The 57,671-nt window shown below is 42.1% G+C and carries 57 protein-coding genes and 3 tRNA genes (1 of these 60 running past the window's edge); 49 read left to right on the top strand and 11 right to left on the bottom strand.

Going from position 1 to position 57,671, the window contains the following annotated elements:
- From gyrB to dnaA, 5 genes are all read right to left on the bottom strand, one after another.
- Positions 1-890: the start of a DNA topoisomerase (ATP-hydrolyzing) subunit B gene (gene gyrB / locus NIE88_RS10005; protein ID WP_253061740.1), read on the bottom strand. It extends 1,030 nt beyond the left edge of the window; the window shows 890 of its 1,920 coding nt (coding positions 1-890); it begins with the start codon at positions 888-890; the stop codon falls past the left edge of the window.
- Between the two features lie 144 nt (positions 891-1,034).
- Positions 1,035-2,159, bottom strand: a complete 1,125-nt coding sequence (gene recF, locus NIE88_RS10000) for a DNA replication/repair protein RecF (RefSeq protein ID WP_253061738.1) — start codon at positions 2,157-2,159, stop codon at positions 1,035-1,037.
- A 17-nt stretch (positions 2,160-2,176) separates the two neighbouring features.
- Entirely contained in the window at positions 2,177-2,410 is a 234-nt protein-coding gene (gene yaaA / locus NIE88_RS09995; protein ID WP_290446408.1) for a S4 domain-containing protein YaaA, read from the bottom strand.
- Positions 2,411-2,613: 203 nt separating this feature from the next.
- Complete coding sequence (gene dnaN, locus NIE88_RS09990) at positions 2,614-3,753, bottom strand: DNA polymerase III subunit beta (protein ID WP_253061894.1); 1,140 nt, start codon at positions 3,751-3,753, stop codon at positions 2,614-2,616.
- A 588-nt stretch (positions 3,754-4,341) separates the two neighbouring features.
- The gene (gene dnaA, locus NIE88_RS09985) at positions 4,342-5,760 is read right to left on the bottom strand and encodes a chromosomal replication initiator protein DnaA (RefSeq protein WP_253061736.1); all 1,419 of its coding nucleotides are present in this window, start codon (positions 5,758-5,760) and stop codon (positions 4,342-4,344) included.
- 884 nt (positions 5,761-6,644) lie between these two features.
- Between dnaA and rpmH the strand changes: the two genes are divergently transcribed.
- The 11 genes from rpmH to NIE88_RS09930 all read left to right on the top strand — a co-directional run bounded on the left by rpmH (position 6,645) and on the right by NIE88_RS09930 (position 16,826).
- Entirely contained in the window at positions 6,645-6,779 is a 135-nt protein-coding gene (rpmH, locus tag NIE88_RS09980; protein ID WP_253061734.1) for a 50S ribosomal protein L34, read from the top strand.
- Positions 6,780-7,150: 371 nt separating this feature from the next.
- Positions 7,151-7,513: a ribonuclease P protein component gene (gene rnpA, locus NIE88_RS09975; RefSeq protein ID WP_253061732.1), complete on the top strand. Its 363-nt coding sequence runs from the start codon at positions 7,151-7,153 to the stop codon at positions 7,511-7,513.
- Positions 7,510-7,779, top strand: coding sequence for a membrane protein insertion efficiency factor YidD (yidD, locus tag NIE88_RS09970; RefSeq protein WP_253061730.1), 270 nt, complete (start codon positions 7,510-7,512; stop codon positions 7,777-7,779). Before rnpA ends, yidD begins: the two co-directional genes overlap by 4 nt.
- A 4-nt stretch (positions 7,780-7,783) precedes the next feature.
- Positions 7,784-8,566 carry a YidC family membrane integrase SpoIIIJ gene (gene spoIIIJ / locus NIE88_RS09965; protein ID WP_253061728.1) on the top strand — a complete coding sequence of 261 codons (783 nt, stop codon included), beginning with the start codon at positions 7,784-7,786 and terminating at the stop codon, positions 8,564-8,566.
- Positions 8,563-9,183, top strand: coding sequence for an RNA-binding cell elongation regulator Jag/EloR (gene jag, locus NIE88_RS09960; protein WP_253061726.1), 621 nt, complete (start codon positions 8,563-8,565; stop codon positions 9,181-9,183). Before spoIIIJ ends, jag begins: the two co-directional genes overlap by 4 nt.
- Positions 9,184-9,870: 687 nt before the next feature.
- Positions 9,871-11,250 (top strand): tRNA uridine-5-carboxymethylaminomethyl(34) synthesis GTPase MnmE, encoded by a 1,380-nt coding sequence (gene mnmE, locus NIE88_RS09955; RefSeq protein WP_253061724.1) that lies wholly within the window; start codon positions 9,871-9,873, stop codon positions 11,248-11,250.
- A 62-nt stretch (positions 11,251-11,312) separates the two neighbouring features.
- The gene (mnmG, locus tag NIE88_RS09950) at positions 11,313-13,202 is read left to right on the top strand and encodes a tRNA uridine-5-carboxymethylaminomethyl(34) synthesis enzyme MnmG (protein ID WP_253061722.1); all 1,890 of its coding nucleotides are present in this window, start codon (positions 11,313-11,315) and stop codon (positions 13,200-13,202) included.
- Positions 13,203-13,221: 19 nt separating this feature from the next.
- The gene (rsmG, locus tag NIE88_RS09945) at positions 13,222-13,929 is read left to right on the top strand and encodes a 16S rRNA (guanine(527)-N(7))-methyltransferase RsmG (protein WP_253061720.1); all 708 of its coding nucleotides are present in this window, start codon (positions 13,222-13,224) and stop codon (positions 13,927-13,929) included.
- 84 nt (positions 13,930-14,013) lie between these two features.
- Positions 14,014-14,883, top strand: coding sequence for a nucleoid occlusion protein (noc, locus tag NIE88_RS09940; protein ID WP_253061718.1), 870 nt, complete (start codon positions 14,014-14,016; stop codon positions 14,881-14,883).
- 328 nt (positions 14,884-15,211) lie between these two features.
- Entirely contained in the window at positions 15,212-15,973 is a 762-nt protein-coding gene (locus NIE88_RS09935; protein ID WP_253061716.1) for a ParA family protein, read from the top strand.
- Positions 15,966-16,826, top strand: coding sequence for a ParB/RepB/Spo0J family partition protein (locus NIE88_RS09930; RefSeq protein ID WP_253061714.1), 861 nt, complete (start codon positions 15,966-15,968; stop codon positions 16,824-16,826). The genes NIE88_RS09935 and NIE88_RS09930 overlap by 8 nt, the downstream gene beginning before the upstream one ends.
- A gap of 184 nt (positions 16,827-17,010) precedes the next feature.
- Here the strand turns inward: NIE88_RS09930 and yyaC are convergent, their stop codons facing one another.
- Positions 17,011-17,616, bottom strand: coding sequence for a spore protease YyaC (yyaC, locus tag NIE88_RS09925; RefSeq protein WP_253061712.1), 606 nt, complete (start codon positions 17,614-17,616; stop codon positions 17,011-17,013).
- Between the two features lie 438 nt (positions 17,617-18,054).
- On the opposite strand from yyaC, the gene NIE88_RS09920 reads away from it, so the two are divergent.
- The 6 genes from NIE88_RS09920 (at position 18,055) to rpsR (ending at position 22,145) form a co-directional block, all read left to right on the top strand.
- Positions 18,055-19,437 carry a glycine--tRNA ligase gene (locus NIE88_RS09920; protein ID WP_253061892.1) on the top strand — a complete coding sequence of 461 codons (1,383 nt, stop codon included), beginning with the start codon at positions 18,055-18,057 and terminating at the stop codon, positions 19,435-19,437.
- A gap of 82 nt (positions 19,438-19,519) precedes the next feature.
- Positions 19,520-19,741, top strand: a complete 222-nt coding sequence (locus tag NIE88_RS09915) for a DUF951 domain-containing protein (protein WP_253061710.1) — start codon at positions 19,520-19,522, stop codon at positions 19,739-19,741.
- A gap of 63 nt (positions 19,742-19,804) precedes the next feature.
- Positions 19,805-20,905: a redox-regulated ATPase YchF gene (gene ychF / locus NIE88_RS09910; RefSeq protein ID WP_253061708.1), complete on the top strand. Its 1,101-nt coding sequence runs from the start codon at positions 19,805-19,807 to the stop codon at positions 20,903-20,905.
- 123 nt (positions 20,906-21,028) lie between these two features.
- Entirely contained in the window at positions 21,029-21,334 is a 306-nt protein-coding gene (gene rpsF / locus NIE88_RS09905; RefSeq protein WP_253061706.1) for a 30S ribosomal protein S6, read from the top strand.
- Positions 21,335-21,364: 30 nt separating this feature from the next.
- Entirely contained in the window at positions 21,365-21,877 is a 513-nt protein-coding gene (gene ssb, locus NIE88_RS09900; protein ID WP_253061704.1) for a single-stranded DNA-binding protein, read from the top strand.
- A 37-nt stretch (positions 21,878-21,914) separates the two neighbouring features.
- Positions 21,915-22,145 carry a 30S ribosomal protein S18 gene (gene rpsR, locus NIE88_RS09895; protein ID WP_028978122.1) on the top strand — a complete coding sequence of 77 codons (231 nt, stop codon included), beginning with the start codon at positions 21,915-21,917 and terminating at the stop codon, positions 22,143-22,145.
- A gap of 247 nt (positions 22,146-22,392) precedes the next feature.
- Here the strand turns inward: rpsR and NIE88_RS09890 are convergent, their stop codons facing one another.
- The 4 genes from NIE88_RS09890 to NIE88_RS09875 form a co-directional block, all read right to left on the bottom strand.
- Positions 22,393-22,959, bottom strand: a complete 567-nt coding sequence (locus tag NIE88_RS09890) for a DUF420 domain-containing protein (RefSeq protein ID WP_253061702.1) — start codon at positions 22,957-22,959, stop codon at positions 22,393-22,395.
- A 113-nt stretch (positions 22,960-23,072) separates the two neighbouring features.
- The gene (locus NIE88_RS09885) at positions 23,073-23,717 is read right to left on the bottom strand and encodes an HD domain-containing protein (RefSeq protein WP_253061700.1); all 645 of its coding nucleotides are present in this window, start codon (positions 23,715-23,717) and stop codon (positions 23,073-23,075) included.
- Positions 23,718-23,764: 47 nt separating this feature from the next.
- Entirely contained in the window at positions 23,765-24,253 is a 489-nt protein-coding gene (locus NIE88_RS09880) for a chemotaxis protein CheW (protein WP_253061698.1), read from the bottom strand.
- A gap of 119 nt (positions 24,254-24,372) precedes the next feature.
- Positions 24,373-25,308: a cation diffusion facilitator family transporter gene (locus NIE88_RS09875; RefSeq protein ID WP_253061696.1), complete on the bottom strand. Its 936-nt coding sequence runs from the start codon at positions 25,306-25,308 to the stop codon at positions 24,373-24,375.
- A 478-nt stretch (positions 25,309-25,786) separates the two neighbouring features.
- Between NIE88_RS09875 and NIE88_RS09870 the strand changes: the two genes are divergently transcribed.
- From NIE88_RS09870 to rlmH, 15 genes are all read left to right on the top strand, one after another.
- The gene (locus NIE88_RS09870) at positions 25,787-26,740 is read left to right on the top strand and encodes a YybS family protein (RefSeq protein WP_253061694.1); all 954 of its coding nucleotides are present in this window, start codon (positions 25,787-25,789) and stop codon (positions 26,738-26,740) included.
- Between the two features lie 145 nt (positions 26,741-26,885).
- Positions 26,886-28,868 carry a DHH family phosphoesterase gene (locus NIE88_RS09865; protein WP_253061692.1) on the top strand — a complete coding sequence of 661 codons (1,983 nt, stop codon included), beginning with the start codon at positions 26,886-26,888 and terminating at the stop codon, positions 28,866-28,868.
- Positions 28,869-29,312, top strand: a complete 444-nt coding sequence (gene rplI / locus NIE88_RS09860) for a 50S ribosomal protein L9 (RefSeq protein ID WP_253061690.1) — start codon at positions 28,869-28,871, stop codon at positions 29,310-29,312.
- Positions 29,313-29,374: 62 nt separating this feature from the next.
- Entirely contained in the window at positions 29,375-30,745 is a 1,371-nt protein-coding gene (gene dnaB, locus NIE88_RS09855) for a replicative DNA helicase (RefSeq protein ID WP_253061687.1), read from the top strand.
- A gap of 150 nt (positions 30,746-30,895) precedes the next feature.
- Positions 30,896-32,182: an adenylosuccinate synthase gene (locus tag NIE88_RS09850; RefSeq protein ID WP_253061685.1), complete on the top strand. Its 1,287-nt coding sequence runs from the start codon at positions 30,896-30,898 to the stop codon at positions 32,180-32,182.
- Between the two features lie 150 nt (positions 32,183-32,332).
- Positions 32,333-32,409: transfer RNA gene (locus tag NIE88_RS09845), tRNA-Met, on the top strand.
- Between the two features lie 3 nt (positions 32,410-32,412).
- Positions 32,413-32,488 (top strand) — tRNA-Asp (locus NIE88_RS09840).
- Positions 32,489-32,495: 7 nt separating this feature from the next.
- Positions 32,496-32,568 (top strand) — tRNA-Phe (locus NIE88_RS09835).
- A 319-nt stretch (positions 32,569-32,887) separates the two neighbouring features.
- Positions 32,888-33,607, top strand: coding sequence for a response regulator YycF (gene yycF, locus NIE88_RS09830; protein WP_253061683.1), 720 nt, complete (start codon positions 32,888-32,890; stop codon positions 33,605-33,607).
- Positions 33,600-35,414, top strand: coding sequence for a cell wall metabolism sensor histidine kinase WalK (gene walK / locus NIE88_RS09825; RefSeq protein ID WP_253061681.1), 1,815 nt, complete (start codon positions 33,600-33,602; stop codon positions 35,412-35,414). The genes yycF and walK overlap by 8 nt, the downstream gene beginning before the upstream one ends.
- 1 nt (position 35,415) lies before the next feature.
- A complete protein-coding gene (locus tag NIE88_RS09820) occupies positions 35,416-36,732 on the top strand; it encodes a YycH family regulatory protein (protein WP_253061679.1) in 1,317 nt (438 codons plus the stop codon).
- A complete protein-coding gene (locus NIE88_RS09815) occupies positions 36,729-37,547 on the top strand; it encodes a two-component system regulatory protein YycI (protein WP_253061677.1) in 819 nt (272 codons plus the stop codon). The genes NIE88_RS09820 and NIE88_RS09815 overlap by 4 nt, the downstream gene beginning before the upstream one ends.
- 34 nt (positions 37,548-37,581) lie before the next feature.
- The gene (locus NIE88_RS09810) at positions 37,582-38,376 is read left to right on the top strand and encodes an MBL fold metallo-hydrolase (protein WP_253061675.1); all 795 of its coding nucleotides are present in this window, start codon (positions 37,582-37,584) and stop codon (positions 38,374-38,376) included.
- 218 nt (positions 38,377-38,594) lie between these two features.
- Positions 38,595-39,833 carry a S1C family serine protease gene (locus NIE88_RS09805; protein ID WP_253061673.1) on the top strand — a complete coding sequence of 413 codons (1,239 nt, stop codon included), beginning with the start codon at positions 38,595-38,597 and terminating at the stop codon, positions 39,831-39,833.
- A 511-nt stretch (positions 39,834-40,344) separates the two neighbouring features.
- A complete protein-coding gene (gene rlmH / locus NIE88_RS09800; RefSeq protein ID WP_253061671.1) occupies positions 40,345-40,824 on the top strand; it encodes a 23S rRNA (pseudouridine(1915)-N(3))-methyltransferase RlmH in 480 nt (159 codons plus the stop codon).
- A gap of 412 nt (positions 40,825-41,236) precedes the next feature.
- On the opposite strand, the gene NIE88_RS09795 is transcribed toward rlmH, so the two are convergent.
- Positions 41,237-42,463, bottom strand: coding sequence for an IS110 family RNA-guided transposase (locus tag NIE88_RS09795; protein WP_253061669.1), 1,227 nt, complete (start codon positions 42,461-42,463; stop codon positions 41,237-41,239).
- A gap of 448 nt (positions 42,464-42,911) precedes the next feature.
- Between NIE88_RS09795 and NIE88_RS09790 the strand changes: the two genes are divergently transcribed.
- From NIE88_RS09790 to NIE88_RS09715, 17 genes are all read left to right on the top strand, one after another.
- Entirely contained in the window at positions 42,912-43,718 is an 807-nt protein-coding gene (locus NIE88_RS09790) for a hypothetical protein (protein ID WP_253061667.1), read from the top strand.
- 6 nt (positions 43,719-43,724) lie between these two features.
- Entirely contained in the window at positions 43,725-44,693 is a 969-nt protein-coding gene (locus tag NIE88_RS09785; protein ID WP_253061665.1) for an abortive infection family protein, read from the top strand.
- 325 nt (positions 44,694-45,018) lie between these two features.
- The gene (locus tag NIE88_RS09780) at positions 45,019-45,234 is read left to right on the top strand and encodes a hypothetical protein (RefSeq protein WP_253061663.1); all 216 of its coding nucleotides are present in this window, start codon (positions 45,019-45,021) and stop codon (positions 45,232-45,234) included.
- A 178-nt stretch (positions 45,235-45,412) separates the two neighbouring features.
- Positions 45,413-45,904, top strand: coding sequence for a RadC family protein (radC, locus tag NIE88_RS09775; RefSeq protein ID WP_253061661.1), 492 nt, complete (start codon positions 45,413-45,415; stop codon positions 45,902-45,904).
- A gap of 19 nt (positions 45,905-45,923) precedes the next feature.
- Positions 45,924-46,220, top strand: a complete 297-nt coding sequence (locus NIE88_RS09770) for a hypothetical protein (protein WP_253061659.1) — start codon at positions 45,924-45,926, stop codon at positions 46,218-46,220.
- Positions 46,221-46,314: 94 nt separating this feature from the next.
- Positions 46,315-47,247 (top strand): hypothetical protein, encoded by a 933-nt coding sequence (locus tag NIE88_RS09765; RefSeq protein ID WP_253061657.1) that lies wholly within the window; start codon positions 46,315-46,317, stop codon positions 47,245-47,247.
- Between the two features lie 195 nt (positions 47,248-47,442).
- Positions 47,443-49,902, top strand: a complete 2,460-nt coding sequence (locus NIE88_RS09760; RefSeq protein WP_253061655.1) for an AICE element replication initiation protein — start codon at positions 47,443-47,445, stop codon at positions 49,900-49,902.
- Positions 49,903-49,976: 74 nt separating this feature from the next.
- Complete coding sequence (locus NIE88_RS22405) at positions 49,977-50,111, top strand: hypothetical protein (protein ID WP_290446406.1); 135 nt, start codon at positions 49,977-49,979, stop codon at positions 50,109-50,111.
- Positions 50,104-51,741: a recombinase family protein gene (locus NIE88_RS09755; RefSeq protein ID WP_253061653.1), complete on the top strand. Its 1,638-nt coding sequence runs from the start codon at positions 50,104-50,106 to the stop codon at positions 51,739-51,741. The genes NIE88_RS22405 and NIE88_RS09755 overlap by 8 nt, the downstream gene beginning before the upstream one ends.
- 49 nt (positions 51,742-51,790) lie before the next feature.
- Positions 51,791-52,045 carry a hypothetical protein gene (locus NIE88_RS09750; RefSeq protein ID WP_253061651.1) on the top strand — a complete coding sequence of 85 codons (255 nt, stop codon included), beginning with the start codon at positions 51,791-51,793 and terminating at the stop codon, positions 52,043-52,045.
- A gap of 120 nt (positions 52,046-52,165) precedes the next feature.
- Positions 52,166-52,906 (top strand): helix-turn-helix transcriptional regulator, encoded by a 741-nt coding sequence (locus NIE88_RS09745; protein WP_253061649.1) that lies wholly within the window; start codon positions 52,166-52,168, stop codon positions 52,904-52,906.
- A gap of 33 nt (positions 52,907-52,939) precedes the next feature.
- Positions 52,940-53,566: an EcsC family protein gene (locus NIE88_RS09740; RefSeq protein ID WP_253061647.1), complete on the top strand. Its 627-nt coding sequence runs from the start codon at positions 52,940-52,942 to the stop codon at positions 53,564-53,566.
- A 43-nt stretch (positions 53,567-53,609) separates the two neighbouring features.
- Positions 53,610-54,488, top strand: coding sequence for a flagellar hook-basal body complex protein (locus tag NIE88_RS09735; protein ID WP_253061645.1), 879 nt, complete (start codon positions 53,610-53,612; stop codon positions 54,486-54,488).
- Between the two features lie 182 nt (positions 54,489-54,670).
- Positions 54,671-54,901 (top strand): hypothetical protein, encoded by a 231-nt coding sequence (locus NIE88_RS09730; protein WP_253061643.1) that lies wholly within the window; start codon positions 54,671-54,673, stop codon positions 54,899-54,901.
- Positions 54,902-54,953: 52 nt separating this feature from the next.
- Positions 54,954-55,400, top strand: coding sequence for a hypothetical protein (locus tag NIE88_RS09725; protein WP_253061641.1), 447 nt, complete (start codon positions 54,954-54,956; stop codon positions 55,398-55,400).
- 114 nt (positions 55,401-55,514) lie between these two features.
- A complete protein-coding gene (locus tag NIE88_RS09720; protein ID WP_253061639.1) occupies positions 55,515-56,600 on the top strand; it encodes a hypothetical protein in 1,086 nt (361 codons plus the stop codon).
- Between the two features lie 446 nt (positions 56,601-57,046).
- Positions 57,047-57,658, top strand: coding sequence for a hypothetical protein (locus tag NIE88_RS09715; protein ID WP_253061637.1), 612 nt, complete (start codon positions 57,047-57,049; stop codon positions 57,656-57,658).
- Positions 57,659-57,671 lie beyond the last annotated feature (13 nt).

The following is a 57,671-nucleotide window of genomic DNA, read 5'->3' as shown; positions in this document are numbered from 1 at the left end:
ACGCGAGTCAGGGCAACCTTAAAGCCGTATTCGTGCGTGCCGCCTTCATGTGTGTGGATATTGTTGGCAAAGGAATAGAGTTGACTTGCAAAACCGCTGTTGTATTGCATCGCGATTTCAACCTTAATGCTGTCTTTTTCACCCTCCAGATCAATGGGCTGGTGAATCACTTCCTTCGAACGATTCAAAAATTCCACATAAGAACGAATACCGCCTTCATAGTGGAATGTTTCTTTTTTGTCCTCCGCGCGCCTGTCTTCGATTGAGATTCGTATGTTCTTGTTGAGAAAGGCAAGCTCGCGTACACGAACGCGAAGCGTGTCATAATCAAAAGTCGTTGTGTCTGTAAAAATTTCCGGATCCGGCTCAAAATGAGTTGTTGTTCCGGTTTTGTCAGAGTCACCGATGATTTTCAGATCAGCGGCCGGTTTTCCGCGATGATATTCTTGATAATAGACATGTCCGTTCCGATAAACCTTGACCCACATGGTCGTTGACAGGGCATTAACTACCGATGCCCCGACGCCGTGCAGGCCTCCGGAAACCTTGTATCCGCCGCCGCCAAATTTTCCTCCGGCGTGAAGGACCGTCATGATAACTTCAACTGCAGGACGGCCTACTTTTTTTTGAATGTCGACCGGAATACCGCGACCGTCGTCCATAACAGTAATGCCGCCTTCTTTTTCAATTATCACTTGAATGTGGCTGCAATAACCGGCAAGTGCTTCATCAATTGAATTGTCCACGATTTCCCAAACCAAATGATGAAGACCCTTTTCACTGGTCGTTCCTATGTACATGCCCGGACGTTTTCGAACCGCTTCAAGTCCCTCGAGTACTTGAATCTCACTGGCATTATAAGATTGTTTTTGTTCTTGATTTTCGCTCATCTTAACCCACCTAACTTGGTGTTATCTGAGAAATTCATAGTCTCATGGCATGCAGCGCCCTGAGTTGAGTTCTCTCAGACACAACCGCTTCTGCTGCACGTGTTATTCACAGATACATTTCCGCCGAAGAGGGCGGAAATCCAATTACTCGTTTGTACATTCTACTTTTCCTTGATTTATTTCAAAAAGCGTCGCCCGATCAAGCAAACTGCGATCCAATCCATCGACAGATGTAGTCGTGACAAATGTCTGAACCTTTTCCTGAAATACGCCGAGCAAGTGCGTTTTTCTAATATCGTCCAGTTCACTTAATACATCATCAAGCAGGAGAATCGGGTATTCGCCTACTTCATGTTTGATCAATTCGATTTCCGCTAGCTTTACAGACAAAGCCGACGTCCTCTGCTGTCCCTGAGATCCGAATGCCTGCACATCCCTCTCATTCACCAAAAAGCCCAAATCATCACGATGCGGTCCGATTAAGGTCGTTCCTCTGTCTATTTCCCTCTTTTTTAAGCGCTGATAGCTGTTCTGATAAGCTTCTTCTATTTTTGACGAATCGCCGCTATCTAATACCTCTGGGACTGAAGATTGATAGACAATAGACAAATGTTCCCTGCCATTACTGATCTCTTGCTGGATCGGTACCGCCCACTCATTAAGCTGTCGGACAAAAACCAGTCTGCGATTAATGATTTCCGCTGCAAGTGAGATCAGCCGTTCAGTCAAAATATCGAGAAAACTGCTGTCTCCTTCGGAATTGGCAAATGCTTTGCGGAGCAGTGCATTCCGCTGCTGAAGCACTTTTTGGTACTCAGCTAAATGATGCATGTAAACGGGCGCAATTTGTCCTATTTCCATGTCCATAAACCGTCTGCGCACAGCGGGACTCCCTTTGACCAAGTTTAAGTCTTCTGGAGCAAACATCACGACATTGCACAGACCGACATAATCGCTTAATCTGCGTTGCTCAAGATGATTGGCCTTAGCTTTTTTCCCTTTACCGGAAATAATCAGCTCAAGCGGAATCAATTGACCATGTTTGCTTATTCTACCCTTTATTTTACCATAATCCTGGTCCCATTGGATTAAATCTTTATCATGAGAAGTCCGAGGTGATTTTGCGATCGCCAAGACATAGATCGCTTCAAGTAAATTCGTTTTTCCCTGTGCATTTTCACCTAGAAAAACATTCACAGAGCTAGAAAAAGACAGCTGTAAGCTGTCGTAATTTCGATAATGCGCCAGTTCAATCGATTCAAGTTTCACAGTGGGGCGTCTCCCCTCTAATCACGGCTGATGATGAAGCTGATGATGAATTCGGCCGAATCAGCAATTTTAATTCGATCTCCTTCACGCAATTTTTTTCCCCGCCTGTTTTCAGGTTCATCATTGACAAAAATCTCAGTTTCTGCTAAAAAGTGCTTGGCTTCGCCGCCTGTCTGAATCAGTCCTTCGAATTTCAGCAATTGTCCAAGTGTAATGAACGATTCTCCAACTTTTAATTTAATGTTCTTCAACGTTTTGCCTCTTTTCTTGTGCACAAATAGGAGCAGTTGAAAAATTAGTAGATCCCGTTTCAGAGAAACTAAGGTAACCAATAAAATTTTTGTTTTGCCGACCTATTTTTTATTTATGCTCGCATGTAGGCATATTTTTTTATATGAGACATAGGATGGAGACATGGTATGAACCTGGCAGCCATCCAACATTCATTTTCACTTCAGAAGGTACGGATCGGAAGAATGAGCATTAATATATTTTCATCACCGATTGGTCGGATAATAATCGGCCTCATTGGTCCGGCAAAATGAATGCGAACGTTCTGAGCGTCAACCTTGCTCAGTGCGTCCATCATAAATTTAGCACTGAAAGAAATACGCAGCGGATCACCTTCAAATTTTTCAGTAACAAGTGTTTCATAAACGCGGCCGAGTTCAAGAGATTGGGATGAAATTTCGACTTGATTGCCTTCTGCACGCAGTTTAACCACGTTGTTCCGCTCTTCTTTTGCGAGAAGAGATGCGCGCTCAATCGCATGATACAATGCCTTGGTCCCAAGATCAATGGTCGTTTTGCTGTCACTTGGAATCAACCTGCTTGTATCCGGATAATTTCCATCCAACAGACGTGAATAGAACTGTACATTATGGCTTTTAAATAGGATTTGATTGTTCGTCATGACAATGTCCACCATTTGTTCATCGTCATCATCAAGGATTTTCGAAAGCTCGTTCAAGCTTGGTCCCGGAATGACAAGGGTATGAGGGCCGGATTCTTCAGCATCTTCTATCGCTACCGAGCGCTGCGCGAGCCGATGGCTGTCGGTTGCGACACAGCTCAATCGACTATCCTGAATAATCCATTTCACCCCGGTTAAAACAGGGCGAGTTTCAGTTACCGCAACGGCATAAACGGTTTGCCTAACTAAATCTTTCAGCAGATCTTTTCGAATTTTGAATACGTCGTTCTCGTTAATAATCGGCAGATTCGGATATTCTTCCGGATCAAGTCCATTTAAACTGAATTCCGTTGCTCCTGAAATAATTTTCGTGATTAATCGACTGTCTACTTCAATATGAACGTCGTCATTGGGAAGTTTACGCACAAGTTCGGAAAAAAGCCGAGAGGGCAAGACAATCTGTCCCGGCGTGTTGATCGTTGCATTTTCATTGCCGTCTTCTTCAAGAGGAATGAACGATTTGATTGATATGTCTGAGTTGCTGCCTGTTAATGTAATTCCGTCTGATCCAGATGTAATCTTTACACCGGTAAGTATTGGCATCGTTGTTTTTGATGATATTGCTTTCATAACGCGATTGACTGCATCGACAAGTTTTTCCTTCAGTACCGTGCATTTCATAGCAAGGGTTGTATTTTGATTTGTGTCTTGCATTTCTTGCATTGTTGTTGCCTCCAAATCTTATATTAAGAAATAAAAAATAGTAATCATAATAGTAGGGCCTGTGAATATGTTAGTAAGTCTGATGGATTGCGATCATTTGTTTTATCCACATGTTAATAAGCTGTGGATAAAACAGGGATGTGCGGGATAATTATACACATCCCTGTCAATAAAAAAATCGGGCAAAAGCGATTGCTTCTTAAATCTCTGCACAAGGCGAGACGTATGTACTTTGCGAAAGATCCTTTTTTTGCCATGGATGTGGTTTGATATGCTCCTATTGTTTGGATCAACTTAGGTGGCTGCGGGCAAGTTCAGCAGTCACCCTCAAGCAAATCGATCCCTGCGCCTGCGGAGTCTCCCTTAGTCTGCATCCCCGCAGGAGTCCGTAGCTCTACTCGCGTGTTTGGTTCACAACTTTTTGCTTTGTTGTAAATACTTTTTTTATCTGTAAAGAAAAATTGATCTGCCAAATTCTGATGCGATTAAGCCTTATCTTTTATACTTTCTTTTTTATATGAAAAATGCATTAGCTTGCTCAATTATTTACGCTTTAATCGGAGCTTTTAACTGATCAATAAGCGCGTTTATTTTTTTCTGAAGATCTCGATCAACCGAGAGCTGCTTCGTAATTTTTTCATGGGCATGGATAACGGTTGTATGATCCCGGCCACCAAATTCCTCACCAATTTTAGGCAGTGAGTAGTCTGTCAGCTCACGTGATAGATACATCGCAATCTGCCGTGGAAAAGCAATTGATTTTGTCCGCTTTTTTGCAGAAAAGTCTTCTAATTTCAAATGATATTCCTCGCCGACAGCAACCTGGATATCTTGAATGGTTATTGTTTTTGGCCGAGCAGACGGAATAATGTCTTTTAGTGCTTCTGCTGCTAAATCGACATTGATATCCTGATTGTTTAACGAGGAGAATGCGATCACACGAATTAGTGCACCTTCAAGTTCACGAATGTTCGTGTCAATCTGATTCGCAATGTAGATCATAACTTCATTAGGTATATCAAGACCTTCTGCTTTCGCCTTTTTGCGCAGAATCGCAATGCGAGTTTCCAAATCCGGCGGCGTAATATCTGTTATCAGTCCCCACTCAAAGCGCGAGCGAAGTCGATCTTCGAGTGTCGGGATCTCTTTTGGCGGACGGTCACTGGAAATGACAATTTGCTTGTACTCTTCGTGAAGCGCATTAAACGTATGAAAAAATTCTTCCTGAGTCTGTTCTTTTCCTGCAAGAAATTGAATATCGTCAATCAGGAGTACATCAACGCTTCGATATTTATTTCGAAATTCAACCGTTTTATTGTCACGAATCGAGTTGATAAATTCATTCGTGAATTTCTCGGAAGAAAGGTAGACAACGCGTGCCGACGGGTTATGCTCGATCACATAATGACCGATCGCGTGCATCAAATGCGTTTTTCCAAGACCAACGCCTCCATAGATAAACAGAGGATTGTAAGCTTTAGCCGGAGCTTCTGCCACGGCTAAAGAAGCAGCATGGGCGAATCGGTTACCTGAGCCGATGACAAAGGTTTCGAACGTATTTTTTGAGTTGAGCATACTGTTTCCCAAATCTTCCATACGGTGCTGATTCCTTTGACTCATGCCTCCGAAAGGTGAGTCATGGCCATTTGGGCTGAAATTCATTTCATCACTCTTTCCTTTATTCTGTATGGCAGGCGCGGCGTCATTGTCGTTGTGTCGACTTGGGATGACAAATTGGACATTGTAACGTGAGCCGGTGATTTCATAGAGAATGTCAGAAATGAGTTTTGCGTAATGTTCTTCCAGCCAATCACGTGAAAATTCATTAGGTACACTGACAATCATGATTTGCCCTTTAATTGATTGCGCACGTGTTTCCTTAAGCCAAGTTTCAAAACTGGGCTTGCTCAGCTTCTTTTTAATGATGTCCAGTGTTTGTATCCATAGTTCTTGAAGGTTGTTCAAGGTATAGCTGCCCTCCCTAAGAAATTGCATCAACATATTGAAAATCCAACCTGCTTAAGAGCAGCAAAGCCGAGATATTACGGCAAGGTACTGCTTTGCAACCGAAAAAAAGGAATAAAAAATATGCCGAGCAGCACAGTTAGCATTTTGCGGCTATTTTCACTATTCGGGCAGAAAATATACAGGGATCTTCATGCAGGCAATCATAGTATAAAAAAATTCTCATTCATTTAGTTCCCAATTTATCCACAAGTGCTTTAAGTGGGAAAAAGATGGAAGCAACTTGAAAATTTGAAAGTTATCAACACGGTGCATATGCTGTGGATAACTGTGAAGCACAGGTGTTGGCATCTGTCCACAAAATTATCCACAGTTGGTGGAAAACTTTATTTGAATTCCTTGTTTTACCTAAATAAACACACTATGATCATATCAAAAATTCGCTTTTAAAGCAATGATCGACAAATGTTATCCACAGTGGATATCTTTGTACACAATAAGGTTATACACAGGGGGCGAATATGTGAAAAAAATGTCGATAAAGGGTGTGGAAAAATAATTTGTCGAAAAAATAATCCACAGATTGTGATGGATGAATCACGATTGGTTATTTATTGACTTTTCGCTATGAACTATTTATAATTAATCAGACTGGTTTTACAAATAAGCCGATGAACGATTGAGGCTGAAGAATGAGGAAAAAGAGACATGGCGAATCCAGTCGAAGATACGTGGGCGGCGGAAAGTCACAACCTACTGGATCTCATTCTCGTCATGGTGACATTTGACAGGTCGGCTGAATGGATATAAAAAGCGAGTGGTCAATTCGCGATAAAAACATTTGATTTGTCGGCAATCTAATATGGATCGAGGAGGTGTATCAATTGAAACGCACTTTTCAACCGAATAACCGCAAGAGGAAAAAAGTTCACGGCTTCCGTGCGCGTATGGCGACAGCTAACGGCCGCAAGGTTTTAGCAACTCGCCGCCGCAAGGGAAGAAAAGTTCTGTCTGCATAAGCCACTGTGTGAAGAGCAGTGGTTTTTTTACACAAAGAAAGCGAAAAAATGGACTAATCTTGTATCGATGACAGGTGTATTGCGCTTGTTTCAGAAGAGCTCCTTAATGAATAGATGGTTAAACGTCGGCAGAATGGAGTATCATGGGTCGGGTGAAAGGATTAAAAAGGATTGTGTTTTTGCTGTGATTCAAACAATCAATTTATGTCTGCATTTTTCAGACAGCCTTGTCATTCCAATCTTTTTCTTTATACTGAAAGGTATAAAAGGATGGGAACGGTTAATGAATAGATTAAGAAGATGTTGATGACCGATCTCGTAATTTTCACCATTAACTCATAGGTTGAGGCGTCCCACATGGAGGGGACAACATGAAAACATTAAAACGATTAAAGAAAAATCAAGATTTTCAAGTAGTATTTAAAGAAGGCAAATCTTTTGCAAACCGGCAGTTTGTCGTCTACGTGCTCAGACATAACGGCAAATCCTATTCAAGATTAGGTCTTTCGGTAAGTAAAAAGATGGGCAATGCTGTTATGAGAAACCATATTAAACGCTCGATAAAAGCAATTTTTTACAAATTTGCGGACAGGCTTGAAACAGAGAATGATTATATTATTATCTCACGAAAACCTGTCAGCACCATGTCTCATGTCGAGATGCAAAAAAGCTTGGAACATGTGCTGAAGAAAGCGCGTGTCCTTTCAAATTCCTGCAAGGTGCCGCAGATATGAAGCACATATTAATTTTTATTATCCGTTTGTATCAACGGTTTATTTCTCCCTATACACCGCCAACCTGTCGTTTTTACCCGACCTGCTCGCAATACGCAGTCGAGGCATTAACAAGGTTTGGCGTCATAAAAGGGGGATGGCTGACGATCAAACGTCTCTTAAAATGTCAGCCTTTTCATCCGGGAGGGATTGATCCTGTCCCCGAAAAGTGCTCCCATAAAAAGACGGGCATGTTGCGACATCGTTCGGATCGATCGAGGAGGTAGTGTTTTGAAAAAAAAGGTTTTCGCTGTCAGTTCACTGATTTTTATGGCATTGCTGCTTGCAGGATGCACCGATCTTAACAAACCAATCAATGATGGTAGTGAAGGAATATGGAGCCACTATTTTGTTTTGCCATTGTCCAAGTTCATTATTTCTGTAGCTCATCTGTTTTGGAACAGTTATGGTCTAGCCATCATTATTACAACGCTTATTGTCCGTTTGGTTTTGATGCCCTTGATGGCCAAACAAGTAAAAAGTTCACGTGCCATGCAAGAATTGCAGCCGAAAATTAAAGAATTACAGAAAAAATACAGTTCTAAAGACCAGAATACACAGAAAAAACTGCAAGAAGAACAGATGAAGCTTTTCCAGCAAAATCATGTGAATCCACTTGCAGGATGCTTGCCGATCCTGATTCAGATGCCGATTTTATTCGCATTTTATCAGGCGATCATGAGAACATCGGAAATTAAGACACAGTCGTTCCTGTGGTTTCAGCTTGGTTCTGCCGATCCGTTCTACATCTTGCCGGTCATTGCTGCGGTTACAACGTTCCTGCAACAGAAGATTATGATGGGCAGAATGGGCAATGATAATCCTCAGATGGCGATGATGTTATATATATTTCCAATTATGATTGCTGTTCCGGCTTTTTATTTCCCATCGGCTTTGGCGCTTTACTGGGTTGTCGGTAATATTTTCATGATTTTCCAGACCTTTATTATTTATGAAAAAAAGGATGACAAAAAAGGAAACCAAAAGTCTGCAGGAGGCGCCAAGCAGAAGTGAGGGAAGTAACCAAGTATGGAAAAACGGTTGCAGAAGCGGTGTCCAGCGCCCTCAATGAATTAAACGCGACTTTAGATCAAGCAGATGTTCAAATTCTGGAGGAACCGAGATCTGGCTTTTTTGGGATTGGCGCTCGAAAAGCACTTGTCAAGGTTGCTTTGACAAAGACACCGTTTGATTACGGTATGGACTATTTAACTGCGGTGATTAAGAAAAGCGGCCTGACCGTTCATGTTCAGGTTGAGGAACGCAGCGCTCGTGTTTGCCGTTGCACACTTTCTGGAAAGGATGCAGCTCAATTAATCGGTAAGCACGGAAAGACATTGAACGCACTCCAATTTTTGACTGATCGTGTTGTGAACAGAGATGCTGAACACCGATTGAAATTCATACTTGATGCTGAAAATTATCGAGAAACGCGCCGAAAAGCACTGATTGCGCTTGCTAAGCGTGTTGCGGAAAAGACAGTGTTGACAGGACTTCCGCATCGGTTGGAACCGATGCCCGCTTTTGAACGTAAAATTGTGCATACAGCTCTGGCTAAGTGCAGTAAGGTACGAACCTTTTCAAACGGCGAGGAACCCAGACGCTACTTAACGATTGCTCCGCGTTCTTAAATGATGAATCAATTGAAAAAGCGCGCAAATTGTGCGCTTTTTTTGTAAATAAAGAAGCATTCTTGACCCGTTTGAGTAAGCTTTCGAACTGCCCATGATTCTGGTTTTTCCAGGTTTTTCCTATATAAATAAAAGATTAGTGGATACCTAGTAATAGTAAACAAAAAGAAGCTGTAACTAGAAGGAACGTTCACAAATTTTGAGCATATCCTGTGCCCAATGCGGCAGTATCTTCTTGTGAGCGTCATCAAAGTGGGCGCATCCTTTGAAAGTTTCGCCAGCGTTTAAGGATTTGATCTGGCCAAGCTTTTCTTTACCCTTTGCCTATGCAATTTAGTGCACCTGCCAAGTGCATATAACTTTCGAGTCTCATATTTGAAAAGCTTTAAATGAATGAGAGTGCTTTAAGATTTTTCATTTATTGAAGAAATAATGTATGATAGTCCTTGAAAAAAGTTTGTCTTTTTTTTGTCCACTAAAAGAAAGTATATAAATTTTATGGAAAACAAGTACACCAGCGACTTCGTCTGTGTCAGAGGCTTGGCGAAGTCAAGTTGTTTCATGTAGTTCCTTTTCTCTGACCTGCTATAAGGAACCTAATAATATTAGAGATGATTTGTTTCAAGATGAATGGATAAAACAAAGGAAGCGATCAACGAAAGACGGAATCAGAAAGGAGTGATAAAATTGGATTATGATACGATTGCTGCGATTTCGACTCCGACTGGTGAAGGAGCGATCAGCATCGTGAGATTGAGCGGATCTGAAGCCGTTGCCGCGGCTGATCGGCTTTTTCAAGGTAGGAAAACGCTGCACGATGTAGACAGTCATACAATTCATTATGGCAAGATTGTGGATCCAGAGACGAAGAAGACGGTTGAGGAAGTTATGGTTTCGGTGATGAGAAAGCCGAAAACCTTTACCCGTGAAGACGTGGTTGAAATTAATTGCCACGGAGGTTTGACAAGTGTTAACCGTGTTCTTGAACTCGTTTTAGATCAGAATGTCCGTCTTGCGGAGCCAGGCGAGTTCACGAAGCGAGCATTTTTAAACGGGCGTATCGATCTGTCACAAGCTGAGGCAGTTATGGATCTGATTCGTGCAAAGACTGATCAAGCCATGAATATTGCATTGAATCAGATGGAAGGAAAGCTGTCACACTTGGTTCGAAATCTTAGGCAGCAATTGCTTGATATATTGGCTGCTGTAGAGGTAAATATTGATTATCCGGAGTATGATGACGCGGAAGTGATGACGAATAAAATTCTTTTTGAAAAAGCTTCTGAAGTTCGGTATCAGATTGATCGCGTGCTCTCAACAGCGAGACAAGGCAAGATTTTGCGTGAAGGATTATCAACAGTAATCATCGGAAGGCCGAATGTCGGCAAGTCTTCCTTGTTAAATCAGCTCGTTCATGAATCCAAAGCCATTGTCACTAATGTACCGGGAACAACGCGTGATGTAATTGAGGAGTATGTTAATGTTCAAGGTGTTCCATTGAGGCTGGTAGATACTGCGGGAATTCGTGATACTGAGGACTTGGTCGAAAAAATCGGTGTTTCACGTTCAAAAGAAATACTGAAAACTGCTGAACTTGTCTTGTTATTGATTAATAGCCATGAAGAACTTACAGATGAGGATCGTATGCTGTTCCAGCTGATCGGCACGACACCGGCCATTATTTTGCTTAATAAGGCTGATTTGCCGTTGAATACTTCCGTTGATGAAGTCAAGAATCTCGCCGGAAGTAACCCAATACTCCGAACGTCAATGACTGATGATAGAGGACTGGAGGAATTAGAACAGGCGATTGCTTCGTTGTTTTTCAGTAATCGTGTGACGGAAAATAACGAGACCTATGTTTCAAATACACGTCATATTGCATTGTTGAAGCAGGCGCGCTCAGCGATAAATGATGCAATTGATGCGGCGGACCAAGGTGTTCCGGTTGACATGACACAAATTGATATTAAACGGACATGGGATTTGCTTGGTGAAATTGTCGGAGATACGGTGTCGGACGGTTTGATTAATGAGTTATTCTCGAAATTTTGTTTAGGGAAATAAACTGCGATGCAGGTTTAAATAGAACGAGGTTACTATAAACGAAGGAGAATGGAGGATCAGAAATGAAAGCTTATGAGGCCGGTACCTACGATGTGATTGTTGTGGGTGCCGGACATGCCGGAGTTGAGGCCGGACTTGCGTCTGCGCGAATCGGTGCGAAGACACTGATGTTGACGATCAGTTTGGAAGGTGTGGCTTTCATGCCATGCAATCCGTCAGTCGGCGGCCCTGCAAAGGGAGTGGTTGTTCGCGAGATTGATGCGCTCGGCGGTGAGATGGGGCATAATATTGATAAGACCTATATTCAAATGAGGATGCTGAATACACGGAAGGGTCCTGCTGTTCGTGCATTGAGAGCACAAGCGGATAAACAACTCTATCAACGGGCAATGAAAGAGACCATTGAAGAAACGGACAATCTAACGCTCAGACAATGCATGGTCGATCGTCTGCTCGTGGAAGACGGTGTCTGCAAAGGTGTGATTGTCGCAACGGGAGCAACCTATCGAGCGAAAGCTGTTGTTTTAACAACAGGCGTTTATTTGAAAGGAAAAATTATTATCGGTGAACTGCAGTACGAGAGCGGACCGAACAACATGCAGGCTTCGGTTAAATTATCCGATCATCTGAAGGAGCTCGGATTTGATCTTGTGCGCTTTAAAACCGGAACGCCGCCTCGGGTGAACGGACGGACGGTCGACTATTCCAAAACGGAGATCCAGCCGGGCGATGAAGCGCCGCTTGCTTTTTCCTATGAGACAAAGGAATTTATTAAAGAACAAATTCCTTGCTGGCTGACGTACACGAATTTAGCGACACATAAGGTTATTCAGGAAAACTTGGATCGTTCGCCGATTTTCTCCGGAGCAATTGTTGGAACGGGTCCCCGATACTGCCCATCGATTGAAACAAAGATTGTTCGATTTAACGATAAAAATCGACATCAACTGTTTCTTGAGCCGGAAGGAAGGGCAACAAAGGAGGTCTATGTGGACGGTTTATCGACAAGTATGCCGGAGGAAATTCAAAGAAAAATGCTCGCGACCATTCCCGGACTTGAAAAAGCTGAAATGATGCGGCCGGGCTATGCAATTGAATATGATGCGATTGTGCCGACGCAGCTATGGCCATCACTGGAAACAAAAAAAGTCAGTGGTCTGTTTACTGCAGGGCAAATTAACGGTACTTCCGGATATGAGGAAGCTGCCGGGCAAGGACTTATGGGCGGGATTAATGCGGCAAGAAAAGCGCTTGGCAAAGAGCCGCTGATTCTTGATCGCTCTGAAGCATATATCGGTGTATTGATTGACGATTTGGTAACAAAGGGAACAAAAGAACCTTACCGCTTGCTTACTTCTCGAGCTGAATATCGTCTGCTGCTTCGACATGATAACGCAGATCTGCGATTGACGGAAATTGGGTATGATATCGGCTTGATAACGGAAGAACGTTATGAACGCTTTATGGTTAAAAAGAAACTTATCGAACAAGAACGGAACTATTTTGCCGTAACGACAATCAAGCCATCGGAGCTGGCAGATGAATTATTTAAGACTAAGGGGGCTGCACCGCTTAGGGAACCGATGAAAGCCGATCGCTTGCTGAAAAGACCTGAATTATCCTATCAAGATGTAGCCGTTCTTCTTCCGGAGCACGGTGAAATTCCTCCGGAAGTGGGTGAGCAGGTTGAGATTCAGGTGAAGTATGAAGGTTATATTACTAAGCAATTGCAGCAAGTTGAAAAGATGAAACGGATGGAGAAGAAGAAGATACCTCAAGATTTGAACTACGACAAAATTGATGGTATTGCTACAGAAGCACGACAGAAGTTAGCGAAAGTACGACCGATATCCGTAGGACAGGCGTCACGTGTGTCCGGTGTCAATCCAAGCGATATCGCAATTTTGCTTGTCTATCTGGAAGAGGGCAGATTAGCGAGGCGAACAGGTTGATCATTTGTAGGAGGATCTTATGGATTTTTTAGAAAAATTGCTGAGCGAAAAAAACATTCATTTAAACGAGATACAGAGACATCAATTCCAACTTTATTATGAGATGCTGATTGAATGGAATAAAAAGATGAATTTAACAGCAATAACGCAGCCGAAAGAGGTCATAATTAAACATTTTTTCGATTCTCTGACCCCTTGCTTTTATTTTTCAGTTCAAAAGGCGCAAACACTTTGCGATGTCGGGTCCGGTGCGGGCTTTCCTGGAATTCCTATGAAAATTCTGTTTCCAACTCTTAGGTTGACCATTGTTGATTCGCTTCAAAAAAGATTAACCTTTCTGCAAGCAGTTGTGGAAAAGCTAGGCTTGAATTATGTAACACTCTGCCATGACCGTGCGGAGACTTTTGCCCGAAAATCAGGCATTCGTGAAAATTTTGATCTTGTGACTGCGCGAGCGGTCGCCAAGTTGGCTGTGCTTTCAGAGTACTGTTTACCACTGGTACATCTCGGAGGAATGTTTGTTGCGCTTAAGGGCAGTAATGCGGAGGACGAGGTTCAACAAGCGGAAAACGCAATAAAGCAATTGGGCGGGCAAATAAGTCGTGTTGTCTCACTTGATCTTCCGGATAATAATGGAAAGAGATTTCTGGTGCGCATTGATAAAATTTCATCCACGGCAAAAAAATACCCGAGAAAACCTGGCATTCCAATGAAAGACCCACTTTAATTGTTCCACGTGAAACATCGGTAGCAGGAATTGCTGTTTGCGGGGAGAATAGTAAAGTCAGAGAGCAAAGGTGGTGGTGCGAGCATGAAAAATCATTTCTCAAAGATTTTCAATCACAACGCGCAAGAGGAGACAGCAGCAGCTCTGGATGCAGAACAAGAGCTTGAACAAGCGCGGGTTCAAGAAATTAAGGTTTCGTTAATCATCCCGAATCAGTATCAACCGCGCTCTGTCTTTGATGAAGAAAAAATCCATGAATTAGCAACTACAATCGAAGAACATGGAGTGATTCAACCGATTGTGCTCCGACCCACGGGAGATAAGTACGAAATAATTGCTGGTGAGCGCCGCTGGAGGGCAGTTTCATCTCTCGGTTGGGAAACGATTCCCGCAATTATTAAGTCCTTAAATGACGATCAATCGGCTTCAATCGCATTAATTGAAAATTTACAGCGAGAAGAATTGACAGCGATTGAAGAAGCAATGGCTTATGCACGTCTCATTGATATTCATGGATTAACCCAGGAAAGTTTAGCGGCCAAATTGGGTAGGGGACAGTCAACCATTGCGAATAAGCTGCGATTATTAAAATTACCGTCATCTGTTCAAAGTGCCATTTTGAAAAAGAAGATTTCTGAACGTCATGCGCGCGCATTAATTATTCTCAGAGATCCATTCATACAGGAAAAAATGCTTGAGGAAATTTTAGCAAAACAGCTGAATGTAAAACAGACTGAAGCAAAAGTGAAGCATTACCTGGAAAAAGCGGATAATAAAGTAGATGATAATAAAAAAAACAGGCGCTTTTCGATGAGCAGGGATTCAAGAATTGCGGTGAATACGATAAGACAATCTGTTCATATGGTTACTGATTCCGGACTGGATATTGATACACAAGAACAAGATATGGGCGACTATTATCAATTTACTATACGTATTCCTAAGAAAAAATAAGCAATGGTTAACCAGAGAGCGTTCCCAAAGTCTGCTCGTGACTGAGGAGCGCTCTTTTTATAAATTAAGTGATTTTATTCAGGATTGGCTGGAGGAAAATTTCAAAAGGGCAAACACGAAATGATCAGGATTTGGAGCATTTTAGTATAAAAACTTTGGTAAAAGATCAAACATTTTTTCATAGGTTGATGCTTTTCTGGAGATGACTTTCTTTAAAATAGTGCCGAAACAGAGTTTCTAATGGTTAAATTCGTGTAACACCACCCTGATTGAATAAATTCATGATAAAATAAAGTGTAGCGATTGAAGATTGAGAGTAGGTGGAAGTGTGAGTAAAACATTGGCAATTGCCAACCAAAAAGGCGGTGTCGGAAAAACAACGACAGCGGTTAATCTCAGTGCCTGCATGGCTACATTAGGCTGCAAGGTATTAATGATTGATATTGACCCCCAAGGAAATGCAACGAGCGGCTCAGGTGTGGACAAAGGTGATGTTGATGAATGTATATACGATGTTCTCGTAGACGAGGTTGAGATTTCAAAAGTGATTCATAGCTCTGCAATTGAAAACCTTGATGTTGTTCCTTCAGCTATTCAACTGGCGGGTGCGGAAATTGAACTGGTATCAACGATATCGAGAGAAATTCGCTTAAAACACGCCATCGAAAAGGTGAAAGATACATATGATTACATAGTCATTGATTGTCCGCCGTCACTTGGACTGTTAACAATTAATGCATTAACGGCTGCTGATGCCGTAATCATTCCGGTACAATGCGAGTATTATGCGCTTGAGGGACTGAGTCAGCTACTGAACACAGTTCGTCTTGTCCAGAAACATTTGAATCATCATCTTGCAATTGAAGGCGTCCTGCTGACAATGCTTGATGCGAGAACCAATCTTGGACTGCAGGTTATTCAGGAAGTTAAAAAATACTTTCAGGATCGCGTGTTTAAAACAATTATTCCGCGCAATGTACGATTGAGCGAAGCACCAAGCCACGGACAGCCAATCATAATGTATGATTCCAGATCAAAAGGGGCCGAAGTGTACTTAGACTTCGCGAGGGAAGTGATAACGAATGCCTAAAGCATTAGGAAGAGGGTTGGACGCTTTCTTTCCTACAGCGTTTAATGAAGAAATAGATAACGCGGTCGAACATGTAAAGTTAAATGAACTGCGTCCCAATCCCTATCAGCCAAGGAAAAAGTTTGATCAACAGGCTTTGGACGAGCTTGCAAGCTCAATCAAAGAACATGGAATTATTCAGCCGCTTGTTGTTCGAAAAAGTATCAAGGGCTATGATATTGTCGTCGGCGAACGGCGATTCCGAGCGGCGAAACAAGCTAAAATGGAAACCGTACCTGTCGTCGTCAAAGAACTGTCCGATGAAGCAATGATGCAAATCGCGTTAATTGAAAATCTTCAGCGCGAGAACCTTAATCCGATTGAGGAAGCTGAGGCCTACAAGAAATTGATGGATGGGCTGCACTTGACCCAAGAAGAGTTGGCAAAAAAACTTGGGAAAAGCAGACCTCATATTACAAATCACTTACGACTATTGCAGCTTGATTCAGCGGTTGCTGCCTTGATGGAGCAGGGAAAACTTTCAATGGGACATGGACGGGCACTTGCTGGTTTAAAGGATAAAAAGCAAATGGCACCGCTTGTTGATAAAGTCATCAAAGAGCAGATGAATGTTCGTCAGCTTGAAGCACTCATCCAGCAGCTCAATCACCATGTTCCACGTGAAACATCGAAAAAGAAACAGTGGGTAATGCCGGTAGAGTTAAAAGATCGTGTATTTGGATTAAGAGAAAAATATGGTACGGCAGTAAAAATAAAACCGAGCTTAAAAAAAGGAAAAGGCAAAATTGAATTGGATTACTACTCTGCAGAGGACTTATATCGATTGATTGATATTATGGAAGGACGACTCTAAACAGCCGTTTTTCTTTTTTTATCGCAAGTTTTATCTCATAGTTAGTAAATGGTCAAAACTTATAGAGCATTACCTGTAAAACTTCAGAAAATAGTCGGATATTCTGCATCCTGATGATAATCTGTCCTCGTTATTACTGCCATCCTGCGTATTTTTCATGGTCCTCAAAATAAACTCAGCAGTTTTAATCCATTAGAAACAGTTTTGATAATAATCGCCCTTTTCTACGTGAAAGGAGAGCAGCGCTGAGGCATTGTCCAATGACTTGAGATAAACGCATCACGATATGAAGACGTGTATTTTGAAGAACAGAGTATTCCATGAAACCGCTGATGTTGACAACACCAGTGATGTTCATATCACCGACAGGAATAAGCTCTTTTTTAACTCCTGCTCCCGGTAAGACCGGACCTTCTGCTATATTAATTTTGCCAATGTTTTTTTGCCTTCCAAGACAAGCATCAATGCCGATAATAAATGGATTTTCATGAGAGGCATTAATCAGAGCAAGTGTTTCCTGCAAATTCATAGCATGTACCGGTTTTTCCAAGGTTCCGTAAACTGAGGTATCTGCCAGATGATGGCGCTCAAGATAGGAGCCGACAAGGGGACCGAGAGCATCACCGGTTGAGCGGTCTGTACCGATACAAACAACAACGATGGGCGAAGTGCCGATTTCCGGTAACGAGTGACGTATGGCTTGAATAAGTGCATGGTGATTGCTGTGATCCTGATAATGAACTTGCGCTATGATTTTTTGTCCCAATCCCTGCTCGAATTTTAGATTCATAGATTCGCCTCCCAAGTATCAACAGTATATGAATGATAAAGGATTCTTATACATTTGATGGGCAAAAAAGTCTGGTGAGGTGTGACAGGCTGAACAATTGAAGCAAATAAATTTTATTATTGGTATGGCATGCTAAAAATCTGTCTTTTTCATAAGAAATAGGATATACTATGTATCAGAAAAGCCAGCTTAAAATAAAGTGATAGTCAGGCGATGAAGGAAAGGAGTACTCATTGCAGCTGCAAGAAGCGATTCAGGGAGAGTGGGAGCCTGATTGCCGCGGGTGAGGAAGGCGTTTCTGAGCCATTGCATGATCAAGTGGGTGCGATTCAGTCGCATCAATTAGGGTGGAACCGCGTGAGCAAACAAAAGCTTTCGTCCCTAGGCAGGAGCCTAGTGGATGAAAGCTTATTTTATTTTGTTAAAGGAGCAAAAGATATGAGCAAAACAATGGAACAGGTTGTGAACTTGGCGAAACAAAGGGGGATTATCTTCCCGGGATCGGAAATATACGGCGGATTGGCTAATACGTGGGATTACGGTCCAATCGGTGTAGAATTGAAAAATAATGTTAAAAAAGCATGGTGGAAAAAATTTGTTCAGGAATCGCCTTATAATGTAGGGCTCGACGCTGCAATTCTAATGAATCCAAAAACATGGGAGGCTTCGGGACACATCACGAACTTTAACGATCCAATGATTGATTGTAAGAAATGCAAGTCTCGTTTCCGTGCGGATAAGCTGATTGAAAGCAATATTCCTCAGGCAGAACTTCCCGGACCGGTAGATGGACTGACTTTTGAAACGATGCAGCAGCTTATCGAAGATCACCATATTCCCTGTCCGGAATGCGGTGAGCATGAGTTCACGACCATTCGCCAGTTTAATCTCATGTTCAAAACGTATCAGGGCGTGACAGAAACAGCTAAAGATGAAATTTTTCTTCGACCGGAAACAGCGCAAGGCATTTTCGTCAACTTTAAAAATGTACAGCGGACGATGCGTAAAAAAATTCCGTTTGGCATCGGTCAGATAGGTAAATCATTCAGAAATGAAATTACGCCGGGTAACTTTACATTCAGGACGAGAGAATTTGAACAGCTTGAACTGGAATTTTTCTGCAAACCAGGCGAAGATGGAAAATGGTTTCAATTTTGGCGCACATTTGGCTATGAATGGCTGAAATCACTGAATGTAAAAGAAGAAAATCTTCGTCTGCGCGATCATGAAAAAGAAGAACTACCTCACTACAGCAACGCAACGACCGATATTGAATATTTATTTCCATTCGGATGGGGCGAGTTGTCCAGTTTGTCCTCACGTACTGACTATGATCTTCGCCGTCATATGGAAGTTTCCGGACAGGATCTTCAGTACATTGATCAGAACAATAATGAACGCTATATTCCTTATGTTATTGAGCCTTCGCTTGGTGCCGACCGAGTGACTCTCGCATTCTTAGCCGAAGCTTATGAAGAAGAGAAGATCAGTGAAAAAGATACACGAACCGTGCTTCACTTCCATCCGGCATTGGCACCCTATAAAGCAGCGATTCTTCCGCTTTCTAAGAAATTAGGTGAAGAAGCGATGGCTATTTACCGAGAACTCGCGAAAGATTACATGGTTGACTATGATGAAACCGGTTCGATCGGCAAACGGTACCGACGTCAGGATGAAATTGGTACGCCGTTCTGTATCACCTATGACTTTGATTCGAAGACCGACGGAAAAGTAACCGTGCGCGATCGTGATACGATGGATCAGGTGCGCTTGTCGATCAATGAACTTTCTGCGTTTCTTAAAAATAAAACCGCTTTTTAACAACATAGATTTACTATTCGATCTATGATAAAAAGTGATTTTTGGTACCGTTAGAGAAATTCTAAATATTGGAGGAAGGACGATGCCGAATCCTCGTATCAGTTTCGATCTGAATGATGTTGTGGCAATGAAGAAATCTCATCCATGCGGTGAAAATCAATGGAAGATCATACGCATGGGTGCGGATATTCGTATCAAGTGTCTTGGCTGCGGGCACAGCGTCATGATGCCGCGAAGCGAATTTCAACGCAAAGTTAAGAAGATTCTTGAGCATGGCTCCAAGGCGGAGAACAATGAAATGTGATAGGAAGGCGACAAACGGCTTCTTTCTTAAAATGGTAAGAAAAACCCAGGGGGTTGAAGGTAAATGAGCTTGACTACAGGTATTGTCGGTTTGCCCAATGTCGGCAAATCAACATTGTTTAATGCAATCACACAGGCCGGTGCAGAGATGGCCAACTATCCATTCTGCACCATTGAACCCAATGTCGGAATCGTCAGCGTACCGGATGAACGTCTCGATAAATTAACTGAGATGTATCACCCAAAGAAAACCATTCCAACAACTTTTGAATTCACGGATATTGCCGGATTGGTAAAAGGCGCGAGTAAAGGTGAAGGGCTTGGCAATCAATTTCTGGCAAACATCCGTCAAGTGGATGCGATTTCTCATGTTGTGCGCTGTTTCGAAGACAAGAATATCACTCATGTGTCCGGAAAAATTGATCCGATCGATGATATTGAAACCATTAATCTTGAATTAGTTTTATCAGATATGGAGCAGGTGAATAAACGGATTGATCGTGTGGAAAAATTAGCGAAGCAGAAAGACAAGGCGTCAATCGTTGAATTTTCTGCGCTGACAAAGCTAAAAGATGCATTTGAAGCAGGCAAACCGGCAAGACATGTTGCTCTGACTGAGGATGAGGAAGCAGCGATCAAGGCTTTTAACTTTCTGACGAAAAAGCCTGTACTGTATGTTGCCAATACTTCGGAAGATGATGTAGCCGCACCAGATGAAAATCCATATGTACAGGCGGTAAAAGAATTTGCTGAAAAGGACGGGGCAGAGGTTGTCGTTATTTCAGCACGGATCGAATCTGAAATTGCCGAGCTTGAAGGAGAAGAAAAAAAGGTGTTTCTTGAGGAGTTAGGACTAGATTCTTCCGGCCTTGATCGACTGATTGCCAAAGCCTATGATCTGCTCGGTCTGGCGACGTATTTTACAGCAGGAGAAAAAGAAGTACGAGCTTGGACATTCCGTAAAGGAACAAAGGCACCGCAGGCAGCTGGTATCATTCATTCGGATTTCGAACGCGGCTTTATTCGGGCTGAAATTGTTTCTTATGGAGATCTTATTGCGGCCGGTTCGGAATCTGCGGCGAAAGAGAAGGGACGGCTGCGCCTTGAAGGGAAAGATTATGTGATGCAGGATGGCGATATTGTTAACTTTCGTTTCAACGTTTGACAATGAATTTGAAAATAACTTGTATTGACAGGTAATTTATGCTATTATATTGATCTATGAGTGAGTAAACTTGCTCTCTGCTCCTTTAATGGAGCCGCTTAGTCCAAGGGGAGGTGAATGATTGTGCGCAAATATGAAATTATGTACATCCTCCGTCCGGATCTGGAAGAAGAACAGGAAAAAGCCGTTAAGGAAAAACTGGCTTCCATTCTGACGGATAACGGCGCCGAAATCAACGAAGTCAAAGAAATGGGCAAACGACGTTTAGCCTATGAAATCAATGACTTGAGTACCGGTGTCTATGTTGTTCTGTACGTAACCGCAGGCAGCGAAGCCATCAATGAATTTGATCGTTTGGTCAAAATCAATGAAGATGTACTCCGCTTCATGACGATTAAAGACGAACGTAAACCTGAAGAAGCGAAATAATTGAATTAAAAAGAAAGGAGTTTGATCCTGATGATCAATCGCGTTGTTTTGGTTGGACGACTGACGAAAAATCCGGAATTACGGTACACGCCGAACGGTGTTGCAGTAACGAGTTTCACGATCGCTGTGAATCGCCCGTTCTCAAACCAGCAAGGAGAGCGGGAGGCTGATTTTATACCGGTCGTTGTCTGGAGAAGACAAGCTGAGAATGCAGCTAACTTTCTGCAGAAGGGAAGCTTAGCCGGCGTTGACGGCCGTATTCAGACCCGAAATTATGAGAATAACGAAGGTCGACGGGTTTATATAACGGAAGTGGTTGCCGACAGTGTGCAGTTCCTTGAACCGAAAGGCGCAAGACATGCAGATGGGGGCAGTTATGCGCCAAGCAGCGGCGCATCCTCAGAACAGCAACGCAGCAGCTATGCACCGTCCAATAACCAAACGAACAATTTAGGTCAGAATCAGGGCGCTCCTTCTTTTGAAGATCCATTCGCAGGCGACGGGAAGCCGATTGATATATCGGATGATGATCTGCCGTTCTAATTGTTGAATTCAATTGAAAACTAAGGAGGTGCCGGATATGGCAGTACGCCGCTCACGTGGTAAGCGCCGTAAGGTATGTTTCTTTACCGTTAATCACATTACTTATATCGATTATAAAGATGTTGATTTGCTCAGACGATTTATTTCTGAACGAGGAAAGATTTTGCCTCGTCGTGTAACAGGAACCAGTGCGAAGTACCAACGCCAATTGACAAGAGCGATTAAACGTGCGCGTCAAATGGCTTTGCTTCCGTACACTACGGAATAATGATGATATTAAAATAAAGAGGCTGTCTCAGAACTTGATTAAGTTCCGGGTAGTCTCTTATTTGTATTTGAAAATGCAGGTGAATAGTTGATGCACCTTACATGCATAGCTGTTTATTGAATTTTTAATTGGAATCACAATTAGCTTCAAGCGCTCGTGTCTCTCCATCTCCATCAATCCCCGAAATAACGAATTCATTTTTTTGAGAAGTTCAAAAGCTCCGAGTTAGATCGGAGCCTTTTGTTAATCAATAATAGGGTGCCATCATCACGTAGACAATGACTCCGGTTAGACTTACATAAAGCCAGATCGGCATCGTCCAACGGACAATTCGCTTGTGCTTTTCGATCTGCATGGTCCAGCCCCATACGAGTGAGAGCAGAGCAAGCGGAACAACAAATGCAGCCAGCGCGCTATGCGTGATTAGTATGAAAAAATAAATTGGCCGCATGAGACCTGCACCCCCATAGTGAGGCGGCGCAAGATAATGGAACGATAAATAGGATACTAAGAACAGCAATGTGGATGTAAATGCTGCAAGAATAAATCCGCGGTGAACGTTGATCTTCTTATTCTTAATGGCTACGAGTGCGGAAATGAGAAAAATAAAGGTAAAACTGTTAAAAATCGCATTAAATCGTGGAAGCAGGTAGACATCAAATCCGATGTGTCCCCTGTACCCGATAAACGGTGCAAAGAAAAGCAGCAAGATAAAAACGTCAGCGATCACGGAAAAAGCAAGAATTGATACGATATAGCGTCTGTTGTTTTTCGCCTGGTCTTTACTATTTTGCAATTCCGCTGATTTCTGCATAGCTAGGCAACTCCTTTTGTCATAAAACAGACACATTTACTTAATCATAGGGGAGAAGCGAAGAGGAATCAAGAAAAAAGTTTAGACAGGGCAGAGCTTTAATTTTTCAATAATCATATGTTTTTATCAGCGAGCAGCAAGTGTTCCGTAATTGATTTAATTCGTGTATGCGAGATAACTTCTTCTTCAATCATTTCTTTAAGAATGACATCGATAAAATAACGAACCGATGCCATACCACTGAATTGAATGATTGAGGTGAGTGCCTCTTTGTAAATTTGAAAAAAAAGCGGTTCGGGATTTCCCTTCTGTATCTCGCCATAAGCTTCATAGAGCAAATCAATTTTATCTGCTACTGCAAGGATTCGTCCTTCCAGCGACTGGTCTTTACCCTCCTTAAATCGAGCTTCATAAACCTGACGGAACCGTTTGGGAAATTCTTTATCCAAGTATTCCTGTGTCATGGATCCTTCAACTTGAGAAAAGAGTTCGCGGAGCTTTGGAAGGGCATACTTCACCGGTGTTTTAATATCGCCGGTAAACAATTCAGAGTAATCATGGTTAATCGCTTTTTCATAGACGGTTTTCCAATCCACATCTTGTCCGTTCTCGGCTTCAACAGTCGCTAAGAATTGCACAATGGTAGCTACTTTAAATGAATGACTGGCAACAGAGTGTTCTTGATATTTAAAAACACCTGGACAGCGATAGATGCCTTCCAGGTCAGATAAGCTTTGAAAGTATTTATGAATACCCATAAATGTCTCCTCCCGCTTAAATAGTTATTTGATTTGTAAACTATGATTCAGTTAATCGCCGAGTATCCGACAGCTTCTCGCTCTTTTGCATTCAAAACGGTGGTAAACTGTATCAATTTTTCGATGCTGAGCAGCGGTATTTCTTTATCTTGAAAAGCAACGGTCTTTGTGATCAGCCCATCGGGATTTGTCGCATCTTCTTTTGCATCGGTCAGTTGTCCGGGTCCAAAAGAAAACGTATCGCCGACTGCGTCGATGTCCAGCGCTGCGGTCTCCGATCCTGCAACGCAGACAACGTATTTTTTATCCTTATTCGAAAACGGGTTCTCTGATGCATGGAAAACCAGATTTAATAAAAGAACAGGAATAATCGACCCGCGTACGGAAATCAATCCGGCGAATAAAGGATGAGTAACTGGGACAGGAAGGATCGGGACCGGCTCAAGAATTTCCTTAATATCTTTAATCAATACACCAATTTCTTGAGAACCAACAAATAATGATATACCTGTGTACTCTTCTGAGCTCATCGCCATTTTTCAATCACCCCATAAAATTTTCTGCGCTAAGTTATTAATTTACTTACAACCGCCTAGTATTTATTTCGAACGAAAACACAGTTTACTTAACACTATAAACGAAAAGTTCATGCTCGTCATTTTTTTTCCAAATGAGGTACAGAATCCGGTTCGACTAATACTTGATCCTTGTACCATGGATTAATATGAATCAGTACTTCGTCTACATTGGGATACGTGTGAATCATTTTTGAACGGATCGCTTCGGTAAGATCGTCGCCTTCTTGAATGGTATAAGAAGCCGGAATCCGAATTTGGGCATCGATAAGTACCACATTCCCATGTTCGCGTGCACGTAAGATATCAATGACTTTTACCTCAGGAAATGAAAGGAAAACTTGGCGGTATTTTTCTTGAACACTTTCATCAACACTGCTTTCCATAAGCACATTGATCGCTTTGATAATCATCACAATGGCAATTCTTAAAATTAAAATAGAGACAACAATACCTGCTACCGGATCGCCATAGTGTGTGTAGGGAAGATGGAAAATAGTTCCGATCCAGCCGATACCAAGTCCAAGGGCGGCGGCAATTGATGCATAGATGTCTGCCAAGTGATCGGCAGCAGTCGCATACAGACTTTTGCTGTGATAACGATCCGCCCCCTTTTTCGTGTAGATATAGAGCAGCCACTTTGCCAAAGCAGAAAAAAGGGCGGCGGCGAAAGCCCAGATACTTACGGATGATATCGGTCCGAACAACGCTTTGACGGCTTCATACGTTAAAAATAATGCGGCAACGATCAGGACAATAGAAATGAATGCGGTTGAGATGTCTTCTGCTTTTCCGTGTCCGTAAGGATGCTCTCGGTCGGCCGGGTGATTAGACAGCTTCATAGAACCGATGGTGGCAATGGATGCAATAACGTCGCCTCCATTGTGCACGCCGTCAGCAACAAGAGCCGTACTATGGAAAATCAATCCGAAGATGATTTTTATTAGCGTTAGAAGCAGGTTGCTTACGAGACTGACCCATGCAGTTAGCAGGGCTTTAGGTCCTTCATAGGTCATAATGATTCACACTCCTTAAATTGTTTGCTCAAGGCAAGTCGGGAAACAGAAAAGGCAATCCGCAAGCGGACCGCCTTTTTAAAAGAATCTATGTTCACTGTTAATGTATTCATGGAGGGCACCAACTCTCGTTGATAAAATGAGTCACTGGCAGTAACAAGGAAAGTGACTTTAAGCCTTTAAAATAAAACGCTTTCTTTTTGATTTTAAGTTAATACTTTCAATTATATAAGGTTCTAAGTAAATTGCAAGAAGAAGATCGCTCTTTCATTAAAAAGTGCTTTTGTATTATAATAAAACTTATGGTGTTGCCAAGTTTTGCTGGTGAAAAGGGCGGGTAAACGCCTAATTAGGCGGAAGAGTTAAAGTACTTTCAATGAGTCGAAAAAACATCCGCTTAATCTTTAAGTAAATGATTCATCATAATTGTAATACAGGTTAGGATAATTCTGTACAGCCCAAGCTGAGAGGTGTCACTATGAGTGATCGAAACGCTCTGTATCGCGGAGCGCTTGCAACGATTTCATTATATTTGTTAATTGTTTTAACCTTTTTCTTGCCTTATGTGTCGTTGCTGACCATCTGGCTTATTCCGTTACCGCTTATGTTTTTAGCTGCTAAGGACGGCTGGAAACTTACTTTGAGTGTTTTTGGGCTCGGACTTTTGTTTCTGGTTATTTTAAATCATTCGTTTTATTTGTTACTCCCGCTTTTTTTTATGTTACTTGGGGGTGTAGTCGGTTATATGATTTACTTGAAAAAATCAACCTTCGCACTTCTCTTGGCCGGAAGTCTGACCAACATTGCCGTGTTGATTGTCTGTTTAGCAGTATCTGTGCTTGTCTTTCACTTTAATCCGGCATTAGCAGCGCAATCCGCCCTTAATGATCAATTTCAGCAATCTGTAACGCAAATGCCATCGATGATCAAGAGCTTCAATCTGAGTGCAGATGAATTGATGACACAATATAAGATGCTGAGCAGTACGCTTGTACGGCTTACACCGGTGTTTATTATCATTGCAGGCGTTTTTTACGCATTGATTGTTGAATTAATCAGTTTGCCGATTTTGCGGAAACTTAACGTTGAGGTGCCGCACTGGATTCCGTTTCGCAACTGGCAAGTGCCGAGAAGTATTATCTGGCTCTACTTAGCTGTGCTATTTATTGTCTGGTTCGGCGCGGATCAAGCGACACCAATTTATACAGCCGCACTTAATGTCGACATTATTCTGCGTATTTTGCTTGCTGTTCAAGGATTCAGTCTTATTTTTTATTACACATATATACGGAAATTTCCGCTTGTTGTTCCGATCACAGTGACTCTGGTGACGGTTATTTTTGGACCATGGTTACTGCAATTGGCATGTATATTGGGTATAATTGATCTGGGTTTCAATATTCGGAAGAAAATCGGCGGGGAGAAGCTGTAGATGGGTTGATCACAAACAGATACAGCTTTTTTCTCAATAATAAAATGGTCAAGCTTGTCTTTTAAAGCTGATTCATTCGTGTTGAGAATCTAGGCTACTCACATGATGGGTACGGAAAATGAGGCCTGTAGGAGCTGGAAAAATCTTGGCAAACCAATTTAAACATCGTTGGCGCAGCGATTTACTGATCGTAATCGGTCTTCTGTTTCTTCTGTTCCTCGTATTCGTTGCTTTTTTAAATTGGCTGCTGGCCGTCGCCGGACTCGTGCTTCTTGCCTTGTCCGTTTTATGGTTCCTGATTAATGAGCGTCAATTTGATAAGGAACTGATTCAGTATGCAGCGGGTATGTCCTATCGATTGAAAAAGGTGGGTAATGAAGCTTTGCTTCATATGCCGATCGGTATTCTATTGTATGACGAATCGGAACGTGTGCAGTGGTGCAACCCATACTTGAATCAAATTACTGAAGAGGATGGAAATACGGCAATTGGCCGGTCACTGAACGAAATAGCCGAATCGCTAAGCAAATTGATCGCATCTGATAATAAAGAATCAATGATCATCGCGTTGAATGATCGGCAGTACCGTGTGCGTTTAAAGCGTCAGGAGAAGCTGCTCTATTTTACTGATATTACCGATACTTTGGAAATTAAGAAGCGCTATTACAATGAGAAAACGGTGCTCGCTTTAATCTTTCTGGATAACTATGATGAAGTAACACAGGGTCTTGAGGATCAGGTGCGGAGCACAATTAATAATGAAACGACGACGATCATTAAGAACTGGGCATCGGAACATGGAATCTATCTTCGCCGTACAGATTCCGATCGATTTCTCGCGATCATGAACGAACGGCTGCTTCACTCTGTAGAGGAACAGCATTTTTCAATTTTGGATAAGGTACGAGAAATTACTGTTCCGCTCAGCCATATCCCTTTGACGTTGAGTATTGGCGTCGGAGCAGGCACGGCATCACTCGAAGATTTGGGAAGCTATGCCCAGTCTGCGCTGGATCTGGGGTTGGGGCGCGGCGGTGATCAGGCAGTTATTAAACGTCCGGACGGTGATGTACGTTTCTACGGTGGTAAATCAAATCCGGTGGAAAAACGTACAAGAGTACGTGCACGCGTGATCTCGCATGCTTTATCTGAACTTATGCTGGAAAGTGATCAAGTCATGATTATGGGCCATCGCGCGCCGGATTTGGATTCAATCGGTTCGTGCATTGGTATTTTGAAGATTGCCCATGCCAATGGACGAAGCGCCAAAATCATTATGGATCAAACGAATAATGTTTCAGGTGTTTCGAAACTGCTTGAGGAATTGAAAAAACAAAAGAATCTATGGTCGAACTTCATCAGTGCCGAACAGGCAGCCGATCAAGTGACAAAACGAACACTTATGGTCATTGTCGATACGCATCGTCCATCCATGGTAGTAAATGCGTCGCTGCTTGCCAGTGTTCACCGCATTGTGGTTATCGACCATCACCGCAGGGCCGAGGAATTTATCAGGGATCCAGTGCTTGTTTACATGGAACCATATGCATCGTCAACGTCTGAACTAGTTACCGAACTGCTTGAATATCAGCCGAATGAGCGTCCTTTGGATCTGATTGAAGCGACAGCAATGCTTGGTGGTATAGCTGTCGATACGAAAAATTTTACACTTCGAACTGGTTTTCGGACATTCGATGCCGCTTCGTACTTGCGCGCACACGGTGCGGACACAATCTTAGTACAGAAGTTTCTTTGTGATGATCTGGACCAGTTCAATCAGCGCGCGGAATTGATTCGCAGGACGAAGCTTTATAAAGCTAATATTGCGATTGCTGTGGGTAAGGATGAACAGATTTATGATCAGGTGCTATTGGCACAAACGGCGGACACGATGCTGATGCTTGAAGGAATACGTACGTCATTTGTCATTGGCAAACGAACGGATGGACAAATCGGTGTAAGCGCACGTTCGCTTGGTGATTTGAATGTTCAGGTGATTATGGAGAGTATTGGTGGAGGCGGTCATTTGAACAACGCCGCAACACAGATGGCAGACACATCAATTGAAGAAGCGACTGCTCGTGTCACACATGTGATTGATCTGTATCTTGAAGGAGGTCTTTCCTAAATGAAAGTTATTTTTCTGAAAGATGTAAAGGGGAAAGGAAAAGCAGGGGAAATCAAGGATGTATCTGAAGGTTATGCGCGTAATTATCTGCTTCCAAAGAAAATGGCTGTAGAAGCAAATAAGGGCAGCTTGAACCAATTGGAAGCGCAAAAGAAGAGGCGTCAAGAAGCTGAGGAAAATGAGCGTCGTGAAGCGATCGCACTGAAAGAAAAGATTGAAAACATGACGATTGAAATGAAAGCAAAGTCCGGAGAAGGCGGTCGACTGTTTGGTTCAATTACCAGCAAACAAATCGCACAATCGCTTAAAAAAGCGAAAATTTCTATTGATAAGCGAAAGATTGATTTACCAGAACCGATTCGGAGCTTAGGTTATACAGATGTGCCGCTGAAGCTGCATCCACAGGTTTCAGCAAAGGTTAAAATACATGTGACAGAAGAATGAACCATTCTATCCGCCCGGCGCGCCTCGGCGGATTTTAACGGTTTAAAAGAGGGAGGTACGATATGAGTGATTTATTTGCCGACCGGATTCCGCCACACAATATGGAAGCGGAGCAAGCGGTACTTGGTGCGATTTTTCTTGAACCTTCAACGGTGATTACTGCTTCTGAACTGCTTGTTCCGGATGACTTTTACCGGACAAGCCACCAGCTTATTTTCTCAGTAATGCTGGATCTTTCAGAGCGGAACGAACCGGTCGATGTAGTCACGGTAACCAATGCACTTCAAACATCTAAACGGCTTGAGGAGATCGGCGGGGTATCTTATCTGGCAGAACTGGCAGGTTCTGCACCAACAGCTGCCAACATCGACTATTACTGCTCAATTGTTTCTGAAAAAGCGACTCTTCGGCGGCTGATACGAACAGCAACACAAATTGTTTCCGATGGTTACACGCGTGATGATGGTGTTGAAGGCATTCTTGATGATGCAGAACGAAAAATACTCGAAGTAGCTGAGCGAAAGCGAAATGGTGAATTTCAATCCATTAAAGATGTGCTGATTGAAACCTACGACAACATTGAGATGCTGCAAAAACGCAAGGATGACGTGACGGGTACGCCGACCGGTTTTCTTGAACTTGACCGAATGACTGCGGGCTTCCAAAAAAGCGATCTTGTTATTGTTGCCGCACGTCCTTCTGTAGGTAAGACAGCCTTCGCCCTTAATATTGCACAGAATGTCGCAATCAAAAATGAGGCCAATGTCGCGATTTTCAGTCTTGAAATGGGAGCAAAACAACTGGCGATGCGTATGTTGTGCGCGGAAGGGAATATTAATGCTCAGAAATTGCGAACGGGCAGCCTGGAAGATGAGGATTGGCAAAAGCTGACCTATGCAATGGGCAGTCTGTCACGTGCAGGCATTTATATTGACGATTCGCCGGGTATCCGCGTCAACGATATCCGTTCCAAATGTCGAAGATTGAAGCAGGAAAAAGGTTTGGACATGGTGATGATTGATTACCTACAGCTGATCATGGGTTCCGGCGGCGGGCAAAGACAGGAAAATCGTCAGCAAGAGGTATCCGAAATTTCGCGGACACTAAAAGCGATGGCCAGAGAACTGGATGTTCCGGTTATTGCACTGTCACAGTTATCGCGCGGTGTTGAGGCACGTCAAGATAAACGGCCGATGATGAGTGATATCCGCGAATCCGGGAGTATTGAACAGGATGCCGATGTTGTCGCGTTCCTTTACCGCGATGATTATTACAATAAAGAAAGTGAAAAACAGAATATAATTGAAATTATTATTGCAAAGCAGCGTAACGGACCGGTGGGAACCGTGGAGCTGGCTTTTGTTAAAGAGTACAGTAAATTTGTCAACATTGATCGGAAACACAGCGATGATGATATACCAAGAGGTGCATAATAGTTTTTAATCGATTATAACCCGAACAATTTATGAAACAAAGTTCAAAACGTTCGTTTCCTCATTGACTTTTAAAACCGATTCCTGTTAGACTTAACAGTGGCTTTAGTGAACTAAAATATTATTTTGTAGAAGTTGGGGGCTAAATGAATGTCTTCTGTTGTTGTTGTTGGCGCACAGTGGGGCGATGAAGGGAAAGGAAAGATTACCGACTACCTTTCGGAGAACTCGGAAGTGGTTTCACGTTATCAAGGCGGGGATAATGCCGGGCATACAATCGTCTGGAACGGCAAGACATACAAATTACGATTAATGCCATCAGGAATTCTTTACAAAGAAAAGATCTGTGTCCTTGGGAACGGAATGGTTATCAATCCTAAGTCCTTGTGCAGAGAACTGGACTACATGAAGGAGAGCGGTGTGAGTACGGGTAATCTGCGCATCAGCAACCGGGCTCATGTGATCCTCCCTTATCATCTGAAATTAGATATGCTTGAAGAAGAAAATAAAGGCACATCCAAGATCGGCACAACACAGAAGGGCATTGGTCCCGCATATATGGATAAAGCGGCACGCGTCGGTATTCGGATGGCGGATCTTCTGGAACCGGAAACCTTCCGTACGAAGCTGGAAAAAAATCTAAAAGAAAAGAATCGGCTTCTTGAGAAGTTTTATGATACACAAGGCTTTGATATTGATGATATTTATGAGGAGTATCTTGGCTATGGAGAGCGTTTGAGGCCGCTTGTGTGCGATACTTCAGTCGTACTGAATGATGCACTTGATGCAGGTAAGCGAGTTCTGTTTGAAGGTGCTCAAGGCTGCATGCTGGATATCGATCAGGGAACCTATCCGTTTGTAACATCGTCCAACCCGGTTGCCGGAGGTGTGACGATTGGCGCGGGTGTCGGACCAACGAAAATTAATCATGTTGTCGGTTGTGCGAAGGCATACACGACTCGTGTCGGCGACGGTCCGTTCCCGACAGAACTTACTGATGCAATCGGTGACCAGATTCGCGAGGTCGGTCATGAATATGGAACAGTAACCGGACGCGCGCGCCGTGTCGGCTGGTTTGACAGCGTCGTTGTTCGCCATTCACGTCGTGTCAGCGGTCTAACAGATCTTTCACTGAATTGTGTGGATGTCCTCACAGGACTTGAAACGGTAAAAATTTGCAAGGCTTATAAATATAAAGGAAAACTGATTGAAGAATTCCCGGCCAGCTTGAATGTTCTTGCCGAATGCGAACCGATTTACGAAGAAATGCCCGGCTGGAAAGAAGACATTACCGGAGCAGCATCTCTGTCTGATCTTCCTCCGAATGCTCGTCACTATATTGAACGGATTGCACAGCTGACTCAGGTCGGTCTGTCACTGTTCTCTGTTGGTCCGGACCGCACTCAAACCATTGAAGTGCGCAATCCCTTTCGCTAATATGAGAATGAAGTGAACAAAAGATAATGTCATGGCCTCCTCTAAAGAGACCGTGGCATTTTTATTTTATAAAAAAGTTGCAATTACGTAATAACGGTGGTAGAATATTTCTTGTGCCGCAAAAAGACATGCTTTTCTTTTTAACAATATCGCGGGGTGGAGCAGTCTGGTAGCTCGTCGGGCTCATAACCCGAAGGTCGTAGGTTCAAATCCTGCCCCCGCAACCAAATGGATCCGTGGTGTAGGGGTTAACATGCCTGCCTGTCACGCAGGAGATCGGCGGTTCAAATCCGCTCGGATCCGCCATTATTATGGCTCGATAGCTCAGTCGGTAGAGCAGAGGACTGAAAATCCTCGTGTCGGTGGTTCGATTCCGCCTCGAGCCATGTTTTGCCAAACATAAGCGAAAAACGCTCTTAATAGAAAAAAATACTTAATGTAGAAGAAAGTCTCTGGGTTCAGTCAGAGACTTTTTTCTGTTCTTCCGTCATTATGACATCGAGATCGTGATTATGTTAAAATAAAAAAGAAACGGTCAATAAAAACGAGTGAATTCGGAAGGTCATACTTCGATCTGGGAATGGTTAAGAAATGGCGAATGCAGCTTGTCGTTATTCTCATACCACTTACACGATGGCAAAATGAAATAAAGAAAATATTGCATGGGAAATAAATCACAAGAGATTAACAAGGGGGCTGCACAAATTGGAGAATAAAATTCTAGTTGTCGATGATGAACAGCCAATTGCGGATATAGTACAGTTTAATCTAGAAAAAGAGGGCTATGAAGTCGTATGCGCTTATGATGGTGAGGAAGCTCTTCTAAAGGTTGAAGAAGAAAATCCGGATATGATTCTGCTTGATGTTATGTTACCGATCAAAGACGGCATGGAAGTATGTCGTGAAGTACGAAAAACACATAACATGCCGATTATTATGTTGACGGCCAAAGATTCGGAAATTGATAAGGTGCTTGGTCTTGAAATGGGTGCTGATGATTATGTCACGAAACCGTTCAGCAATCGTGAATTGATCGCACGCGTAAAGGCTAATTTAAGGCGGCACAGGCAAGAGGGCGCGGAAGAAGAGAAGAAACAGGAGAACAATATTGAAATCGGTGATTTGGTGATTCACCTTGATGCTTATGTGGTCACAAAACGTGGAAAAATGGTTGAACTGACGCATCGTGAATTTGAACTTCTTCATTATCTTGCCGATCATATTGGACAAGTAATGACCCGAGAGAACTTGCTGCAGACGGTGTGGGGCTACGACTATTTTGGTGATGTACGGACCGTGGATGTCACGGTGCGCCGGCTGCGTGAGAAAATTGAGGATAATCCAAGCCGGCCAGCTTGGATTATTACGCGGCGAGGTGTCGGCTACTACTTAAAAGAACCTAATCAGGAGTCTAGTGATGAATAAGGTCGGTTTCTTTAAATCGATTCAATTTAAAATTGTTTTAATTTATGCACTGCTTATTCTGCTTGCCATGCAGCTGATCGGTGTCTATTTTACCGATCGTGTCAAGACAATCACGCTGGACAGTTTTGAGAAGTCGCTTGAGAGTCAGAGCCAACTGATTGCCTGGAATGTAGGCGAAGCGATACGTGAGGCAAAGGAAACGAATAATGACGATTCGAATCATGTGACGGATCAGATTCAAAACCAATTGCTGGAGCTCGATAGTAATATTAGAGAAATTCAGGTCATTGATCCGAATATGGTGATTATTGCTGCCGATGAGAAGCATCAGAGTGCCGTAGGGAAACGAACGACCAACAGGTTGATTATTCAGAACTTATCCTCTAAGGTAACTAATAAGTATCGATTTACCGATAAAAAAAATGGTGAACGTGTCGATGTTGTGACGACACCAATCCAAGTAGACAGCATGCATTATGGCACGCTTTATGTTGAGAAGAGCTTCGAGAGTGTCTATAGTCAGTTGCAGCAAATTAATCAGATTCTTGCATCGGCGACTGTGTTTGCCTTGCTGGTCACGGCAACGCTTGGCTTTTTCCTTGCGAGAACCATTACGCGTCCGCTTGTCCAAATGCAGCACCAGGTACTTGCTGTGTCGCAAGGGAACTTCACACGAAAAGTAAAAATGAGCGAGCCCGATGAAATCGGCCAGCTTGCGATGTCTTTCAATAACATGACGATGAAGCTGCGTGAGGCAAATGCGACGACTGAGTCGGAACGGCGCAAATTGAAGTCAGTGCTGACCTATATGACCGATGGGGTTGTTGCGACCGATCGCAAAGGAAATGTCATTTTGATGAATAATCGTGCTGAGCAGCTGCTTAATGTTTATCGGCACGATGTGACAGGAAATTCAATTTTAGATTTGTTAAAGATCCGCAAAGAGCACAGAATTATGGATCTCTATGAATTAGAAGACTCCCTTGTGCTTGATTTTAGTACGGATGATGAAACGATTCTGCTGCGTGCGAACTTTTCAGTCGTTAAAAAGGATAATGGACTGGCAAATGGTTTAATTGCGGTGATTCACGATGTAACCGAGCAGGAGCAGGTGGATATGGAACGCCGCGAATTTGTTGCCAATGTCTCGCATGAACTGCGTACACCACTGACAACAATGAAAAGTTACTTGGAAGCACTGCAGGACGGTGCGGTTGAAGACGCAGCGCTTGCAACGAAGTTTCTTGGCGTTACGCAGCGTGAAACGGAGCGTATGATCCGTCTGGTTAATGATCTGCTCCAGCTTTCCAGGCTGGATTCCAAAAATCATAACCTTCGTCTTGAACGAACAAACTACATAGAATTCTGCGGCAGTATTATTGATCGGTTTGAAATGTCCAAAAAACAGAATATTGAGTTTGTCCGTTATTTTCCAAAAGGATCATTCTTCGTTCAAGTCGATCGTGATAAACTGACGCAGGTAATCGATAATATTATTTCCAACGCGATTAAATATTCTCCTGAGGGCGGTATGATTACGTTCCGTATCACACGCAGAGGACGAAATATCCGAACAATGATTAGTGATCAGGGAGTTGGAATTCCAAAGGAAAATCTGCCGAAGATTTTTAACCGATTTTATCGTGTTGATCGCGCACGATCGCGTAAATTAGGCGGTACAGGACTGGGACTCGCCATCGCCAAAGAAATGATTGAGGCGCTGGGCGGAGAAATCTGGGCGGAAAGTGATTGGAATCGAGGGACAACCATTCATTTTGTACTCCCGCTGGATAGAAGGGATCTCTAAGATGCATCGTGAAGTATTCAAGTCCGTATTGCTGGGGGTGCTCGTACTTGCGAGCGTCGCCATGACCTTCAATATACTGTTCTATAAATCGGACTTCCAGAATTATAATCCGAATTCAACGAAGCAGGTTGCCATCGCAAAAGAGCAAAAAATACCTGAAGTAATTCGGCCTAATTTAATGCTGGAACGCAATAAGAATGGAGCGTTCGGGCAAAACGGCAACAGACAGATACAAAAGGTATATACATTGCTTCGTCAATGCGTTTTTAGTGAACAATCAAGTAGCAACTCTGACAAAGATGACAGCGAAAACACGCATTATGAGCTTGTTTTTCCGGCGCCGCTCACTTTTGACGCATTGAGCAAGGTGTTTCAATTTGACAACAGCAAATCGCTGAGTACCAATCACATGCTTGTAGATCGTATCGACGTGTTCAGTTCTTCAAACGGGCGAAATGTTACGGCAATTTTCTCTTCTCAAAATGAAAGAAACAAATTCTATACAACTGTTGATCATTTGAATATCAACAGTTTGAAAGCTTTGTATGGCGATGCGGATCTTCGCCCTTATGAGCGCCTGACTTTGAAAGGAAAAATCGTCTACTTGCCGCAAGAAAAAACAAAAGTTGATTCAGAAGTCAGTTATTATGAGCGGCTTTCATTGGAAAAATTCATACCAATTCTTTTTACTGATCCCGATAATGTATTTGCTGCGAAAGGAAAAACAGAATACACTGACAGCGAGCGGCAAATGGAACGTACAAATAATATCATTCAATTTGTAAATCCGGGCATTACGAGTACATCGGAACAAAAACAGGATCCGATACTCGGCAGCTTTGATTGGGTGAACAGCGTCAAATTATGGACAGATGATTATATTTATCAAGGCATTTCATTGAAAAATTATCGCGGGGACGGAACGGTCAGCTTTCGTATGACCATAGGTGACTATATGGTATTCAATACGGAAACGTATCCCAATTGGTATTTAAGTATGATCGAACTTACTTGGCGAAGTGGTGAGTTGAGCAACTATAAAGGCACGCTTTTTGATTTGAATCCGGTTGACAGTCAGGGAAGCATGACACTTGACTCGGGTAAAGAAATACTTGATCAATTGAGCCAAGCCAATGTGCATGTGAAGTCGATCGAGGATCTGGCTATTGGTTATGAATTGAAAAATCCTGCTTCAGGTTCAGATCAATCCATTGTAGCGACGCCGGATTGGTTTTATAAAATTGGCGGTCGCTGGTATTCAGCATCCGATGCGCTCATGCCTGCCCATGGCATTAACGGGAAGGAGGATCCATCATGAATTGGAGCAGAACAAAATCAATTTTCATTATTTGTTTTCTTCTTCTTGATGTTTTTCTTGTCTTTGAGATGTACATGAGGCAGCAGGATGAAAGTGTAGAAGATGTCTCAGACAGTGGATCGAAATACAGTAATTACGAAGTAGAGACCGTTATTCCGTCTCTGCCTAAAGATATCACGTTCCTTCGCGGAACAAGAATATATTTCAATCAGGAGAAAGAAGCACTTGTTCAGTTATTGGATCGTAAAGACAATACTGAAAAACAAAAAATCACTTTGGAAGAGGACGGCCGGCAATTGACGGGGCTCTTTTCAAAACCCAAAACACTTGGTCGTATTGAGAAGAATGAAGATGTACAAAAAGCACTGCTCAGTATGGTTTATCAAGGTCAGGATTATAAATTTTGGGAGTTTGGAGCAGATAAAAGTACTGTGAAATTTGTTCAGACCTATCACAATCGACCGGTGTATGTCAGTACACGAAATCGAATGCAAATGCTTGATTTTACCGTTCAAGACAATCAAGTAACCGGATTTCGTCAAAACTATTTTAAATTAAGCTCGAATCAGAAAAATCATGTAGATTTAATTAATGCTGAACAGGCAATTAAGTATTTGGCAGACCGAACTGATCTGGTCGGCTACAAAACTTTGCGCATTAGAGCAATTGAACTATGCTATTTAAATACGGTGGGCGACGGCGGTGCCGATCCGCTCATCTTCGTTCCAGCATGGCATATTACGGTTCATACGAACGATCATACCAGTGATTACTTCGTTAATGCAGTCTCAGGTAATGTACAATCGGTTAATTAAAAATCGATTTTTTTCACCCTTGGGAGGGGTAGAAGTGGCGTTTAATTTTAGTGTACTTGCAAGTGGCAGTACGGGGAACTCGCTCTATATTGAAACAGAGCAGCAACATTTATTAATTGACTGTGGATTAAGCGGCAAGAAAATGATTGAATTATTAGGACAAATCGGACGCCGGCCGGAAGATATTGATGGAATTCTGGTTACCCATGAGCATAGTGACCATATCAAAGGACTCGGGATCTTTGCACGGCGTTTCCATACGCCGGTCTATGCGAACAAGAAAACGTGGCAGGCAATGTCGACCGGAATCGGTGAAATACCGATCGAACAGAAATTTGAATTTGCGCCGAATACAACGAAGGAATTTGGAGGCCTGGTCCTTGAGTCATTCTCCGTTTCTCATGATGCGGCTGATCCGATGTTTTATGTTGTCCATGATCACGAAAAGCAGCTGGCTCTCTTGACCGATCTCGGTTATGTTTCCGAGCATATTAAGGGATTAATCAATAACTCAGATGCATATATTATGGAAGCGAACCATGATACGGACATGCTCATGATGGGGCGCTATCCTTGGAGTGTGAAGCGGCGTATTTTGGGTGACACCGGTCATATTTCAAATGAAGAATCAGGGTTGGCGCTGACTGATGTATTCGGAGATCGGACAAAGAAAATTTATCTTGCCCATTTGAGTAAGGACAACAATATGAAGGAATTGGCACGAATGAGTGTCGGTCAGCGTTTGGAAAGTGTGGGAATTGAATTAGGAAGGGAAGTAAATCTCTGTGATACCAATCCCGATCACGCAACGGAATTAACCGCAATATAGGTTTAGTTGAGGGAATTTGTGGCTATTCTTTACATAGAACAACGGCAATTTTGCGATGCATATAGAAATAGTCACATAATTTTCATAAGCAAGAAAATCGGTGGTAAATTATTCATAAAGAAAACATTATGACTACTGGAACTTCGGATCGTGCTGAAGCGGCCGCCCGTTTCTTTGGTTCTCGGTATCATTGTAACTATTGCGAGGAGGAAATGTGTATGGGGTATTATGATGACAACCACATAGGAAGCGATTCGGAATCCGAAGGCAATGCCCGCCAAACACGAGAAACCCGCATGCGTGGCGGATGGTTCTTCTCGGGTTTCATCGGGGCTGTCGTCGGTATGGTTTGTCTGTTGATCTTTGCTCCTATACTTTCGGATCTTGGCGTCTTTCCCTATCAGGTATCGACAGGCGCGCAGAATTCCAATAATGTGAGCAATCCGACTTTCAATCGGCAAATGAACGTTAATGTTACCTCATTGGTTACCGAGGCTGTAGACAAAGTATCGCCGGCGGTTGTCGCCGTTATCAACCTGCAAAAGGCGAATTTCTTTGATAACAAGTATACTGAATCAGGAATCGGCTCAGGTATTATTTATAAAAAAGATAATCAGTATGCTTATGTGGTAACGAACAACCATGTGGTCTCCGGTGCGGAAAAAGTGGAAGTCCGCTTGAACGATAGCTTGAAAACAAATGCCACGATTTTAGGTAAAGATTCACTCTATGATTTGGCGGTGCTCAGAATTCCGGTAAAAAACGTTAAAACCGTTGCTGAGTTCGGCAATTCGTCTAAACTGAAACGAGGCGAGCCGGCAATCGCAATCGGCAACCCGCTCGGATTTTCAGGCTCTGTTACCGAGGGGATTATCAGCTCGACGAGCCGTACGATTCCGGTTGAAAGCAATAACGCATCGATTGAGGCACAGGTTCTCCAGACCGATGCCGCAATTAATCCAGGTAATAGTGGCGGTGCTCTTGTCAACATAGCCGGTCAGGTGATTGGGATTAACTCATCGAAGATCGCATCGACAGGAAGCGATACCAATGAAGGTGTTGAGGGTATCGGATTCGCGATTCCGATTAATGTCGCGAAACCGGTGATCAGCAAGCTTGAATCCGGGGGCAAGATTGAGCGGCCGATGCTTGGTGTCAGCATTGTCGATCTTTCAATGGTACCGAATGAAGAAGCAAAGCAGTTGCAGCTGCCGTCCGACGTAAAGACCGGTCTGGTTGTTACCGATGTACAAAGTTCAAGTCCTGCAGCCAAGAGCGGACTCGAAGCGGGCGACGTGATTACGGAAATCAATGGACATAAGATTAAAAGCTACATTGAATTTTCCACGTACATGTATACGGAGCTTCGTGCGGGACAAACGGTGAATATCAAATATTATCGAATGGGTAAAGTCCACACTTCCAAGTTAACCTTGGGAAGCAAGACATTTTCGTAATAAATAAGGCAAGGCGGGCTCAAGACCGGAATAAGGTTATTGAGCTCGCTTTTTTTCACAGGTGGATAACTTTTGTGGATGGAGAATGAGAACAACCATCAGCAAGTCTGTGGACAAATTTGTGCACATCATCGAATAAATATCCACAACTTATCCACATTTGAGGGAAAACTGTTCATAACTCTGAACATTCACCACATTCAACTATGATAAAATAAAAGGAAATCATCGCCATAAGCAAAATGGAAACAGTGAAAAACCTGGTAATACGGAAGTTATTCGTATACGCAGAACACAATGGAACATACAAAACTTGAAGAATGAATAAATAGCGAATTGCGACAAATTCTGAGTGCTTATAATGAAAACAGTTATCCACATTCGTCAGAATACGACATTTTTCAATGCGTATATCTTGTGGCAAACGAATGATTCCATACAGAATATAGAAATCACCTGTGGATATGTGCATAACTTCTGTGTATAACTCTTAATAAGGTTGGGATAAGTTGTGAATATCAGTATTTTAGTCGTGGGAAAACTGAAAGAAAATTATTTTAAACAGGGGATCGGGGAATATGCAAAAAGGATGATTCCTTATGCGAACGTCACGTTCATTGAGGTGCCTGATGAAAAAGCACCAGAGAATTTATCTATAGCAGAAATTGAGCAGGTCAAACGTTCTGAAGGTGAACGGTTGCTGAAAAAATTGCCAAACAATGCCTACGTATTCGCGCTTGCCATCAAAGGAAAGCAAATGGCTTCTGAAGGTTTTGCGGGAAAGATTCAGGAACTCGCTATCTACGGTCACAGTGACCTCGCCTTTATCATCGGCGGATCGAACGGTCTGAGTGATGAAGTGTTAAGCAGAGCCGATTTCCAGCTCTCTTTCTCCAAATTCACCTTCCCGCACCAGCTCATGCGCCTCATTCTGATTGAGCAGATTTATCGGGCATTTAAAATTATGCGTGGAGAACCGTATCATAAGTAAGTGAGGTTTTTAGAGCAGAGATTGTAAAATGGTACGACAACATGAAAATCCCAAATGATTCCTATGCAATGGAGTTAGCACAAAACAAGGGCAAGGGGACTATTCGTGAGATTTTGCGGATCTCTGTTTCTCGTTCTTGTGGCAATGCGGCATGAATAGGGATCATAACGGTCTCTTATGCGAGTCTTTTTCGAAGGACAAGCGCTTCTCTACAGTTACTCAGGCGCAGGTTGACCAGGTGGTACAGTTTATTAATCGGTATCCGCGCAAAGGTCTAGACTAATAGATCATTCAGGAATCATTTGAGGAGGGGGGGCACTTGACTTGATAATTTTTGTACGTAAATGTGATGACGCTCAAAAAAAGTAAAAAAAGACTACTCCCCAGGAGCGTGAACTGAATTTTTTTTAGTTCATGCCGTTTTTTCGCGAATTTCTATTTCGTAGCCGAGTAGTTTTTCCAGCTGTCGTTGATGGTACTTGGCGCTTTGCTTTCTCTTCAGCAGATAATCCGGACCGAGTTCTTTATAGGGTCGCTTCTCCTTTAAGACATGATAGATAATCTTCAAAATGAGATGTGCTAAAGCCATGATCGCTTTTTTCGGCCCTCGTCGTTTGACCAACCGGTAATAGTAAGCCGACAAGCGCGTGTTTTTACTCCGGACAGCGCCCCAGGCGACTTGACAAAGGATGGACTTCAAGCCTTTATTTCCTTTCGTCGTTTTTGATGATCGCTTCTTTCCGGCGCTCTCATTGTTTCCCGGACTCAGTCCCCCCCAAGAGGATAGATGCGCATCGCTTGGAAACTGAGTCATATCGGTTCCGATTTCCGCCAGGATGACCGCCGTTGCACCCTGATTAATCCCCGGAATCGTTTTGAGTAGACTCGCTTCCTCTTGCTTGTCCGTCATCAGCTGATCGATTTCTTGTTCCAGTTCCTCAATATAGTTCTCTAAATCAACAAGCAAATCATACTGCCGACGAATCATTTGTCGATGATGCCGTCGGATTTTCCCGTTCAGGGCATCCAAAAGTTGAGGCACTTTCGCTCTTAGTTTGGTTTTTACCCGAGCATGGACCTGTTCATAAGTGAGTGATTCCCCGTTCATGATCGCCTCAAGTAGGGCACGTCCGGAAACACCAAAGACATCGCTCATATAACTCGTCAACTTAATATTGGCATCCTGCAAGACGTTATGAATGCGGTTCTTCTGCTCTGTTGCCATCTGTAGCAGTTTTCTCCGATACCGAGTCAGATCACACAAGTTACGGATCGCTTCCGGAGGAACAAAGCTGGATTCAATCAGTCCATTGCGCAAGAGTTTCGCAATCCATTGGGCATCACTCATATCCGTCTTTTTTCCGGGAACATTCTTAATCCGTTTCGCATTGGCAAGAATTAAGGTGAATGAACCCTCCAGAATATTCCGAACCGGCTTCCAATAGACGCCCGTACTTTCCATGGCGACATGCGTGCACTGAGATTCCTGCAGCCAATCGCTAAGGGCAAGGAGTTCCTTGGTGGTCGTGCCAAAGGTTCGAATCTGTTTCCGAACCTTGTTTTCGCCCGTTAACACACAGGCAACGATTTCTTTTTGATGAACATCCAAACCCGCACAACAGTTTAAAAGCACATCCATGATTTATCATCCCCTCGAATCATGATAAAATGATGGGAGACAGGTGGTGCACCTGAGTGTATGAATTTTTGTACACGTGCTTTGAAAGAAGCGACACTCGGCGGTGCTCAAAGGTGCATGAGATCGGTTTTATACACGGGGTCTAATCGCCCTCCAAAAAAAGACCGACCTTTGCCTGTCCCCATTTTATTTTTATCCGTTCTTACATAGAAGAAAACACAACCTTACATTTTCATGACTGGTGGTGTCCCGCCCTCCTCAAAGCGGGACGTGGGAGTTTTATACTCATATTTTACCATTCGTGAAAGAGTGAACAATGTTATTGAGACTTTTCCAACCGAATTCTGCTAACATATTTTCATACAGACACTTATTTGTTTGTTAAAGCGCTTGAAACACTGAACTAATCGCTGTAAAATAATGCTAACAATAATTTGGGGGACGAAAAATGTCTAAAATAAGTAGTAATAGTTTACCGGCTTATACTACAGTAGAAAATATACTCTCACTTATTGAAACGTTAAAAAGAAAGAACAAAAATGAAGACGAGGTAAAGGCCATTTTTAACAAAGGGGATTCAGCGTACACAAATACGAAATCCTCCTTACGGACATTTGGATTTATAGAGAACGGAAGTTTTGAATTTACGGAATATGGGCGTGAAATTGCATATTCTCAGGGTGAGGACAAAAAAGGGGGAATTGTTAGAATATTAAAAAAATACCGTCCTTATGAAGTGTTTTTATCTGGCTTATCCCAAAAAGATGATGTTATGCAAACTGAAATCGAGGAAATAGTAAATTTTTGGGGAAAAGCGGGGTATGGTTCTACGCAGCGAAATCTTGAGGATGGCGCAAAACTATTTATGAGTATAATAGATTATAGCAAATTTGGAAAGTACATAATTGGCAGAGGCAAAAATTCCACCCGCATAGAGTGGGTTTCTAATATTAAAGAGAAAATTGAGGAGTTAGCCGATGAAACCGATAAAGATTCTTCTGCCGATCCGACAGAAATCATTGATTCAAAAGAAACAAACGTAAACGAGTTGAGTTTGGAAGAAAAAGAGCCCCATGAGGATACGGCAACTGCTAGTTCTTTAAATGAAAATGATACAGATTCCAATATAAATAAAAAGCTTGTAAGCATAGCAAGTATGCCCAACATAACGATAAGTGTAGATATGAGTAATTGGCCTGAGGATAAAATTAAAATATTCTTTAAGTCTGCCTATGGGAAGTTTGGGGAGGATTAGTAACTAATGCCTACAAGACTTCCAAGTCACAATGTTCCTCTCTTACTTATTGCAGATGTTTTGTGCTATATAAATAATAATGCATCATCGAATATTGAAGATTTACGGCGCTTTACAAGTAAAAGCGAGGCGTATATTAGAAGTTGCCTTGCTGTTTGTAAAATGCTTAATATAATTGATGATAATGATGATGCAAATCCAATTGTCAATGAGTTAGGTAAAACTCCAAATGAAGAATTGAAACTTAATGTAATGAGAAGATTCATCCAAGAGTACGAGCCATTTATTGCTTTTATTCAATATCATTTAAATGATTCAACTCTTGAGGAATCGGCTAGAAAAGTGTACGTTCTTTACAAATTTGAAGGTAAAGATCATATTTTTTTAAAAGACTTATTTATATCTTGGGGAACGGCAACAAGCATATTTGCAATTAATGGAAATAGCATTGATCTGGAAGAAAAAATCAAGACTTACTTATCGGGGACCAATACGTTAAATATTAATCTTGATGACGATATGGCAATAAGACTATATATTGGAAATACCTTAAGTACGGATATATTTTCAACGCTATCGTCTGCTGAAATTGAGGAATTGGTGGCTTCTTATAAAAAATATAAAACTGATCCTAGAGGAGCAATAGAATGTGCTGGGAGAGCCTTTGAGGATTTTCTCAGAAGGACTTTTAGAGATGTTGATGTAAGCAGAAAAAATGGTATCGGACAAGTCATTAATGCGCTTTATAATTACAAAAATGCCTCAGGTGTCTTAGATAATAAGATTCACAATAAGCAGGCAAGCATAGGTTCTGCTATTGGAGATATCAGAAATATGGCAGGTCACGGTTTGGAGGCTCGTACTTTTGAAAGGTGGAATTTGACTTCACATAGCGCTCAACTATATATTGAATTAGTCTTATCAACGGTAAGAAGTATTTATATATACATACAGGATTCCTCTCTTGCCTTTTAATAAAGCAAGAAGCGGTGGGATTGCTACCACTCTTTGCTTTTTTGTAGTGCTTATGATTTCGTCACTATCGCAAGTTGTTTGAGAACATTAATGCGCCTCATAATTTCACATGCTCCTTTTTCAGGGCTTCGATTTCAGACAGGTACACATCCCATAAATGTTTTCGTGAATACCAACCTGATTCAGGTTGTTCGCGGTGAGTGCCCAATAACGCCTAACTAGCTATCAATAGGCGTTTGTGCTTTAAGAATGTGACTTGCAATGCGTGGAACCCGAACTCCCGTGAAACCAGGTTAAAGAGACACCAAAGAATGCACATTTCTATATGTCGGCGAGGTTGGACAATACCCGAATTAATCGTGATGTCAGCCGCCTGGTTGATGAAATCATCAACCACCTGACCTCGATCGATGGCAGTGATGTAGAAATATCGCTTGAAGTGAATGCAACTGTAAAGGAGGGCATTCCCCAAAACACAGTCAGAACAGTTAGTGAGAATTGCCGCACACTTAAAGTGACAGACTTTGGCTTTGATGAATGAGAGATTTATCTGTTTCGCAGTTTCATAATAAAACAAGAAAAATACATTGCTTTTTTGAAATCACTATACCGTATTAAACATTATTTCCAAATTTATATTATTCTATTGAAAAAAGGATTGAGCGCGTATCAGTTGCTCAATCCTTTTTTATTTCAATTTTTTTGAAGGGAGTAAAGATATGGATACATTATACGGTCCTCAGCCATCCATCGGAATACAACAAGCAAAAAGCGCTAAGCGAGTAAGTATCATTTCATTGAGGGTGGTTAAAGAGAAAAGTACGCTTTACAGCAATCGATTCATTCGTTCCCCAGAGGATGGCTATCAATGTATTAAACCCTTTTTGGAGTTGAGAGATCGTGAATACTTCATTGTCGTTACGCTGGATACAAAAAATCAACCCACTTCGATAAATATCTGCCATATTGGCAACCTGAATTCCTCCATTGTTCATCCCCGCGAAGTATTCAAGACGGCTGTTTTGTCCAATGCCGCGTCAATCCTAATAGCACATAATCATCCTTCAGGCATTGTTGATCCAAGTCGTGAGGATAAGGAGGTTACAAAGAGGCTTGTATCCGTTGGAAACATCATTGGTATTGAAGTTCTGGATCATCTCATAATTGGTGATAATAAATATCTTTCTTTCAAGGAACAGGGACTCATCTAAGCCTGAAGGAGGCATAAAATTGTATAATTTCAATAAGGGTAACTTCGCTGAATTCATGTTGAAAAAATACAAAATCATTGTTGACAAATCTCGGGTTGGCGAGGAATCTGTTAGTCTTGATAAAGGAGAACTCGATGAATGTCTGATTTCAAAAGAAGTCAGGAAGCGGCTACCTGATCAACTTATAGTGCATACATGCGCGTACAAAGAAAAAAATGAGTGGATCGTTGGTGTGATATGTGCGGAGCACTCAGGTATGCCTCTTGTCTTGATTTGTTTAAAAGAAGGGAATAGAATTTTTGAGGGAATAATATAGGGTAACACGTCCTGAGAAAATCGTCAATATCGTCAGAATGTTGATATTGACGGTATTGACAATGTTTTTTATAAAACGGAAAGAGAGGGGTAGAATGATGGAAATTTATAGCACACAAACTTTATTTTGCTGCACACTACCACTTCAAAGAATGAAAGAGGATTCAGATCCAAAAGAAATGTGTAAAAACCGTTTGAAACAGAGTTTATCGCTTCTCTCCCTTTTACTTAACCACCTTGCCAAGAGTGCACAGACGACAGATGATTTCAAAAGCTATTTAAAAAATTTCTCTCAGATTATGGGCTATAAAGGAGGCAAAGTATCTAGTCAGATCAGTTGGTCACCAGATGAATTCATTTTACTACTTATTATGATGCGGGCGTATACTTGGAAAAGATATTCGGAAATGAAGAAAAGCTTAGCGTCCTACTTGAAAGATGAGAAGGCTATTCCTTCTGCGAAAACGATTCAAAACAACAGGGAGTGGCTTCGTAACGCACTAGATGTCATCTTCGCACTTTTTCATAACGACTGGCATAAAAGTATAGATTTATCGGAATTACTAATGATTAATGAATCTGCTAATGACAAAGCGGATGAAATGCTTCAAACGATTCACGATGAAATTCAGCAATCACGCATTCTCGAAAGTGATGCAGAATCGGTGCACGCGCAGATTCTGATGCGATGTGCATATCCGGAGCTTTTGAATATGGCTCCTGAAAGTACTGCTGAAAAACTAAGTAATCAATTTGGAACGTTAGTAGAAGAATTAGTCAAAGTATACGGTAATGCGCAAATGACTATGGCGGCAAATGAAACCATCAAAAAATTACAAATGGCTATTGATGAGATACAGTTAACCTACCAAATCGATCCGGTATATACTAAAGAATTTTGGGGACATCTAGATGATCCAGTTGGAAGAGCGGTAAAAAAGTCAAAAGGCTCCCAAAAAAGTTTTACTGAAATCATACGCACTAATCTTTTCTCCGAATTAGGTATAATTGATCAATCCACAGTTTGATGTGTTTGTCAAGAGGTGGATCGGATTTATTTTTATCCGATTTGCCTCGTTTTTTTTATCCTCATTCTCGGTAATATAGACATACGTTCTGAGAAGGAGGACATTGACATGGGACAGCATGACAAACAAATGAATTACATTACCCAATGCTTAAAGTGCCTGAAGACGCATGGCGAGGTCACGGAACTTCGGATCATGAAGACGAATAAAGGTACAGTCAGTGGCTATTTTAGCCGCCTTGAAGATTTAGCGGAGAGTTCCTTGAGGTTTGAACACGGCGCACCAGGTGTGTATTTCACATTAAATCCGGTAAAAAAAGCACTGCTGGCTAGAGCGGAAAACCGTACTATGCTACGAATGCCGAATTTGACAGCGGATAGCGATATTGAAAGCCGAAGATGGTTACCATTGGATTTCGATCCGGTCAGACCATCGGGAATTTCATCAACAGACAAAGAACATGAAGCGGCATTGACATTAGCGCAGGAAGTGAAGGGGCACTTGTCTGCATGCGGATTTCCCGAACCGGTCAGCGCTGATAGCGGAAACGGTGCGCACCTTCTTTATCGCATTCAATTGCCCAATGATGATGCAAGTCGACAGCTGATTAAGAGGGTACTCGAAGTCATTGCTGACCGCTTTTCAACGAAGACGGTGCATATCGATAAGACTGTATACAATGCAGCACGAATTTGGAAGCTTTACGGTACATTAGCCCGCAAAGGTGACAATACGAAAGAGCGTTCATATCGGCATTCAAAAATCTTAGCCGTACCGACTTCCATTGATGTGGTTCCTGAAAGCACCTTGAGAAGAATTACGGGCAGCATTCCAGAAGCTACATCTGTATCAAATTCATTACGGAAATCAGCGAAACGGCATGTAAAAGTAGATGAGTGGTTGGCTCAGCATGAAATCGAAGTAGCAAAAACAAAATCGCAACCCGATGGTTCAACTATATATGTGCTAAAATCCTGTCCCTGGAATCCGGAACACAGTGACAAGACAGCGTATGTCATACAATTTTCCAATGGCGCAATTGCGGCGGGATGTCAACATGCGAGCTGTGCGGATGCGAACTGGAAGTCGCTCAGGGAGAAGTACAAGCCATTATCCGGTGAAGAATCAAAAACATCAGATTCATTAGAAAAGATGTCGCAAGCAGATGAATTAATGATGATTGGATCAGTCGCCACGTATTATTACGATCAGGAAACCGAAACCACTTATGCCTCTTTCGAGAAACAGGGGCATTTTGAGACCTGGAAACTGAACGAAAAGCAGTTTAAAGGATGGCTTCGCAATCAGTATCGGCGGCGCTTTGGTAAAACCGTTAGAACTGAAGCAATTAAACAGGCTCTATCATCTATAGAAGCCGAAGCCATGTATGATGAAAAGGCGACGCACACTCGTTCGTACTTCCGAGTAGCGAAGGTGAACGATTCATTTTTTTATGACCTCGCTAATACTCAGTGGACTAACATCAAGGTCTCTGCAGCAGGATGTTCCTTTAATCTTGCGCATCCACCGATTTTTTATCGTGTCAATGCTTTGAAGGAACAGCCCGATCCAGATTTTTCGGGTGACGTTAAGCTTTTGCTTAAGCATATCCATCTCAAAGCGGAATCCGATCAAATGTTATTGTTATCTTATTTAATCACGTGCTTCATTCCTGATATTCCGCATGTTGCGCTTGTGCTCAGCGGTGAAAAAGGGGCAGCGAAATCAACAACCTTACGCATGTTGAAGCGTGTCGTTGATCCGTCCAAGAATGACCTCTTGGTTATGCCAAAAAGCCGTGATGACATGGCCGTTACGCTTACCCAGAACTATATGGTTTGCTTCGACAATCTGGAAACGTTGACTAAGGAGCAGAGCAATTTGCTTTGCATGGCTTCTACTGGCGGTGGATTTACTAAGAGAAAATTATACACGGATTCTGATGATATCGTGCTTAACGTTAAACGGTGCGTTGCGTTAAATGGCATCAATATAGCGGTAACCGAGTCAGATCTACTGGATCGCTCCCTCCTTATCGATCTTGATAGAATTGATGAAAAAGAGCGCGTTGAGGAACGTGTGATTTGGGAGCGGTTTGATGCCGATTTACCCATGATTTTAGGTGGAGCGCTTAATACGCTTTCGCGGGCGATGCCCGTGTATTCGACGCTCAAACTCAATAGTTTACCAAGAATGGCCGATTTTGCAAAATGGGGCTATGCTATTGCAGAAGTCCTTGGTTATGGTGGACCGGCATTTATTGAGGCCTATAAATCTAATCAGCAGTATGCCAATGAAGAAGCCTTAAATGAGCATCCTGTAGCTACGGCAATCAAGGCATTGATGGCACAACAACCAAAATGGTCAGGTACGGTAACTGAGCTGTTGATCAAGTTGCAGAGTATTGCATTTAGGGAGCACATCGATACCCATTTAAAAACATGGCCATCGGCACCCAATGCACTCAGTAGGCGATTAAATGAAGTGAAATCTAATTTTAAGGAAATCGGTATTGAATTCGTCATTCGACATACGGGACAAGCCAAAAAAATTACCATAGAGAAGAAAAATAGTGTCAATACCGTCAATACGGTTGACCCCAACATTGAAACTATTGATCAAACAGACGGTACTGACGATATTATTCCTTTTTAACGTAAGACTTGAGGATTTGGCACTAATTCCTTTTTAAAATTTATATTATTTTCTTGACAAAGGATTGAGGACCTATGCATAATGACGCTCAGTCATCCAAAGTAGCGCTTTTTGTTAATATTCTTTCTGAGGTCATTTTCACATATATGGAAAATGAGCATCATGATCAAACGACAATAAAGAAAAAAGAGGGGGAGGCACTTGAATGATATTCAGAAAATGAAAAAGGTCGCCATCTATGCCCGTGTATCAACAATTGAGCAAGCGGAAGAGGGATTTAGTATTGATGAGCAGCTGCGCCTGCTCCACGAGTGGAGCGAGGACAAGGGCTATGAGGTGTACCGTGAGTATGCTGATCGAGGAATCAGCGGGAAGAATATCAAGGCACGTCCTGCCCTTCAGCGATTGTTGGCTGATGCTATGAAGCGGCATTTCGAAATTGTCATCGTTTGGAAAATGAATCGCTTGGCAAGAAATATTCTTGATTTGTTGAATATCGTGACTGAATTGAATCGTCATAATATTGCTTTTCGCTCTTATTCCGAGACCTTAGAAACCGAGACACCAGCGGGACGGTTACAGTTTCATATGATGGCTGCCATCGCTGAATTTGAACGGGGGACCATTGCGCAAAATGTAAAAATGGGCATGTTAGCCCGAGCACGGGAAGGCGAATGGAACGGCGGACAAGTCCTAGGTTACGATGTTGCTAAGACTCAAGTGCTTGGGAAAAAGCGCCTGCATACCCGCTTAGTAATTAACCAGTCTGAGGCCAACACGGTCAAAAAGATCTTTAGGCTGTACACATCAGGTTATGGCTACAAGTCGATTGTGAACCGTTTAAATAATGAGGGCTATCGAAGTAAAAAGGGAAATCCTTTTTCCATTTCGACCGTCAAGACTATATTGACGAACCCCGTATACATTGGCATTATACGGTACAATGTTCGGCGTAATTGGAGCGAAAAAAGGCGGAATGATATTAATCCCCACCCGCTCATCATCAAAGGAAAACACGAGCCGATCATTAGCGAAGAACAGTGGGATAAGGCGCAAACAGTACTAAAAAATCGCAGCCATACACCGAATCGTGTGCATAGTGGTGAACATTTATTGACAGGCATCATTAAATGCCCCCAATGCGGGGCGAGCATGGTCTTGGGACGCACGACGAATCGGAATAAGGATGGTACGAAACGAGTTATTGAGTACTATGTTTGCGGCGCGTGGAAAAACAAAGGGACAGCCGTCTGTCACTCCAATGGTATCCGTATTGACCAGGCTGATGAATACGTCTTAAAGCAACTTACCCGTTTAGTCAGGAGTGAACGTCTGGTTCAGGACATTGCGTGCCGGATCAATCGTCAAGCAAAGGAAATCAACGTGCCGCTGCAAAGCGAGCAGCGGCAAATACAGACTTGTCTGGACAAGATTGAACAGAAGAAGAAAAAAGACCTGGAATTGTATGAGGAAAGCATTTTAAGCAAAGGCGAGTTAGCGGAACGCTTGGCACAGCTCAATCAGGAACAGTCCAATTTCAAGACTCGCTTGGCACAGCTTGAAGATGCACTAGATCAGGGCACTCGGCAGGAAGTTTCAGCTCAAATGATTCAGGAAACGATGCACCGATTTGATCACGTCTTTCGCCAAACGTCGACGCGAGAACAGCGAAAACGATTGATGGAGCTGCTGATCGATAAGATCACGATTGGGGAAGGTCGAACAATCGAAACGATACGCATTCATTTTAATCAGGAACTCCTGCAGTGCTTAAATGTTGGGGGGGAGAGATCGAAACAAGATCTCTCCCCCTCTTTTTGCGTCTACATCAATGTGTAGTGCAAAAAGAGCCGTTCAAAAAAATAAATGGGTGAATGGAGGAATAATCATGACGATCACTACCGCTTTTCGTCTTTATGTTCAGAAGCATTACCCGCATTTAAATGATGATGAATGGATTTTAGATGATACGATTTTCCGAAAAGAACAACTCAAACTGGAGCACCTGAAACGAAGCCTGCCGGAAGGTGAATCGTTGTTCAAGTGCTTTTGCTTTATTCATGCGCATGCCAACATTGCTATTTATATTGTCTTAGACAAAACGGGAAAAGAAATTTATGCGACTGGATCAATGAGAATATGACACGTTCACAATTTGGGAAATTTCAGAAAAAATTAAGTCCAAGTACCTAAAAGATAAAGAGAACGGACAGATAGTGTCCGGGTGATTTGGTACATTACCTTCGTATAGCAGTGCGCAGTGATGGACAAGGTTGTGAACCCCATGGGAGAAGAGCGCAACAGAATGGACCGTATTTTGTTTCTTTATGACAAATTAATTTCAGGAGACATTGTTTATAAACAGGAATTGGCAGCCCAATTTGATGTCCATGAACGCACGATTCGACGTGATATTCAGGATATTAAATATTACATGGCGCGATTTTATATCAACAAAGACGTGATCTATGATCCAAAAGTTGGGGGCTATCAACTTATGAATGCAGACCCCACTTCATTTTCTTGGAGCCGTTGGCTGGCGTTATCCCAAATTATTTTGGATGATCACTGGCTGAATCAGGATGAAAGTCAGCAATGGATTCACTTCATTTCGTCCCGACTCAATCGGACAAACCGCAAACGGTTCCTTAACTATCTACAATCAACTGTTTATCATCAATCTTTTCCAAAATGGAAAAATCCAATTTTAGAAAAAGTTGATCTTGTTTATGAAGCCTTATCAAGTAGGAAGAAACTTCAAATAGCCATGCATGATCAACTGTTTATTTTCTGTCCGGTTGGTCTTGTATACAAGCACTCTCATTTCTTCATTGCCGCATGTGTAAATGAATCTTTCCAACAAGGGTATTCGAGCAGCCCTAATCCTGTTCCAATCATGATTCAAGATCATCTATCCATAAAAATGGCACCACAGTCCTTTGTACTTCCTTCATCATTTCACTTCGATGAACAAGCCTTTAAACAGCGGTGCATGCCCCCTTAAGGGTATAGCCGTGATTTCAAATGAAAGAAGATGATGAAGATTGGCCTTTTGACCTCGGATAAAGTGATGACCGTACTCGATTGGTGTTATGAACAATCATTGAATGGTTTACCTGCGATGCCATCCGTTTCAGAAATCGCAGAACGCTACTTGGACAAACATCATCAAAATCCGGAAGCGGCTATTAAAGCGTTTGTGCGCTGGCAACATGCAAAAGTCGGCACAACAGGGTTTCTCACCGGCCTAGGCGGACTGATCACGCTACCTGTCGCGGTTCCCGCCGATGTGTCATCCGTGCTCTATGTGCAAACACGGATGATCGCGGTCATTGCCTCTATTCGAGACTATGATTTAAACGATGATCAAGTGAAAACGTTTGTTTATGCCTGCTTAGTGGGGCAATCTGGGGTGGATTTGTTAAAGAATGCCGGAGTAAAGATTGGGCAGAAATTGACGGTTCAGATGATTAAACAGATTCCGAAACAGGTGTTACTCGCCATTAATAAGAAAGTAGGACTGAGACTGGTAACAAAGTTTGGTCAGAAAGGCGTGGTCAACCTTGGTAAGCTGGTCCCCGTTGTTGGCGGTGTCATTGGTGGGACAGTCAATATGGGCAGTAACTTAGTGATCGCCAAAACGGCAAAAAAAGTCTTTATCTAATCAGGAGTTACTCATTTAAATTATAAGAATGGAGGATCAGCTTATGGCGATGTTGCGCTCATTACAATCAGGAGTAAGCGGACTCAAAGGATTTCAAACGGAACTGGATGTGGTCGGCAATAATATTGCCAATGTCAGTACAACAGGTTTTAAAAAAAGTCGTATTTCTTTTGCGGATACCATGAATGATACCTTAGCTCAGGCGCGATCCACGCAAAACGGGAAGCAGGTGGGATTAGGTTCAAAAGTGGCCGCTATTGATAACTTGCACACACAGGGTGTGATTAACCGTACAGGCAATCCCTTGGATCTGGCGATTGATGGCGACAGTTACTTTGCCATGAAGGAACCTAATGATAGTGGTTCTGATTCCCATCTATTCACGCGCGATGGTTCTTTTCATCTCGACAGTAAGGGCGTTTTGGTCAACGCTGATGGACTTCATGTTTTAGGAAGGCAGCGTGATGCGACGACCGGGGAAATCATTCCTCCGATTGGAAACACGATCCTCACGAATACGATTCAGCTGCCTAAAGCAGCGGATCTCCAAGGCGAAAATAGTAATAAAAAATTAGTGTTATCCAGCGTATCGGTGTCGGAAGACGGAATGATTCACTATCAGCTTGCCGGTGATGGTCAGGATTACGAGGCAGGCCCCATCGTTCTTGCTCATTTCGGCAATCCCCAAGGCCTTGAAAAAGTCGGTCAAAATATTTATCAGGAGAATGCCGCTTCTGCCGGTGACTATTATTACCTGACCAATCCTGAAAACATCATTGCGGGAGCGCTTGAGGGGTCAAATGTGGATCTGACCGATGAAATGACGGCATTGATCGAGGCACAACGAGCATATCAATCGAATGCAAGAGTAATTACCAGCGCGGATCAAATTTTGCAGGAGTTGGTACAGTTGAAGAGGTAAAGAAAGGATAGTCAAAATCTGTGATAAGCAAATGCGTTTGCTTATCTTTTTTTTAGATCATTTTTTCACGCTTCAAATACATAGGGGCGTTTGGTGCGCTATTCATGGGATGGAGACGTTAAAACTTATGACTGAAACGTCTGTACAAGGAAAACTAGCCTAAATTTTATTGGAGGAAGAGCATGGAGTTTATTTCGATAGTGCTTGGTTTTATTATTGCCTTTTTCATCTACAGAAAATCAGGATTAAATACTCAATTTGGAATTATAGGATGGCTTACTCTATTTTGGGGGTTCTGGATCGTAGCGGCAGTTCTTTTGTTTGTGATTATGTTGCTGACGGGATTTTTAGCAAAATGGCTACTTATCCTATTCATCATTGTTTTCGTGATTTCCAAGATCGCAAAAAGATAGACCTTATACACGTAGATATCATTCAAGCAAGATTCTTAATGGAGGTGCTAGCATGCAAACCATACATTCTTTAGAGGCACTAAAGGCAGTGATCGAAGGCGGAATTGTTTATTTAGAGAAGTCCTTTTATAGAGAGCAAATCCTTTGCCATCCTTTAGCACCCATTACATTTATTCCGTCTGACTTAGACATTATTCCTGCGGATGTTGAAAAAGGCATTGCGGGCGGATGGATGCTCATCTATTCCATTGATGGTCTATCATGGACCTATAACTTTAAAGAAGTACTGCATCACGCGATGAGCAATGATGGACACTTCTATATTAGTGATTGGCAACTCGAAGTTTTTCTTGAGGTTGATTATTACATGATCAAAGAAGTAGTGGTTTTATTAACTCGGGTCTATGAAGAATTTACATTGATACAGGGGTATAAATGGAAACCCGCTGAATTAGGAACCATACAAAAGTTTAGTCTGAAAGAATATTTCTCAAATTAATTGGTCGGCCAAATAAATAAAGGCAGTATTTCAAAGAAACAAGTGACGAGCAACCAAGATTATGCGAGTCACTTGTTTGTGTGAAAAATAATCGAAGGCGCAGGAGGGACATGTATGTCTATAAAATACCTTTCATACGGTTTTATCGCAATGGGGCTGCTTTTTCTACTGATCTACATCGTGATGACGATAAGCAAAATCATTAGGAATAAAAAAGGTGGTGCCAAAGTAATTTTTTCTGCTTTTATCATCGGGACAATGTTTCTCAGTGCCGGTGCAGTGCTTTATTTCAATCCTTCATTACTAACGAAGGATACCGTTCATGAAACGAGAACTGCAAAGCAGGAATCCAATGCCTCGCTCACAAAAGAAAAATCTTCTTCGCAACAAAAACAATCGGATTCCTTTGATTCTAAGGGATCTGTGCGCCCAAAGGTATTCTATCCGAATTTAAAAAGCTGGGGGGATAAGGGAGAGCGCGTATATACGGATGCGGATGGCACCAAAACCTACGTGAATGGAGCGGAAACAGCGGTTGTCATTCCACAGGGTATTCGAGGAATGATTTATGATTCCTATGGCGCTTGGGTATTTGTTCCAGATAAAGATCAGAGTAACGGAAAAGGGTCATATACAAGCTATAAATACAGTATTAGTGATGTGGATGGAGAAATATCCATTCAAGTCGGTAAGCATGTTACTTTTTCTAAGGATCTTTATTTTGGGAGTACACCAAAATCTGAACAGCGTCAAACCTTTTCCGCTGATGACAACAAAGCAAAAATGTCTTACATTGATTTTATTTATAAAAAATTTCCTTTACAAAAACCAAAGAAAACAACTGACAATCCGCTTTTAATCGGTAATTGGAAATATGAATTTAAAGACTTACTTGAGAATAAGCACACGGCTATTGAAATGAATTTTACGGATGATGGATATGTTACTGTGGATACAAGCCTGATTGAGGATCTTCCAAGTATGGCAAAATATAAACTTGAATCACTCGGCAAGAATGCATACAAGCTTTATCTGTATCCGGCAACGGTTAAAGCGGATAGCAATGGTGGCGGAACATCTGTGGCGGATGAACCGATCAAGAGAAATTTTCTTATCTACATGAACAGTAAAGATTCATTTGATGTCGTCCTTTTTGATGATCAATTGAAAAGAAGAGAGTTGAAGATGAAGCGTTATTAAGAAAGAAATGTAATACGAAAATAAGACTTATAATTTTTTAACTTCCCCAAACCTAAATACACTATTTTAAAAAGGCTCTGTCTCTGAAACGGTGTTAAGTTCATACGATCTATAAGATCAAGTGTTATGTGATTCGAGTAACGTGGGCATTAGATATGGTGGAGAGGTGGTTGTCGTTAGATTGTTAACTGACCGATAGCTAGAATATTGCCAAGCTAGGAACAACACAAAGCTTTGATTATGTTTCCTAAAATAATTAAGCTTGTTAATGGAAGAAACGCAGCGTATGGTCTTTATAAGGTGTTATAATAAGATCATACGTTCCATTTTTACATACTAATAGGAAATCATTTATACATACTGAAAAATGAATTAGTTTAAAGAAGAATTTTAACATTGGTGCAAATTTAATGTCTTTTTTCATAATATTTATGGAGGTGAATGATGTGGTATTTATAATTGTGCTATGTTTAATAGCTACATATATATCTGTTTTGACCTTACTCGCATATATTGATTCAAAAACAGATTATAGTGATCCTCAAATACGTAAGTTTACTGATCTAAAAGGAAATTTCTATTTTTTTGCTCGATATTATTTGTGGCAACCAAATAAGCTAAAAAAAATAAAATCTAGTGTACCACAAAATTCGTTTTTATACGTAGAGAACTATATTTATCAGGTCCATGATTACGGTGAGAATTATCAGGTTCCAGATGGACTATTTTTCGAAAGAGAAATTAGGTTTTTCGGTAAACCTTTAATATTAGAAAAAAGTAATAATAACCCTGAAATTACTATTAATCAGTACGGTGATGGTGTTTTACAATTAAATTTAGTATCAAATGTATTAAATCAAATTGAAGAACTGACACAAAATAATATAGACATTAGTGATAAAAAAATACTGGAAGATTTCATAATAAAAATCAAGGATGGAAATATATTTAATGAAAAAGAAGTAAAATCAGTGTATGAAGCACTACTTAGAAATATACCATTTGCTGATTTTGCATTGAATTTAATTACAGCTATAAAGACGTTTTTTGGATACTGAAAATAGTAAGACC

Source organism: Sporolactobacillus shoreicorticis, from assembly GCF_024125445.1.
In the GTDB taxonomy this organism is placed as follows: domain Bacteria; phylum Bacillota; class Bacilli; order Bacillales; family Sporolactobacillaceae; genus Sporolactobacillus; species Sporolactobacillus shoreicorticis.
The sequence above is the reverse complement of the archived record's forward strand: the minus strand, read 5'-3'. Positions and strand labels throughout refer to the sequence as shown.

Excerpts from the sequence above, each read along its gene's own strand:
- dnaB (WP_253061687.1), top strand. The coding sequence starts at position 29,375 with ATGAGTGATTTATTTGCCGACCGGATTCCGCCACACAATATGGAAGCG.
- NIE88_RS09750 (WP_253061651.1), top strand. The coding sequence starts at position 51,791 with ATGACGATCACTACCGCTTTTCGTCTTTATGTTCAGAAGCATTACCCG.
- NIE88_RS09820 (WP_253061679.1), top strand. The coding sequence starts at position 35,416 with ATGCATCGTGAAGTATTCAAGTCCGTATTGCTGGGGGTGCTCGTACTT.
- NIE88_RS09765 (WP_253061657.1), top strand. The coding sequence starts at position 46,315 with ATGATGGAAATTTATAGCACACAAACTTTATTTTGCTGCACACTACCA.
- yyaC (WP_253061712.1), bottom strand. The coding sequence starts at position 17,616 with ATGAATCTAAAATTCGAGCAGGGATTGGGACAAAAAATCATAGCGCAA.
- rplI (WP_253061690.1), top strand. The coding sequence starts at position 28,869 with ATGAAAGTTATTTTTCTGAAAGATGTAAAGGGGAAAGGAAAAGCAGGG.
- NIE88_RS09815 (WP_253061677.1), top strand. The coding sequence starts at position 36,729 with ATGAATTGGAGCAGAACAAAATCAATTTTCATTATTTGTTTTCTTCTT.
- mnmG (WP_253061722.1), top strand. The coding sequence starts at position 11,313 with ATGAAAGCTTATGAGGCCGGTACCTACGATGTGATTGTTGTGGGTGCC.
- NIE88_RS09920 (WP_253061892.1), top strand. The coding sequence starts at position 18,055 with ATGAGCAAAACAATGGAACAGGTTGTGAACTTGGCGAAACAAAGGGGG.
- NIE88_RS09885 (WP_253061700.1), bottom strand. The coding sequence starts at position 23,717 with ATGGGTATTCATAAATACTTTCAAAGCTTATCTGACCTGGAAGGCATC.
- ychF (WP_253061708.1), top strand. The coding sequence starts at position 19,805 with ATGAGCTTGACTACAGGTATTGTCGGTTTGCCCAATGTCGGCAAATCA.
- NIE88_RS09730 (WP_253061643.1), top strand. The coding sequence starts at position 54,671 with ATGGAGTTTATTTCGATAGTGCTTGGTTTTATTATTGCCTTTTTCATC.
- NIE88_RS09725 (WP_253061641.1), top strand. The coding sequence starts at position 54,954 with ATGCAAACCATACATTCTTTAGAGGCACTAAAGGCAGTGATCGAAGGC.
- NIE88_RS09735 (WP_253061645.1), top strand. The coding sequence starts at position 53,610 with ATGGCGATGTTGCGCTCATTACAATCAGGAGTAAGCGGACTCAAAGGA.
- NIE88_RS09720 (WP_253061639.1), top strand. The coding sequence starts at position 55,515 with ATGTCTATAAAATACCTTTCATACGGTTTTATCGCAATGGGGCTGCTT.
- NIE88_RS09745 (WP_253061649.1), top strand. The coding sequence starts at position 52,166 with ATGGACAAGGTTGTGAACCCCATGGGAGAAGAGCGCAACAGAATGGAC.
- dnaN (WP_253061894.1), bottom strand. The coding sequence starts at position 3,753 with ATGAAATGCACGGTACTGAAGGAAAAACTTGTCGATGCAGTCAATCGC.
- NIE88_RS22405 (WP_290446406.1), top strand. The coding sequence starts at position 49,977 with ATGCATAATGACGCTCAGTCATCCAAAGTAGCGCTTTTTGTTAATATT.
- NIE88_RS09805 (WP_253061673.1), top strand. The coding sequence starts at position 38,595 with ATGGGGTATTATGATGACAACCACATAGGAAGCGATTCGGAATCCGAA.
- NIE88_RS09785 (WP_253061665.1), top strand. The coding sequence starts at position 43,725 with ATGCCTACAAGACTTCCAAGTCACAATGTTCCTCTCTTACTTATTGCA.
- ssb (WP_253061704.1), top strand. The coding sequence starts at position 21,365 with ATGATCAATCGCGTTGTTTTGGTTGGACGACTGACGAAAAATCCGGAA.
- NIE88_RS09790 (WP_253061667.1), top strand. The coding sequence starts at position 42,912 with ATGTCTAAAATAAGTAGTAATAGTTTACCGGCTTATACTACAGTAGAA.
- NIE88_RS09890 (WP_253061702.1), bottom strand. The coding sequence starts at position 22,959 with ATGCAGAAATCAGCGGAATTGCAAAATAGTAAAGACCAGGCGAAAAAC.
- rnpA (WP_253061732.1), top strand. The coding sequence starts at position 7,151 with ATGAAAACATTAAAACGATTAAAGAAAAATCAAGATTTTCAAGTAGTA.
- NIE88_RS09870 (WP_253061694.1), top strand. The coding sequence starts at position 25,787 with ATGAGTGATCGAAACGCTCTGTATCGCGGAGCGCTTGCAACGATTTCA.
- NIE88_RS09880 (WP_253061698.1), bottom strand. The coding sequence starts at position 24,253 with ATGGCGATGAGCTCAGAAGAGTACACAGGTATATCATTATTTGTTGGT.
- NIE88_RS09760 (WP_253061655.1), top strand. The coding sequence starts at position 47,443 with ATGAAGACGAATAAAGGTACAGTCAGTGGCTATTTTAGCCGCCTTGAA.
- noc (WP_253061718.1), top strand. The coding sequence starts at position 14,014 with ATGAAAAATCATTTCTCAAAGATTTTCAATCACAACGCGCAAGAGGAG.
- NIE88_RS09930 (WP_253061714.1), top strand. The coding sequence starts at position 15,966 with ATGCCTAAAGCATTAGGAAGAGGGTTGGACGCTTTCTTTCCTACAGCG.
- NIE88_RS09850 (WP_253061685.1), top strand. The coding sequence starts at position 30,896 with ATGTCTTCTGTTGTTGTTGTTGGCGCACAGTGGGGCGATGAAGGGAAA.
- NIE88_RS09915 (WP_253061710.1), top strand. The coding sequence starts at position 19,520 with ATGCCGAATCCTCGTATCAGTTTCGATCTGAATGATGTTGTGGCAATG.
- yidD (WP_253061730.1), top strand. The coding sequence starts at position 7,510 with ATGAAGCACATATTAATTTTTATTATCCGTTTGTATCAACGGTTTATT.
- NIE88_RS09740 (WP_253061647.1), top strand. The coding sequence starts at position 52,940 with ATGAAGATTGGCCTTTTGACCTCGGATAAAGTGATGACCGTACTCGAT.
- radC (WP_253061661.1), top strand. The coding sequence starts at position 45,413 with ATGGATACATTATACGGTCCTCAGCCATCCATCGGAATACAACAAGCA.
- NIE88_RS09875 (WP_253061696.1), bottom strand. The coding sequence starts at position 25,308 with ATGACCTATGAAGGACCTAAAGCCCTGCTAACTGCATGGGTCAGTCTC.
- walK (WP_253061681.1), top strand. The coding sequence starts at position 33,600 with ATGAATAAGGTCGGTTTCTTTAAATCGATTCAATTTAAAATTGTTTTA.
- NIE88_RS09780 (WP_253061663.1), top strand. The coding sequence starts at position 45,019 with ATGTCGGCGAGGTTGGACAATACCCGAATTAATCGTGATGTCAGCCGC.
- NIE88_RS09795 (WP_253061669.1), bottom strand. The coding sequence starts at position 42,463 with ATGGATGTGCTTTTAAACTGTTGTGCGGGTTTGGATGTTCATCAAAAA.
- rpsR (WP_028978122.1), top strand. The coding sequence starts at position 21,915 with ATGGCAGTACGCCGCTCACGTGGTAAGCGCCGTAAGGTATGTTTCTTT.
- rsmG (WP_253061720.1), top strand. The coding sequence starts at position 13,222 with ATGGATTTTTTAGAAAAATTGCTGAGCGAAAAAAACATTCATTTAAAC.